29 protein-coding genes and 3 pseudogenes are annotated in these 43368 nt (G+C 72.0%); 24 read left to right on the top strand and 8 right to left on the bottom strand.

The window, feature by feature from the left end; genetic code table 11:
* The 3 genes from QNO07_RS25485 to QNO07_RS25495 form a co-directional block, all read right to left on the bottom strand.
* Positions 1-7149: amino acid adenylation domain-containing protein (locus QNO07_RS25485; protein ID WP_283994810.1), on the bottom strand; the 7149-nt coding region annotated here is incomplete at its 3' end.
* Positions 7146-8381 carry an aromatic ring-hydroxylating oxygenase subunit alpha gene (locus tag QNO07_RS25490; protein ID WP_283994811.1) on the bottom strand — a complete coding sequence of 412 codons (1236 nt, stop codon included), beginning with the start codon at positions 8379-8381 and terminating at the stop codon, positions 7146-7148. The genes QNO07_RS25485 and QNO07_RS25490, both read right to left, overlap by 4 nt.
* Before the next feature lie 371 nt (positions 8382-8752).
* Positions 8753-9994 (bottom strand): NAD(P)/FAD-dependent oxidoreductase, encoded by a 1242-nt coding sequence (locus QNO07_RS25495; RefSeq protein WP_283994812.1) that lies wholly within the window; start codon positions 9992-9994, stop codon positions 8753-8755.
* A 368-nt stretch (positions 9995-10362) separates the two neighbouring features.
* On the opposite strand from QNO07_RS25495, the pseudogene QNO07_RS25500 reads away from it, so the two are divergent.
* The 3 genes and pseudogenes from QNO07_RS25500 to QNO07_RS25515 form a co-directional block, all read left to right on the top strand.
* Positions 10363-10578: pseudogene (locus QNO07_RS25500) on the top strand (hypothetical protein); the annotation flags it as partial.
* Between the two features lie 78 nt (positions 10579-10656).
* Entirely contained in the window at positions 10657-10863 is a 207-nt protein-coding gene (locus tag QNO07_RS27620) for a type II toxin-antitoxin system prevent-host-death family antitoxin (protein WP_349636877.1), read from the top strand.
* 19 nt (positions 10864-10882) lie between these two features.
* Positions 10883-11488: a hypothetical protein gene (locus QNO07_RS25515; RefSeq protein ID WP_283994813.1), complete on the top strand. Its 606-nt coding sequence runs from the start codon at positions 10883-10885 to the stop codon at positions 11486-11488.
* A gap of 61 nt (positions 11489-11549) precedes the next feature.
* Here QNO07_RS25515 and QNO07_RS25520 read toward each other — a convergent pair whose 3' ends face one another.
* Positions 11550-13751: an MMPL family transporter gene (locus QNO07_RS25520; protein ID WP_283994814.1), complete on the bottom strand. Its 2202-nt coding sequence runs from the start codon at positions 13749-13751 to the stop codon at positions 11550-11552.
* Positions 13752-14153: 402 nt separating this feature from the next.
* Between QNO07_RS25520 and QNO07_RS25525 the strand changes: the two genes are divergently transcribed.
* From QNO07_RS25525 to QNO07_RS25540, 4 genes are all read left to right on the top strand, one after another.
* On the top strand, positions 14154-15275 hold the full coding sequence (locus QNO07_RS25525; protein ID WP_283994815.1) for a sensor histidine kinase: 1122 nt from the start codon (positions 14154-14156) through the stop codon (positions 15273-15275).
* Positions 15272-15949: a response regulator transcription factor gene (locus QNO07_RS25530; protein ID WP_283994817.1), complete on the top strand. Its 678-nt coding sequence runs from the start codon at positions 15272-15274 to the stop codon at positions 15947-15949. Before QNO07_RS25525 ends, QNO07_RS25530 begins: the two co-directional genes overlap by 4 nt.
* 340 nt (positions 15950-16289) lie before the next feature.
* Complete coding sequence (locus tag QNO07_RS25535) at positions 16290-17141, top strand: putative protein N(5)-glutamine methyltransferase (RefSeq protein WP_283994818.1); 852 nt, start codon at positions 16290-16292, stop codon at positions 17139-17141.
* Positions 17142-17252: 111 nt separating this feature from the next.
* Positions 17253-18680 (top strand): VWA domain-containing protein, encoded by a 1428-nt coding sequence (locus QNO07_RS25540; RefSeq protein WP_502961940.1) that lies wholly within the window; start codon positions 17253-17255, stop codon positions 18678-18680.
* 61 nt (positions 18681-18741) lie between these two features.
* Here QNO07_RS25540 and QNO07_RS25545 read toward each other — a convergent pair whose 3' ends face one another.
* The 3 genes from QNO07_RS25545 to QNO07_RS25555 are packed head-to-tail and all read right to left on the bottom strand — an operon-like array spanning position 18742 to position 20431.
* Positions 18742-19131 (bottom strand): Asp23/Gls24 family envelope stress response protein, encoded by a 390-nt coding sequence (locus QNO07_RS25545; RefSeq protein WP_283994820.1) that lies wholly within the window; start codon positions 19129-19131, stop codon positions 18742-18744.
* A 2-nt stretch (positions 19132-19133) separates the two neighbouring features.
* Complete coding sequence (locus QNO07_RS25550) at positions 19134-19844, bottom strand: Asp23/Gls24 family envelope stress response protein (RefSeq protein ID WP_283994821.1); 711 nt, start codon at positions 19842-19844, stop codon at positions 19134-19136.
* Positions 19841-20431 (bottom strand): RNA polymerase sigma factor, encoded by a 591-nt coding sequence (locus tag QNO07_RS25555; protein WP_283994822.1) that lies wholly within the window; start codon positions 20429-20431, stop codon positions 19841-19843. Before QNO07_RS25555 ends, QNO07_RS25550 begins: the two co-directional genes overlap by 4 nt.
* A 417-nt stretch (positions 20432-20848) precedes the next feature.
* On the opposite strand from QNO07_RS25555, the gene QNO07_RS25560 reads away from it, so the two are divergent.
* The 8 genes from QNO07_RS25560 (at position 20849) to QNO07_RS25595 (ending at position 28547) form a co-directional block, all read left to right on the top strand.
* A complete protein-coding gene (locus QNO07_RS25560; protein ID WP_502961939.1) occupies positions 20849-21391 on the top strand; it encodes an Asp23/Gls24 family envelope stress response protein in 543 nt (180 codons plus the stop codon).
* 153 nt (positions 21392-21544) lie between these two features.
* Entirely contained in the window at positions 21545-21730 is a 186-nt protein-coding gene (locus QNO07_RS25565) for a hypothetical protein (protein WP_283994824.1), read from the top strand.
* On the top strand, positions 21727-22137 hold the full coding sequence (locus QNO07_RS25570) for a hypothetical protein (RefSeq protein WP_283994825.1): 411 nt from the start codon (positions 21727-21729) through the stop codon (positions 22135-22137). The genes QNO07_RS25565 and QNO07_RS25570 overlap by 4 nt, the downstream gene beginning before the upstream one ends.
* A 106-nt stretch (positions 22138-22243) precedes the next feature.
* The gene (locus tag QNO07_RS25575; protein ID WP_283994826.1) at positions 22244-22525 is read left to right on the top strand and encodes a hypothetical protein; all 282 of its coding nucleotides are present in this window, start codon (positions 22244-22246) and stop codon (positions 22523-22525) included.
* 439 nt (positions 22526-22964) lie between these two features.
* Positions 22965-24539, top strand: a complete 1575-nt coding sequence (locus QNO07_RS25580) for a S8 family peptidase (protein WP_283994828.1) — start codon at positions 22965-22967, stop codon at positions 24537-24539.
* Positions 24540-24727: 188 nt separating this feature from the next.
* A complete protein-coding gene (locus QNO07_RS25585) occupies positions 24728-25480 on the top strand; it encodes a GntR family transcriptional regulator (protein WP_283994829.1) in 753 nt (250 codons plus the stop codon).
* Positions 25481-25730: 250 nt separating this feature from the next.
* Positions 25731-25934 (top strand): SPOR domain-containing protein, encoded by a 204-nt coding sequence (locus QNO07_RS25590; protein ID WP_283994830.1) that lies wholly within the window; start codon positions 25731-25733, stop codon positions 25932-25934.
* 108 nt (positions 25935-26042) lie between these two features.
* Positions 26043-28547 (top strand): SpoIIE family protein phosphatase, encoded by a 2505-nt coding sequence (locus tag QNO07_RS25595; RefSeq protein ID WP_283994832.1) that lies wholly within the window; start codon positions 26043-26045, stop codon positions 28545-28547.
* 50 nt (positions 28548-28597) lie between these two features.
* Here QNO07_RS25595 and QNO07_RS25600 read toward each other — a convergent pair whose 3' ends face one another.
* Positions 28598-28795, bottom strand: coding sequence for a hypothetical protein (locus QNO07_RS25600; RefSeq protein WP_283994833.1), 198 nt, complete (start codon positions 28793-28795; stop codon positions 28598-28600).
* A 150-nt stretch (positions 28796-28945) separates the two neighbouring features.
* Between QNO07_RS25600 and QNO07_RS25605 the strand changes: the two are divergent.
* The 9 genes and pseudogenes from QNO07_RS25605 to QNO07_RS25645 form a co-directional block, all read left to right on the top strand.
* Positions 28946-30688: pseudogene (locus QNO07_RS25605) on the top strand (ATP-binding SpoIIE family protein phosphatase); the annotation flags it as partial.
* A 110-nt stretch (positions 30689-30798) separates the two neighbouring features.
* Entirely contained in the window at positions 30799-33462 is a 2664-nt protein-coding gene (locus tag QNO07_RS25610; protein WP_283994834.1) for an alpha/beta fold hydrolase, read from the top strand.
* Entirely contained in the window at positions 33459-34319 is an 861-nt protein-coding gene (locus QNO07_RS25615; RefSeq protein WP_283994835.1) for an ABC transporter permease, read from the top strand. The genes QNO07_RS25610 and QNO07_RS25615 overlap by 4 nt, the downstream gene beginning before the upstream one ends.
* 295 nt (positions 34320-34614) lie before the next feature.
* A complete protein-coding gene (locus tag QNO07_RS25620; protein WP_283994836.1) occupies positions 34615-36924 on the top strand; it encodes an ABC transporter family substrate-binding protein in 2310 nt (769 codons plus the stop codon).
* Positions 36925-37147: 223 nt separating this feature from the next.
* A complete protein-coding gene (typA, locus tag QNO07_RS25625) occupies positions 37148-39013 on the top strand; it encodes a translational GTPase TypA (RefSeq protein ID WP_283994838.1) in 1866 nt (621 codons plus the stop codon).
* Between the two features lie 560 nt (positions 39014-39573).
* Entirely contained in the window at positions 39574-41205 is a 1632-nt protein-coding gene (locus QNO07_RS25630; protein WP_283994839.1) for a peptide ABC transporter substrate-binding protein, read from the top strand.
* Positions 41206-41340: 135 nt separating this feature from the next.
* Positions 41341-42270, top strand: coding sequence for an ABC transporter permease (locus tag QNO07_RS25635; protein WP_283994841.1), 930 nt, complete (start codon positions 41341-41343; stop codon positions 42268-42270).
* Complete coding sequence (locus QNO07_RS25640) at positions 42263-43210, top strand: ABC transporter permease (protein ID WP_283994843.1); 948 nt, start codon at positions 42263-42265, stop codon at positions 43208-43210. Before QNO07_RS25635 ends, QNO07_RS25640 begins: the two co-directional genes overlap by 8 nt.
* A gap of 11 nt (positions 43211-43221) precedes the next feature.
* A pseudogene (locus tag QNO07_RS25645) lies at positions 43222-43368 on the top strand (methionine ABC transporter ATP-binding protein); the annotation flags it as partial.

The raw sequence follows: 43368 nt of genomic DNA on the forward strand, positions 1-43368 counted from the left end.
GCACTCGCCGTCCCGGATGCTGCGCACCGCGGTGTGCAGGGCGACCAGCGACGACGAGCACAGTGTGTCGATCGTCATGCTCGGCCCGCGCAGATCCAGGAAGTAGCTCACCCGGTTCGCCAGGATCGCGTTGTGGTTGCCCAGGCCGGCCGCGGTCTGCACGACGTCCCCGACAACCGTGTCGCGGTAGTGCTGGTAGCTGGCGCCCACGAACACGCCGGTCGAGCGATGGGTCCTTCCCGCCAGGCCGGCGTCTTCCAGGGCCCGCCAGGCGGACTGGACAAGATGGCGCTGCTGCGGATCAATCCACTCCGCTTCCGAGGGCGACAGCCGGAAGAACCCGGGGTCGAAGTCGGTCAGCCCCCGGACGAATCCGGCACGCCTGAGATAGACGGTGCCGGGTTTGCCGTCCGTTCCGAAGTACGAGTCGATGTCCCAGCGGGACGCTGGCACCTCCGTGAGGCAGTCCTCGCCTTCCACCAGAACGCGCCATAGTTCCTCGGGGCTTTCGGCGTTGGGGAACACCCCGTCGAAGCCGACGATGGCGATGTCGTTCGGTTCCGCGTCACCGGACTCCGCGTCATCGGGCTGCGCGGCAAGCCGCACCGGGGCCGGGGCCGAGGCCGGAGCCGGGGTCGGTCCCGGCTTCGGCTCCACGGGCTCCTCGGGTACGGGGGCCTGCGGAGCACCGCCCGGAACCGGAGGTCCCTCCTCGCCGGCGGGTGCCGCAGTGACCCCGTACTCGTCCCGCAGCTCGGCGGCCAGCCGGTCGACCGTACCGGTCTCCAGGACCAGCGTCACCGGGATGTCCACGTCCAGTCTGGCCCGGATGTCCTGGGCAAGAGAGACAGCGAGCATCGAGTCGAGACCCTGCTCCTGCAGCGGGCGATCCGTTTCCAGCTCGTCGATGTCCAGTTCCAGGGCGGCCGCCACCCACCGGCCCAGTGCGGCGTCCAGGCCGGCCCCCCGGCGGCCGGGGGGCGGCACGGGACGGGTGCCACCGGTCGCCGGGGCCGGCGCGGGCGGGGGCACCGCCACGGGAGCGGGACGGTGGCCGTTGCGCGCGTCACCTCCCGTGCCTCCCGGCGACGGCGCCGGGGAGAGCCGCTTCCAGGTGACTCCACGGGCCTCCAGCACGGGGACATCGCCGTCGAGCACCACGAGGCTCGCGGTCAGCAGACCGGAGTCAGGCCCGGTGTCCCGATCGCGCCGGGCGTACACCCGGGCAGTGTCGGGAAGCCGACCGAGGACGGTGAGCCGCTCGATGGTGAACGGGACGTACAGGGCCTGCGCGCCGCACGCGGCGAGCGCGATCTGGAAGGCGCCGTCCAGGAGCCGGGTGTCCACCGCCCCTGCGGGCCGCCCGTCGCCGCGCAGCTCACCCAGGGCCTGTCCGGGCGCCACGGACAGGGTGGCCACGGTCCGGAAGCCCGCACCGTAGCTGAGCCCGGCGCGCTCGAACGCGTCGTACATGGCGTCGAGTCCCACGGCTGTGAAGCCGTCGGCAGTGGCCGGAGCGGAGAGCACCGGCTGCTCGGTCTCGGTCACCTCGGTGGTGCACACCAGCGCGCCGGTGCCGTCGCGGAAGGCGATCGCGTTGTTGTCGCGTTCAGCCGTGAGGGTGGCGGGGGCCTCGACGGCTGCCCGGAAGGTGAGGTCCCGCAGACCGAACCGGGCTCGGCCGATGAGTTCGGCGACCTTGCCGGGGTATCCGGCGCCGGGGAGCGTCGGCTTGCCGAGGACCGTGTGCTCCGCGGCCTCCGGGTGCTCTGTCCACGTGCTCCCCGTACGGGCAGGCGCACCTTCCCGAACGGCCGCGTCCGGCTGGCCGGCGGGCTCCAGCCAGAGGTACTTCTCCGCGTGTGGCGCGGTCGGGAAGCGTACGCCCGCCCGGCGCCGCCGGCCCGCGGGCAGGTCCGCGCCGGTCACGAACGCACGGGCCGCCGTGTCAAGCGTCTCGCGACCCGCCCCGGCGCTGATCGGACCGGCGTCGGTACGCGCGGCCTCGGACGCCACCCCCACATGGAGGGAGCGGGTGTCCTCGACGCCGGCCAGGAACAGCTGGAGCTTGTCCTCAAGCTGCTCCACGCTGTCCGCCACGCACGCCAGCCGGTGGGTTGCGGCCGGTCGCTGCCGGCTCGCCTCGCTCAGCGCGTCAAGGGTCGGGCAGTACGAGGAACGCAGCATCAGCACGAGCCGGTGGGCAAGGGTGCGCAGCGCCTCGTCCGAGCCCGCGGACAGGATCAGCAGCCGCGAACCGGGCTCCGGGCCGTCCGGCTCCGTTCCGGGGCCCGCCTCGACCACCGCGTGGGCGTTCGCACCGCCGAAGCCGAAGCTGCTGATCCCCGCGACGCGCGGACCGCTGCCCCACGGCAGCAGCCGGTCGGCCACGAAGAGGGGCGAACCGTCGAAGTCGAAGGACTTGTTCGGGGTGCTGAAGTTCAACGAAGGCGGGATGTGAGCCGCCTGGAGCGCCAGGATCGTTTTGATCAGTCCGGCGATACCCGCGGCGGGCTCCAGATGGCCGATGTTGGTCTTCACCGAGCCCACCGCGACGGGGCGCCGGCCGGCCGCCTCGCCCAGCACCGCGCGTAGAGCTTCGAGTTCGATGAGGTCGCCGAGCTGGGTTCCGGTGCCGTGCGCCTCGACGTAGCCGATGTCGGCCGCGGTGAACCCGGACCGCGCAAGCGCGTTGCGCAGCACGGCTTCCTGAGCCGGCCTGCTGGGCGCCGTGAGGAAGCCGGCGCTGCCCCCCGTGTGGTTGACGGCGGTGCCGCGGATCACAGCGAGGACCGGGTCACCGTCGCGTTCGGCGTCGGCGAGCCGCTTGAGGATGAGGACGCCGGCGCCTTCGCCCCGTACGTAGCCGTCGGCCTCGTCGTCGAAGGCGCGGCACACCCCTTGCGGGGACAGCATCCCGTTGCGGACGAAGGAGCGCGTCCTGTCCGGGGTGAGCACCAGGTTCGCGGCTCCGACCACGGCGGCCTCCACCTCGCCCGCGCGCAGGTGCATGGCCGCCTGGTGGAGGGCGACGAGGGAGGACGAGCAGGCCGTGTCGACGGCGAGACTCGGCCCCGACCAGTCGAAGACGTGCGACAGCCGGTTGGCGACCATGGAGGCGGCGGTTCCGGTCGCCACGTGCGGGTCGCCGTAACCGATGCTCCGGGCCACGAGCTCCGGGAACTCGCTTGCGATGGCACCGACGAAGACGCCGGTGGCGGCACCGAGGGAGGCGTGGTCGTGGCCGCAGCTCTCCAGGGCCTCCGCCGTCACACTGAGCAGGATCCGCTGCAGAGGGTCCATGCGGCGGGCCTCGCGGTCGGTGAGTCCGAAGCGGCCGGCGTCGAAGTACTCGACGCCGTCCACCCAGCCCATCCGCTCGTTGTCGTCGCCGGTCCACAGGTGGGCCCAGCCGCGCTTGCCGTCCGGGGCGTCACCGACGCTGGACACCCCGTTGACGAGGTTCAGCCAGAACTCGTCCGGTGTGGCGGCCCCCGGGAACCGGCAGGCCATGCCGATGACGGCCAGGGCCCCCTCGTCGGCGGGCCGGGTCGGCTCCGTCGGCGCGGACTCCGCCGGGGCCTGCGCCGCCGTCTTGGTCACCGCGGATACGGGCCCTGCGGTCGCGGCGGGTGTCCCGGTCCTGGCGGGTTCGGCGGGCTCCGCAGTCGCGGCATCCGGGCCGAGCAGCCTCACCACACCCTCCGCGCCCAGCAGGCGGGCCAGCTTCACCGGGGTGCCGGAGGCGAAGATCGACGGTGCGGTGATGTCCGCGCCCAGTTCACGGCCGAGTTGTACGGCGGCGAAGGTGACGTTGACGGAGTCGCCGCCCAGATCGAAGAAGTTGGCGTGCACGTCGAAGTCGGGGTGGTCCAGAGTGGCGGCGAATACCCGTGCGATCGTCTCCGCCAGCGCGTCCGCGGTGGTACCCGGCGCCTCCGGCGTCTCGGGCGCCACCGGCTCCGCCGGGACGGCGGCTACGGCGGCCTCGGCGGTGGCCGAGCGCAGGACGGTGTCCCGCGTCGGCATCGGAAGCCGCGCACGCGCCACCTTGCCGTTGTCGGTCAGCGGCAGGGTGTCGAGGCTGACGTACGCGTCGGGCACCATGTAACCGGGCAGGGCGTTGCCGACGAACTCGTCGAGTTGGGACTTGGTCGGCGTGCCGTCGCACACCAGGTAGGCGGTCAGCCTCGGTTCGCCGCGTCCCTCGAACCGCACCGCGACGGCCACGGCGGCGGTGACGCCGTCGAAGCTCTCCAGCACCCGCTCGATCTCCGCGGGCTCGATGCGGTTGCCGCGCACCTTCACCTGCGCGTCGACGCGGCCGAGCCACTCGATCGCGCCGTCCCGATGCAGCCGTACCTCGTCACCTGTGCGGTAGAGCCGTACGCCGGTCACCGGGTGAACGGTGAAGGCGTTCTCCGTCAGGTCCGGACGACCGGCGTAGCCGCGGGCCAGCCCGGTACCGGAGAGGTACAGCTCGCCGGTCGCTCCGGCCGCGCACTGCTCCAGCTCCCCGTCCAGAACGTGGAGTCCCATGTTCGGCAGGGGGGCGCCCAGCGGCAGGAAGGAGCCCACCGAGGTCACCTGGTGGCACGATGCCCAGATCGTCGCCTCGGTCGGGCCGTACAGGTTCCACAGGGCGCGGGCCGGTGTGTGCAGGCGCTCGGCGGTGGCCGGCGGCAGGGCCTCGCCACCGGAGAGCACGGTGAGCTTCTCGTGCGGAGTCCATCCGGTGCCGAGCAGCAGGCGCCACATGCTCGGCGTGGCCTGGGCAACGGTCACCTCGCCCACCATCCTGGCCAGCCGGTGAGGGTCGCCGGCCGCCTCGCGAGGGGCGAGGACCACCGTCGCGCCGACCGTCAGCGGGAGCAGCAGCTCCAGCAGGGAGATGTCGAAGGCCACGGTGGTGTGGGCGAGCACGGTGTCGTCGGGTGACACGCCCAGCCGCTCACCGACTCCGGTGAGGAAGTTGGCCAGCGCCCCCTGCTCGACCTCCACGCCCTTCGGGTCGCCGGTCGATCCGCTGGTGAAGAGCAGGTAGGCCAGGTCACCGGCGGTGACCCGGGGCGGAACCGCCTGAGCTGAGCCATCCGCCTCGGGCACACGCAGCGCGGGGCCCAGCGAGGCCCCCAGGGCGTGGGTGCGGGCGTCGGTGACGATCAGGTCGCACCGCGACACCTCCACGTACCGCTGCAGCCGCTCCACGGGGTAGCCCGGGTCCAGCGGCAGGAAGGCCGCACCGGCCCGCAGGATGCCGAGCACGGCCGGGAGCAGCGCGATGTCCCGCTCCATGAGTACGCCGACGACCGAGCCGGACTCGATGCCCTGGTCGTGGAGGCGGGCGGCGATCGCGTCCGCCCAGGCGTCCAGGCCGGCGTAGTCCAGGGCGCGGGCGCCGCTGCGGACGGCGGTGGCGCCGGGCCGGTCGGTCACCGTCGCTGCGAGGAGGTCCAGTACCGTCCCCGGACCAGGCGTGATCGCGGGGTCGTCCGACCGCCCCTCGGACGGCTGCCCGGACGGCTGCTCGGAGGGCTTCTCCGACGGCTGCTCGGACCGTCCCTCGGGAGACTCCTCGCCGTGGAGCAGCGCCCTCAGGACCATGTCCTCCACCCGCTCGGTGAACTCCAGCGCCTCGTCCTCGCCCATCGCGGTCTCCCGTACGAAGACCGTGGGCGGACCGTCCCGCAGGCACAGCAGCGCGATCTCGGTGTGCGGTTCGGCGGACGCCTCTTCCCCGGCGCTGCGGTCCAGCACCATGACGCGGGTGAAGCTCGGTTCGTCGGAGCCCAGCGGACGTCCGGCCAGGCCGAGCCGGAGTTCGAGGTCGCTGGCGTAGCCCTCGTGGGCGGTCGCCTCGTCGAGCTTGTCCTGCAGGGTCCGGGTGGTGTCGCGATCGAACCGCACAGGAAAACGCGCGGCGGCGAGGCCGTGGGTCCGTTCGGCGAGGACCCGCGCGGTCGTCGGCGACCAGGCGAAGTCGAAGGTGTGCTCGCCGGTGCGCTCGGCCACGACGGCCAGGAAGGCACGGATGACCGCGACCGTCTCCTCCCGCGACGCGGGGGTGAAAGCCAGTTCGTGGTGGCCGTAGTGAGCCGCGGCAGCGGAGAAGTCGTCAGCGGACAGCGGGGCGGGGCGCAGCCTCTCCAGCCGTTCGCGCCACCACGGCTCGTGCGGCCGCAGCGACTTCTGCGCGGCGGCCATGTCGGCCAGGCGCTCCGCCGAGGCGGCGGGCAGCGGTGCCCCCGGGGTGATGCCGAGCCGCTGCGCGGCCGCCTGGCCGCTGAGCGCACTGCCGTCGACGGCAGCGCAGTCACTCAGCACGAGGTCGGCGTCCGGGGCGGCCAGGGTGATGGCCGACGTGGTCACCGACAGCACGCTGGTATCGGTGCGGGGCTCGTCCCGCGGAATCAGCCTGACCTGCCGGGCGAAGACCGCACCCTGCTCGGTGACGAGCGTCGGTACGCCGAGCGGGTTCGGGAAGGAACCGTAGTCCAGGGCCTTGGAGAGCCGGGCGGCCTCGACAGCGAGGGTGCCGGCGTGGATGAGGCCGCCGGACGCCATCCGGGCGGACCGCCGGTAGAACCGCCGCTCGCGGTCACTGGTGTCGACCGGCTCGGGCAGGGTGCCCGCCACCACGTGCGGTACAAGGTCGGCGAAGAGCTCGATGCCCTTCTCGGCCGTCTCATAGGTCAGCGACAGGGCGGTGGAGTGGTCGCGAACGGGGAACCACCGCTCCAGCAGCACACCGCCGGCGTCCACTGCCTCCGTCATCCGGTGCCAGGTCGCCGCGTGCCGGGACGCGCCCTCGTACAACGCCCAGGCGGGGACGTGGCTGCCGGAGTAGCGGGGCAGCGGGCCGTCGTGGAAGTTGATCGCGGCGACCCGCGGCAGGTCGAGGACCGCAGCGGGCAGGATCCGGAAGTTGACCATGCTGAACAGGTAGTCGAACGGCTGTGCCGAGAGAGTCTCCGACAGGTCGCCGTGCGGGTCGAGGACGGGAATCGTGTGCTCACCCGCCCAGGCCGACACGGCCGGGTCGTCGCTGAAGACGCCCTCGATCCGCACGCCCGCCTCAAGGAGCTGCGCGGCGCACTGAGTGAGGACTCGGGTGCCGCCGATGACGAAGCAACTGGCTGCGGTGCTCACTCCTTGGCCTCCCCGGCCTCGGAGGCGTCCGCTGACTCGGCGACGGCCTCATCCTTCGCAGCGGTGTCCGAGTGCCCCGCCGCCTCCGGACCGCCCGACGTCTCGGCGGCGACCCAGGCGTCGATCTGCGAGACGACCTCTTCGTCGAGCGAGAGCTGCCCCGGCGTCCACAGCGGGTTCGACAGGCCGCGGTGCGTCCTTTCGCACATCTCCCAGTCCTCGTAGTTCGCCTTGTCCCACAGCGCGAACACGGCCTCGTGGGAGAAGTCGCTCTTGGCGGTCTCGGAGGGGTGGAAGAGCCAGAAGTGCCGGACGAAGCAGGTACCGGGGCTCTCGGGCCAGACCCACTGCATCATCACGTAGTCAGCCGTGAACCCGAACAGGAGGTTGGGCAGGATGGTGATCCAGTTGATCTTCTGCTGGTCCGCTTCGGGTACCAGCGGCAGCGGCGTCCGGCCGCTGCGGCCCGTCATGGAGACGGAGTTGTAGCCGTTGCGGATCGACTGCCAGGCTCCGACGATGTCGCCCTCGAGGTCGTAGGTACCGGCGTCGTCGAAGTCGGTGATGCGGTGCAGGTCCTTGTGGGCGGTGGGGAAGTGCAGACTCTCGTTGACGTTGTGCGCGACGAGTTTCCAGTTCGAGGCGACCGGATAGTCCTTCGCCTCCACGCACTCCAGGTCGGCGAGCTCGTAGACCCGCGCGAACTCGCCGAACTCGCCCAGGGAGGTGTCGAGATCCGGGGCGTCGTCGGAGAAGGCGATGAACACGACCCCGTACCGCACCTCGGTCCGTACCGGCAGCAGACCGTTCTTCTCCTTCTCGAAGAAGTGGTCGAAGTAGGTGCCGTTGAGGCTCTTGAGCTTGCCGTTGCGGTCATACACCCAGCAGTGGTAGAGGCAGACCAGGCTCTGACGCTTGCCGGTGGCCTCCTCGACGAGCTTGTAGCCCCGGTGCCGGCAGTAGTTGTGGTACGCCTGGATCCCGTCGTCCCCATGCATGATCAGGACGGAGCCTGTGCCGATGTTCAGGGTGCTGTAGGCGCCCTTCTCCTTCAACCGGGAGACGTGGTCGACCGGAAGCCAGCGCCGGCCGTAGATGCGGGACATCTCCCGCCGGTGCTGCTCCTCGCCGGTGTAGAACTCGTGCGACCTGCCGATGCCGCCTGACTCGAAGTAGGGCCTTTCATCGTCCTGATCACTGATGAGATCGAACATGCTGGACGCACGCGTCATCTGCTGGGCTCCCTCAGGGGTGAAGCGCATGAATGCAGTGCCGGAATGCCGCTGACCGAGGCATGCGGAAAGAGGGCCGCATTGAGCCACGGGAAGGGTGGAAAACGGCATGGTGAACGAAGAGGTGTGGCTAAACGCCGAACAGGTACTGGGCGGCCGGCCGGTCAGGTGAAAAGGCCGCCGGCTGCACCAGGGAATTCGACGAGCTGAACCGGTCGGAATACGGGCGCACGGCGTTCACGCACGATTGCTCGGGTGAGGGGTGCGCGAGGCACCGGCGTGAGCGTCGGTGCCTCGCGCTCGAAGCACGGCGCTTGGCGTGGGTGTGCCCGGTCCGGTCCGGTCCGGTGGTGCGGCTTAGGCTGTCTGCCTCAGCCCGCCGGGTCGTAGATCCGCTCCGCCTGCGGCACGCCGGCGTCGTCGTAGAGGCGCTCAAGGGCGTCCGGCGCGTAGATCTCGTAGTCCGGAACGACTCCGCCGATCAGCCCGAGCATCTTGTTGGTCCACTCCTGGTTCTTGCTCATCGCACTCATGGTCGCCTGGAAGAACGGCGGGAGTTCGGTGAGCTCACCGAGTGTCGTGGTGAAGTCGTAGACGCCGGCGCTTTCCTCGTCGCGCATCTTCTCGTACTCGGCCATCGCGTCTTCCATCGGACGCTCGCCGGACAGGCCCTGGTGCAGGCGCTCGGCCAGGAGCTCGCCGTGCAGGAAGGCGTCGGTGATGCCCCATCCGGTGTACGGGTCCTTGTGGTAGCCGGCGTCGCCGACCAGTGCCCACCCGGGCCCGTGGGCACGGCGGTAGTAGTTGTCCGGGTAGCGCATGGGCTTGAAGTCCTCTTCGCGCCTGCCCTGATCGCGCAGCTGCACGCCCATCTCGGGGGACACGTCGTCGAACACGCCCTGGAAACCGGCCTCGACGTCCTGGCGGAACTCCTTGAGCTGGCGCCGGGTGCAGATGACGGCCAGCATGCTCACACCGTCGTTCGTCGGCCAGGTACCGAACCACTTCTCGTTGAGGCCGGTCTTGTGGTGCAGGCCCCAGTCGAGACCGCTGTAGTACGAGTAGTAGATGAAACCCGCGGCAGGGCGGACGTTGTACAGCTCCGCACCGACCTTCTTGGCGACCGTGGAGTGGAAGCCGTCGGCACCGATGACCACGGTGGCGCGGAACTCCCGCTCCGGCCCGTCCCCCTCACGTCCGCGGATGCCCGTCACGCGGCCGTCGCTGAAGACCAGGTCCGAGACGGTGAAGCCCTCGACGACCTCGGCGCCGGCCCGGCGGGCGGCGTTGAGAAGGATCTCGTCCAGCACGATGCGGCGCGGGCAGTAGACGGCGTCGATGCCATCCACCGGATCGGCGAACCCGTTGAGGTCGATCCCCCGGTAGGAGTAGTGCATCTTCCGCAGTGCCGGGGTCTTCGCGGCGATGATCTCGTCGAGCAGGCCCCAGGCCTGGAGCCGAAGCAGCCCCGCCTGGTGGATGTAGTGGGTCGACACGGCGTCGCTGGGGAACGAGGCCCGATCCACCACGAGGACCCGGTGCCCCTGCCGGGCCAGCAGCATCGCTAATGGTGATCCGGCACAGCGACCACCCACGACAATGACGTCGTACATACAATCCCCCGTCAACTAGTTGCGTACCACGGACCTTTGAGTGCGGCCCGCGAGTACGATTCTGAGGCTATGACGTGCGGTAGATCACGGTCAAGGTTCGGTATTGGCCGAGAATTGCCCCGGCATCTCACCGCTCACAAGTCGAATCTTTCATTCCGCCCAGTTGCTGGGGGGTGTGCACTTTTTGTCTCTCCCGGTTCAGGGGCACGCGTGTCCTGCGTCATAGTCACGAGTGGGCGGGAACCAGCCACGTGGGCCCGCGTCGCCTCTCGCCGCCGGAGAAATGGATGAACGCGTGGTGAATGGGGTGGAGAGTAAGTCCCGCCGGTGCGGAGCCCCTGCCCACTACGCCGTCGTCCGGACCGGCCCACCGGAGCATCGCCACCGGGGGAGTGGACGCACGCATGGTGAGGATGCTGGAGCAGAAGACCCGCCTGTTCGACGCCTACGCCCGGCGCAGCACCATGGCCGAGGCCACCCCGGACGCGGTCGACGTGTCGGACACCGAGTCGCCCCGACAGATCGTCGAGGAGGAACAGGCGCGGTTGGGCGTGGCGGACGAGAGGCCCACGGCACCCGCGTGAGGGGCCGGCGGCCCGCGGACAGGCCGCTGCTCACCGCTCCATGTTGACGCGAGCGTGCACTTGGCGAAGGGTCGGGTCATGTCCATCACCGCGAGGGATGCCCGCAGGGCTCTTCTCCCACTGATCAGGACGGTCAACGACGATCACGAGGCCATCGAGATCGTCTCCGGGCACGGCACCGCCGTGCCCGTCTCGGCCGACGCATACGCTCGCTGGTGCTCCATGCGACTGTGCGGCAACCGCACCAAGTCCCGCCGACACGTCGCCCGTCGACGTGTCCAGTGACAGCGGAATGAGGCGCCCCATGGCCGAACTCGCCCGGGAGGCCCTCGAAGGCGGCCTCCCGATGGCGACCGGCGGCACGACCCGCGACGTGGGGCAGTTCGCCGCGGACGTCTGGACCGCGCATGATCTCGGCCTTGTCCTGCTCGTCCACCGCAGGGACGACGGGCATGTCGCGGAGGAGGTGTACTACTCGACGCGTGACTGCGGCCAATGCGGCGACGGGCGTTGGTCGGACGCCGAACCCCTCGGGGGTGGTCCGCTCGGTTTCGACCTGCATGATGCCTCGGCACGGGCGAGAGTGCTGCGCGGTCACGCCACGGCGTTCGTCGTGGAAACGGAGGTCCGGCTTCACACCGGCAGGGCGGCTGAGGACGAAGGTGACGAGATGGTACGAGTCGTGGGACTCCTCGTCACCGAGGAAGCCGACTTCCTGGAGGTCGGGAACCTGACGGAACCCGCTTCTCACCGCCGTCCCGTCCCGTCAGGGCTGGCCCTGCTCGCTGTCCTCCCCGGTGACCGCCTCCACGTCCAGGCGGTGCGCTCCACACCGTCCGGGCACGCTCCCGTGGGTGAAGGCCTCGAACTCTCGTACTCGCCCGACGCGACGGAGTACGACTGGCTGTGAGGGTCGGCAACCGAGTCCGCAACCCGCCGCCCACGAGGCGCGACCGGCTCGTCCGGACCGCTCACCTCCCCGGTACCTGGGCCTTCTGCCGAGCGTCCACCGATCCGGGCCGCCCGGACGTTTCGGTCCCGGCCCCAGCCCCGATCTCGGTCCCTACCCCAGCCCCGCCGATGTGGGGGAGGCGGCGGTCGAGGGCGCGGGGCAGCCACCAGTTGGCGCGTCCCAGCAGTGCCATGGTGGCGGGCACGACCACCATGCGGACGATCGTCGCGTCGAGTGCGATCGCGGTCGCCAGGCCCAGGCCCATCATCTTGACGAGGGGCGACGGCTGGGTGGCGAAGCTGAGGAACACCACCGTCATGATCAACGCGGCGGAGGTGATCACCCGGCCGGTGGCGGCCATGCCGCGCGCCACCGACTCGGCGTTGTCACCCGTGGCGTTGTACTCCTCGCGGATGCGGGAGAGCAGGAACACCTCGTAGTCCATGGAGAGGCCGAAGAGGACCGCGAAGAAGAGCGTGGGCAGGGGCGAGACGATGGGCAGGGTCTCCTCCAGGCCGAACAGGCCCGAGAGCCAGCCCCACTGGAACACGGCGACCACCACGCCGTAGGCACCGCCGATGGACAGCAGGTTCATCACGGCGGCCTTCAGCGGCACCACGAGGGAGCGGAACACCAGCATCAGCAGCAGGAACGACGCTGCCAGGATCGCGGCGATGAAGACCGGCAGGGTGTCGTCGAGCTGCTGGGTGAGGTCCGCGGTCATGGCGGTCAGGCCCGACACCGCGACGTTGGCGGGGAGCAGGTCGCGGACGCGTCCCAGGGTCTCGGTGGTCGCGGCGTCCGAGGGGGAGGTGGTGGGGAGCACGGGCAGCACCACGGTGTCCTCGGCGGGGGAGGTCCGGGGTTCGCCGACCGTGGCGATGCCGGGGTCGGCGGCGACGCGCTCGGCCAGCGCGGGCAGGGAGCGGGCGTCCACGCCGGGCGCGCGCAGGTCGGCGACGATCAGCAGCGGGGCGTTGAAGCCCGGGCCGAAGCCCTCCGACAGCAGGTCGTGGGCGCGGCGGTGGGTGGTGCTCGTCGAGTCGTCGCCGGCGTCGGGGAAGCCCGTCTCCATGCGCAGGGCGGGGGCCGCCAGTGCGAGTAGTACCACCGAGGCGACCAGCAGGTACCGCCACGGCCGGTGAGACACACGGTGGGCGAAACGCCACCACGCCGTCTCCTCGGCCCGCTTGGCCCGGCGCCGGCGGCCCGGCAGCCGTCCCTTGTCGATGCGGTCACCGAGCAGGGACAGCAGCGCCGGCAGCAGCGTGAGCGCGGTCGCCACGGCGAACAGCACGATCAGCGAGGTGCTCAGGCCGATCGAGGTCAGAAAGCCCAGGCCGGTCAGCGCGAGGGCGGCCATGGCCACGACGACGGTGCCGCCCGCGAACAGGACGGCGGTGCCCGAGGACGCCATGGCGTTGGAGAGCGCGGTCGGGTTGTCCTGCCCGGCGGCGCGGTTCTCGCGGTAGCGCACCACGATGAACAGCGCGTAGTCGATGCCGACTCCCAGGCCGATCATCGCCCCCATGGCCGGGGCCGCGCTGGACACGTCCATCGCGTGGGCCAGCAGCATCACACCGCCCAGTCCGGCGGCGACCGCCACCAGCGCGAGCGTGATCGGCACCAGTGCGGCGACGATGGTGCCGAACGCGACGACCAGCACCACCAGCGCGGCCAGCAGACCGCCCGCCTCCGCGCCCGAGGTCTCCGTCTCGGCGTTGATGAAGACGGCGTCCCCGCCCAACTCGGCGACGAGACCGGCCTCCCGCGCCGGTGCGATCGCCTCGGCCAGCGCGCGCAGCAGCTCGGGCTGCACCTCCGTCACGGGCAGGTCGAAGGTGATCTGGGCGAAGCCGATGCGCCCGTCGGGCGACAGCGTGCCCGCGGTGAACGGGCCGGCCACCGCGGCGACGCGGTCCATGTCGGCGAGCCGGGCGACGGCGCCGTCGACAGCGGGCCGCTGCGGCTCCAGGCGCTCCCCTTCCGGCACGGCGAACACCGCCACGGCCGTCCCGCTGGTGGCCTCCGGGAAGCGTTCCTCCAGCAGCGCCATCGCCTTCTCGCTCTGGCTGCCGGGGGCCGCGAGGTCGTCGGTGAACGAGCCGCCGATCGCGCCGGCCAGGGACAGGACGAGGGTGAGAGCGGCGGCCCAGGCGACGATGGTGCGCCACGGCCTTCGGGCGCTGGCGTCGCCGATGCGGCGGGTGATCCGGTTCATGGATGCGTGCTCCTGTGGGATGGCCGACGCCCGGCTCCGGCCGTGGCGGCGGGAGTCCTCAGCGGTTCGGGGGCCTCCATCGTGGGCGTCGGCGGCTCCGCCGTCCCCGGCCGCCGGAGGGGTTCCGCACTCGCCCGGGCGACGGTCGGGGCCGGGCGGTGCCTCCCCCCGGCGGGGGAGTCCGCCATCCGCCTGCGGGCGGGTGACCCGGCGTCCGGCCCGCGTCTACGATCCTGAGACAGCACGGCCTGCCCGGCGTCCCGAGGACCTGCGCCGCAGCGCCGGACGCCCGACCCTGGAGCGACGATGAACCGCACGGCGCCGCCCTCCGGAACGCGGGTCCCCGGCGGCTCGAGACGGTTCCGCGGGCCCTTCCGCCGTTGGCCGCGGACGGCGGACGCGGTGCTGGCGGCCGCCATGCTGGCGGCCACGGTGTCCCTGGTGGAGGGGCCCGGCGACTCGATCGTGTTCCGCCCGGTCACCGACGTCCCGGTCGCCGCCCTGCTGGTCTTCGCCGTGGGCTGCGCGGCGCTGTACTGGCGACGGCGGGCGCCGGTGGTCTGCCTGGGTGTGGTGCTCGCCGCCTGGGCCGCCACCCTGGGCAGCGGCTACGCCGACCTGGGCGGCGCCGCGCTCGTCGCGTTGTACTCCGTCGGTCGGTACGCCGCGCACGGCAGGCAGGGCCCGGTCGGGCTGGCCTGCGCGGTCACCGTGCTCACCGTCGACGGCCTCACGCTCTCCGTCCCCTGGGGGGAGACCGCCTTCGGGGCCGTGGTGATGTTCGTGGACTGGTACGTCGGCCGGCGCCTGCGGCTGCGCGAGGAACGCGCCGCCCAGCTGCGCCGGGAACAGGCCGCCGAGGCACGCCGGATCGTCGCCGAGGAACGCACCCACATCGCTCGTGAACTGCACGACGTGGTCGCCCACCGGGTGAGCATGATGACGGTGCAGGCAGGCGCGGCGCGGATGGTGGCCGCCGAGGACCCCGAGGGCGCCGTCGACGCCATGGCGGCGGTGGAGGAGGCGGGACGCCAGGCGCTGGACGAGCTGCGGCACCTGCTGGGGGTGCTGCGGCCGGACGGGGACCGGGACGAACTCGGCCCGCAGCCCGGGCTGGCGGACATTCCCCTGCTGGTGGAGCAGGTGCGCGAGGCGGGCCTTGAGGTGTCGTTCGCGGACGGGGTCCGGGCCCCGCTCCCGGCGCGGGTGGAGCTGTCGGCGTACCGCATCGTGCAGGAGGCGCTGACCAACGTGCTCAAGCACAGCGGCCCCCGCACCCGCGCCGAAGTACGCCTCAGCCGCGCGGAGTCCGGTGCCGCCGTCACCGTCGAGGTGGTCGACGACGGCCGGGGCGCCCGCGACCGGCCGGCGCCCGGCCTGGCCCAGCCGGGTGTGGTGGGCCACGGGATCGTCGGCATGCGCGAGCGGGCGCTTCTGCTGGGCGGTACCCTCCACGCGGGGCCGGAGCCCCGGGGCGGTTTCCGGGTGGCCGCCCGCCTGCCCACCGGAGGGGAGCCCGCGTGAGTATCCGCGTCGTCGTCGCCGACGACCAGGCACTCGTCCGCCGGGGCTTCGCCATGATCCTTCGGATGGACGACGGCATCGAGGTGGTGGCCGAGGCCGGAACGGGCCTGGAGGCGATCGAGGCGGCCCGCCGGCACCGCCCGGACGTGGTCCTCATGGACATCCGCATGCCCGAACTGGACGGCCTGGAGGCGACGTCCCGGATTCTGGAGCACGCGGACTGGGACGTCCGGGTGCTGATCCTCACCACCTTCGACCCGGACGAGTACGTCTACCGGGCGCTGCGCGCGGGTGCCGCCGCCTTCATCCTCAAGGACATCCCCCCGGAGCAACTCGCCACCGCCGTGCGCACGGTGGCCGAGGGCGGGGCGCTGCTCGCGCCGTCCATCACCCGGCGCCTCATCGGCCGGTTCGCGGAGCACCGCACCGTCAACCCCGCCGTCGCCGGACGACTGGAACGCCTCACCGAGCGGGAACGCCAGATGGTGGCCGCCGTCGCCCGGGGGGCCAGCAACTCGGAGATCGCGGGTGGGCTCTTCATCGGGGCCGCGACCGTCAAGTCGCATGTGTCGAGCATCCTCACCAAACTCGGCCTGCGCGACCGCACCCAGATCGTGATCTTCGCCTACGAGAGCGGCCTCGTCGAAGCCGGCGGCCACGACGTCGGCCACTGAGCCCCCGTGGTGAAGAACGTCTCGTACGGCAGGTGTTCGGCGTCCGGCACGCGTGGCACGTGGTCCGGGGCGGTGCGCGCCTTGGGCGCTGCCGACTCCGCTGCCGACTCCGCCGCCGACTCCGGGGCCGAGGAGGAGGCCGCCGTGTGCCGGCGGGCGGGCTCGGGTAGTTTGGCGGTGACCCGTGCGGCGCGTCCGAGCGCCCACGGCAGGACCGAGCAGAACCGGGGAGGTGGGACCCATCACCGCTCCAGCAGGCTGGGTGCTCTCCTCCCTCGGCCGTCCGGTCGCTCCGCGCAGCTGACCGGGAGAGCGCCCTTCGGCTCCCCGAAAGGCCCCCATGCCGGTTCCCCCGCTCGACCTCCCCTCTGCTGCCCTTCTCTCTCCCGCTCTCGTCGACCGGCTCCGGGCGGCCGGCTGCGTCTTCGCCGAGGAGGAGGCACACCTGCTCGCCTGCACCGCGCGCACGCCCGCCCAGCTGGCCGTCATGGTCGATCGCCGGGTGTCCGGCCTGCCACTCGAACAGGTCCTCGGCTGGGCCCGGTTCCACGGTCTGCGGGTGGTGCTGGAACCCGGGGTGTTCGTGCCCAGGCGCCGTACCGAGTTCCTGGTCCGGCAGGCGGCGGCGCTGGCCCGGTCCGCGTCGGCCGGGTCGGCCTCGGCCGGGTCCTCGTCGGCCGGTCCGCGCACCGTCGTGGTGGACCTGTGCTGCGGGTCGGGGGCGGTCGCGGCGGCGCTCGCCGTCGAACTGCCCGGGACCGAGTGCCACGCCGTGGACATCGACCCGGTCGCGGTGCGCTGCGCCCGTCGCAACCTGCCCGCCGGGGGACGGGCGTACCTGGGCGACCTGTACACGCCGCTGCCGCCCCGGCTGCTCGGCCGGGTGGACGTGCTGGTGGCCAACGCGCCGTACGTGCCCACCGGTTCGCTGGGCCTGCTGCCGCCCGAGGCACGGGAGCACGAGCCGCGGGTGGCCCTGGACGGTGGTGAGGACGGCCTCGCCGTGCAGCGCCGGGTCGCCGCCGGCGCCTCGCGCTGGCTGGCGCCCGGGGGTGTGCTGCTCGTCGAGACCAGTGAGCGCCAGGCGGCCGGCACCGCCGAGGCCGTGGCCCGGGGCGGCCTCACGGCCACCAGCACGACGTGCGAGGAGCTGGACGCCACCGTGGTCGTCGGTCGCCTCCCCGCCGCGTAGGCGCGCCTGGCCCCGGCCGCCGGGCCCGCCCGACGCAGCTCCACTGCCCGCCGGTGGGGGCTGGGCTGCGGGCGGGCCCTGCGGCACACTGTGCCGGTGACGTCTCTCCCGCTGCGCAAGGGCGCCAACCTGCCCGTTCCCGTTCCCGCCGTCCGGGCGCGTCTGACCTGGACGGCGGCCCCCGGCGCACCGGACGTGGACGCGTCGGCGCTGCTGCTGGCCGGTGACGGACGGGTGCGCTCCGACGGGGACTTCGTCTTCTACAACCAGCCCCGGCACGCCTCCGGGGCGGTGCGGCACGAGGGCAAGGACACCGGCGGAGCCTCTGCCGGAACGGCCGGCGACACGGTCGCGGTGGACCTCGCCCGGCTGGAGCCGGGCATCGAGCGGGTGGTGCTGTGCGCGTCCGCCGACGGCGGCACCTTCGGCCAGGTCCCCGGCCTGCGGCTGGCGTTGCTGGACGCGGCGGCGGGCACGGAGATCGCCCACTTCGACATGACCGCCACCACCGAGACGGCGTTCGTCGGCGGTGAGCTGTACCTGCGGGCCGGGCAGTGGAAGTTCCGCGCGGTCGGGCAGGGCTACGCCTCCGGGCTGGCCGGGCTGGCCGGCGACTTCGGCATCAGCGTCGACGAGGAACCGGCCCACGCCGCCCCCACCATCCCCGCCGTCCCGGCCGCCCCCACCATCCCCGCCGTCCCGCAGGCACCACCGCCCGCCCAGCCCCAGCCCCAGCCCCAGCCCCAGGCGCCCGCCCCTGGCGGGGTGCGGTGGGCGAAGGGGGAGGAGGACCTGCCGGTGGACATGCGCAAGCGCCTGTCGCTGCGCAAGGAGCAGGTCGCGGTGAGCCTGCGCAAGCACGGTGCGGCCGGTGCGACGGCCCGGGTCCTGCTGGTACTGGACGCGTCCGGGTCGATGGCGCCGCTGTACGCGAAGGGCGTGGTGACGGACGTCGTCGAGCGCATGGCGGCGGTCGCCGCGCAGCTCGACGACGACGGCGAGATGCAGGCGTGGACGTTCGCCTCGCACCCCGCCCGGCTGCCCGACCTGCGGTTGGGCGAGCTGCCCGACTGGTTGCGGCTGCACGTCAGGGTGGGCCAGATGAGCCTGTTCGGACGGCCCAAGAAGGCGAAGCGCGGACTGGCCGAGGGCCAGGTGGACATGCGCACGGTCGGCATCCAGAACGAGGAGCAGAAGGTCATCGCCGAGGTGCGCGCCTTCGTGCGGGACCACCCGGCGTCCGACCCGACGCTGGTGCTGTTCTTCTCCGACGGCGGCGTCTACCGCAACGCGGAGATCGAGCGGGAGTTGCGCGCGGCCGTCGAGGAGCCGGTCTTCTGGCAGTTCGTCGGGCTCGGCCGAGCCGACTACGGCGTGCTGGAGAAGTTCGACACGCTGCCCGGCCGCCGCGTCGACAACGTGGGCTTCTTCGCGGCGGACGACATCGGTTCGCTGTCCGACCCGGAGCTGTACGACCGGCTGCTGTCGGAGTTCCCGTCCTGGCTCACCGCGGCCCGCGCGGCCGGCATCCTGCGCTGACTCCTCGCCCCCGGGCGGGACTGCTCGGCGGGGTTGCCGGGGGCCTGCCCTGCGGGGCTGCTCAGACCACGCCGGTGACGATGACGCTCACCCGCACCCGCGGCACCCGGCCGCCCGGCAGGTGCGCGGTGTCGGCGGGCAGGTCTGCGGTGACGGCGGCCTCCACGGCGCCGCGCACCGCGCGGGACACGTCGAGCACGCGGGTGCCGCGGTGCACGGCGAGCCGCACGTCCACCTCCGCCTCCCACGCGTCGCCGGACCCGGTGCGGTGCACCCGCACCGCCGGTGCGGCGCCGCCGGGGGAACCGCTGCCGCCCGCCAGCCGCGAGGTGGCGCGCAGCACCGTCGCCAGGTCCGAGCGGAGGAAGGCGACGCCCGGGGTGCGGCGGGCCGCTTCCGCGGCCGTCTCGGTGAGGCGGTCGCGCACCTCGCGCAGCTGCTGGTCCGTCACCCTCATGCGTCCTCCGGCCCGTCGAGCAGATCGATGACCACCACGTCCACGGCGCCGACCTCCATGCCGAGGGTGTCCTGCGCGGCACCGCGCACCCGGTCGCGGACGGCTTCGGCGATCAGCGGCACCGGCCGCGCGGGGTCCAGCGGCGCCGACACCTCCAGGCGCACCCTGACCGGTTCGCGCGGCAGCCGTCCGCCGGGCATCAGGTACAGCCGCCCCGGGGCGTCCATCGGGGTGACCCGGCAGCTGCCGGCCTGCACTCCGGGGACCTCTTCCGCGGCGGCGCGGAACGTCCGGGAGGCGGCGGTCTCGACGATCCAGGCGTCGTCCGCATCGGTCCCCAGCGGCACGGCCGGTCCGGGCCGCAGTTCGGTGCGGACGATGTCCATCACCCGGGCGGTGATGCGGGCCGAGACGCCGTCCGTCTCCTCGGCCGCCGTCAGCTGCTCGGCGGCGATCTCCTGCCGTACGAAGCCGTCCAGCAGCCGCAGTTCGCCCAGCGCGGCCGTGCAGTGCGGGCAGCTCGCCGAGTGCGGGTCGGTGGACGCCTCGGGACCGTTCTCCCAGACCTCGTCCAGGCTCCGACCGCAGGGCAGCATCTCGGTGTCGTCCTGCGGTCCGCTGTCCTGCGGTCCGCTGTCCTGCGGTTCGCTGTCCTGCGGTTCGCTGTGCTGCGGTTCGTCCCGCCGGGGGTCGGGGGTCGCGCTCATCGCCATGCGCTCATCGCCTCCGTCAGGTAGCGCCGTACGCGGAAGATCCTGCCTCTGACCGCCTGCTCGCTGATGCCGACGACGCCCGCGATCTCGCGGTAGCCCAGCCCGTGCAGCTCCCTCAGCACCCAGCATGCCCGCTGCTCGGGGCTGAGCTGGGCGAGCGCCTGGGTGAGGTCCTTCACCGCCGCGGTGGTCTCGGCGGCGCGGGCGGGGGAGGAGCGGTACTCGGGCGCGCTGGGCTCGCCGAGCACGTCGAGTTGCTCGGTGGGCCGTCTGGCGCGCAGCAGGTTGAGGCAGCGGTTCGTCACGATGCGGTACATCCAGGTCAGGAACGCGGAGTCGCCGCGGAACTCAGGCAGCCGCCGCCAGGCGCTGACGAACGCGTCCTGCACGGCGTCCTCGGCGTCGGCGCGGCTGCCCAGCATGCGTGTGCCGAGGCTGATCAGCACCGGGCTGTGGCGCCGGACGAGGACTTCGAAGGCCTCCTCGTCGCCTTCGCCCGCCCGGACGGCCAGCAGGGCGTCGCCCAGCTCCGGCTGCGCGACCGGCCCGGTGGCCACCGGTGCCTCATCGTCCTCCGGCACGTGCCCGCTCCTCTCCTGTCACGTTTCCCACCGTGTCCTCCCGGTCGCAGCCGCGGCGAAACCCTCCGCCCGCCGCCGCTGCCGCGCGTTCGACACGGCCGCCCGCCCATCATCACGCCTGCGGACGCGATTCACCGCCGGTGGGGCGCGGACGCGCCGAGCGAGGTCCGGTCCGGGAAGGCCGCTCCGAGGAATCCGAGGAATCCGAACAAGTTGCCAGGACGGCGTGACGGATGCGGCTCTGCCGGGTCCAAGTCTTCACCGAGCACGAGTCACCCGCTCGTTCCGGGGGAAACCCGGGCAGGAGCACCTGAAGGGGCCCGGAAACGGGACGGGCGGTACCGCACCCGGCGGGACCGGGCAGGGGGAACGAGTGGTGGGGACAGACCTCACCCGAATGCGACAGGAGAATCTGCCATGGCCATGAAGCCGGCTACCGCGACCGCACCGCAGAGCGCCAGCGCACCGCAGGGGGTCGTCGCGCCGAAGACCGCGAGCGAGCAGGTGCCGGAGACCCGGACGCGCGCGGTCGGCACCACGACCGTGCACGTCGACTCCTCCGGCGCGCAGGGTGCGTCGCGCGGCAAGACCTCGATCGCCGACAGCGTCGTGGAGAAGATCGCCGGCATGGCGGCCCGCGAGGTGCCGGGCGTGTTCGCGCTCGGCGGCGGCCTGGCACGCACGCTGGGCGCCGTCCGGGACCGGGTGCCGGGTGGCCGCCCCAACGTGACGCGCGGCGTCAAGGTCGAGGTCGGGGAGCGGCAGACCGCCCTCGACCTGGACATCGTCGTCGAGTACGGCGTGCCGATCCCGGACGTGGCGCACGACGTGCGGGAGAACGTGATCGCCGCGGTCGAGCGCATGACGGGCCTGGAGGTCGTCGAGGTCAACATCGCCGTCAACGACGTGCAGCTCCCGGACGACGAGCCCGAGGCGCTCGCCGAGTCCCGGGTGGAGTGACGTACCTCCGGGTGGCGACGCCCCGGTGGGAACGGCCGGCCTGCCCGGAGCCGGGCAGGCCGGTGCCGCGGTGGGCTGATGCCGCGGTGGGCCGGGTGGAGGCAGGGCAGTCAGGGCGTCGGCGAGCGGCGCTGGGAGCACGAGAGGTGAGCGGTGAGCAGGTCCGTCGTGGGGCTGATGGTCGGCATGGCACTCGGCTTCGCCGGCTGGTTCGGCGGCCTTGCCGCCTTCCTGCTGGTCGGGGCGCTGGGTGCGCTCGGCTGGCTGGCGGGGCGTGCGGCGGACAGTGACACCGAACCCGCGCAGTGGCTCCGGTCGTTCGCGAGGAGCAGGCAGTGACACGCCGAGGGCAGGCGGCGCCGCGTGACGAGTCGGCGGCGCCGCGCGAAGAGCAGTCAGCACACGGCAGCGGGCAGGCACATGGCGCCGCCCCGGCACGTGACGCCGCCGCCCCGGCACGTGGCGCCGCCGACCGGGCAGGTGACGCCACCGGGCAGGCTGGGGACGGCACTGACAGCACCTCGCACCCGGTCCCCGGCGGGGAGCGCGGCGCCACCCGGATCTCTGAGCACGCCCACCAGCGCGTCGCGGCAGGCGCGGCGGGGGAGGCGCTGCGCCGGGCGGTGCCCGGTGCGCCGACCGGGCTGCCCCGGGCGGCCGTCCGCATACGGCGGGGCGGCACCCGCATCAAGATCGGAGTGGTACTGCCCTGCCCGAGCGACCTGGGCGCACCTGCATGCGGCTGAGAGGTGCCGTCGCCGCGCGCTCGGCGGAGCTGACCGGCACACCCGTGCTCGACGTGCAGGTCACCGTGGACGGCCTGACCCCCGCACCCGCCGACGGGGAGCAGCGGTGAGCGGCGCGTCGGCGGCCGCGCGCGCCACACGTCCCTGGTCGGACCGGCGGCTGCCGGCCGCCCTGGTGCCGGTCGCCGCGACGGCGGCAGCGGCGGTACAGGCCGACGCGGTGGCCGCCCTGGCGCACGCCCGCGCCGCCACCGGCCGCCCCGGGTTGCGACTGCGCTGCGGTTCCGCGTCGTCCGGCACCACGACCGGCACCACGACCGGCACCACGACCGGCACCGGGGTCGGCGTCACGTCCGGCACTACGTTCGGCACCACCCGGGGCACCTGACGGAACGTCGGCCCGAGCGGCGTACCACTGCCGCCTCCGTCCTCCGCCCCGCTGCCGGATAGCGCCTGGCCCATTGCCGCGGGCTCATCGCCCCTGGCCCGTCGCCCCGTCGCCCCGCCGTCCCTGGCTCGTCCGGAGTCCGCGCACCCGGTGGCTGGTTCTGGCCGGTTTGCCGCACGGGTGCGCCGGTCACCCGCAACAACGCCCCGAAGTGCGCGCGGGCGGCTTTCCGGTACTTCTCCGTGGTGGTCAATTTCGGCGTATTGCTGCCGAGTTGGCATCGATTGGCATGACCTCTGTATGACAGACACATGAAATGCGTACGGGGCTCTTGTGGGATTCCTATGGTTCGGCGAATCTTTCGGCTGACGGCGCCTGGATGTCATGTCCGCGTCTGTCACTCCCCACATTGGCGCACCACCACGAGAAGGACCTCTCCATGGCAGTGATGCGTTCCCCCAGACACAGATGGTCAGCTGCCGCCGTGGCCACCGCCGCGGCCGTCGCCCTCGGACTCGGCTCCGCGATACCCGCGGCAGCCGCAGACGGCCCCGAGGGTGTCATCGACAACGTCGGCGCCCCCGGCGCGATCAAGGACAGCTACCTCATCACGCTCGACGAGGACGCGGCCGACGCCTCGTCCTCGAAGGGCCGGGCACTTGCCAAGAAGTACGGCGCCAAGATCAACGTCACCTATGAGGCGGCCCTCAACGGCTACTCGGTGAAGCTGACGGAGAAGCAGGCCAAGAAGTTCGCCGCCGACTCGGCGGTCGAGTCGGTGGTGCAGGACCAGAAGGTCACCGCGTCCGCGACCCAGACCAACCCGCCCTCGTGGGGCCTGGACCGGATCGACCAGCCCAACCTGCCGCTGAACAACAGCTACACCTACCCCGACCAGGCCGGGGCAGGGGTGACGGCGTACATCATCGACACCGGCATCCGGCACAGCCACTCCGACTTCGGCGGCCGCGCCAGCTTCGGCTTCGACGCCTTCGGCGGCAACGGCAACGACGGCAACGGGCACGGCACACACGTGGCCGGCACGGTCGGCGGCACCGCCTACGGTGTCGCGAAGAAGACCTCGCTGGTCTCGGTCCGGGTCCTCAACGACCAGGGCTCCGGCACCATCACCGGCGTCGTCGCCGGTGTGGACTGGGTGACGCGGAACGCCAAGAAGCCGGCCGTGGCCAACATGAGCCTCGGCGGCGGCGCCAACGCCACGCTCGACCAGGCCGTGCGCAACTCGATCGCCTCCGGCGTCACCTACGCGGTGGCCGCGGGCAACGACAACAGCAACGCCGCCAACTACTCCCCGGCCCGCGTGGCCGAGGCGATCACCGTCGGTTCCACCACCCGCACCGACGCCCGGTCGTCCTTCTCCAACTACGGCACCATCGTCGACATCTTCGCCCCCGGCTCGGACATCACCGCGCCCTGGATCGGCAGCGACAGTGCCACCCGGACCATCTCCGGCACCTCGATGGCGTCCCCGCACGTGGCCGGCGCCGCCGCCCTGCTGCTGGGTGCCAGCCCCTCCGCCACCCCCGCCCAGATCGGCAGCGCGCTGAACTCCGCGGCCGTCACCGGCAAGGTGACCAACCCCGGCACCGGTTCGCCCAACCGGCTGCTCCAGGTCGGCTCCGGCGGCCCGGGCGACCCCGGTGAGCCCGGCAACCGGTTCGAGAACGCCGCCGACTACCCGATCAACGACAACCAGACGACCGAGTCCCCGATCACCGTCAGCGGTGTCTCCGGCAACGCGCCCTCCGCGCTGACCGTGGAGGTGGACATCAAGCACACCTACATCGGTGACCTCCAGGTCGACCTGGTCGCCCCGAACGGCACCACCTTCCGCCTGAAGAACTACGGTGACGGCGGCAGCAGCGACAACATCATCCGCAACTACACCGTCAACGCCTCCTCGGTCGCCGCCAACGGGACCTGGAAGCTGCGGGTGAGCGACAACGCCCGCTACGACACCGGTTTCATCGACCGCTGGGCGCTCCAGTTCTGAGCCCGGCGGGTCGCTGACTCGCTGTGACGTCCCGCGCCGACCCCCGGAGAGCCCCACTGCGGGCCTCCGGGGGTTGATGCGTGCGTGAGCAGTTACTCATCACTTCGAGTGAATCTTTGGCCGTTCATTGCGGTCCGCCACCCTGGGTTGTCAAGCTGTTGCTCACCGTCAACCTCCCGGGAGGGCACGTGCCGTTCGGTGAGCAACCCGCGTATCTGCGCGTCGCCGGGGACCTCCGTCAGAAGATCGCCGACGGCGTCCTCGCCCCGCACACCCGCCTTCCGTCCCAGGCCAGGATTCGGGCCGAGTACGGCGTCTCCGACACCGTCGCGCTGGAGGCCCGCAAGGTGCTGATGGCCGAGGGCCTGGTCGAGGGGCGCTCCGGTTCCGGCACCTATGTGCGGGAGCTGCCCGAGCCGCGCCCGGTCTCGCGCACCGGCTACCGCTCGGCCGGCGGCTCCGGCGTCTTCCGCCAGGAGCAGGCGGCTGGCGGTGGCAAGGGCAGCTGGGAGTCAGGCAGCAGCCAGGAGGAGGCGTCCCCCCAGGTCGCCCGCCGGCTGCGCATCCAGCCGGGTGACCGTGTGATGCGCACCCGCTACCTCTTCCGGGAGGGCGGCGAGCCGATGATGCTCAGCACCTCCTGGGAGCCGCTGGAGCTGACCGGCCGCACGCCGGTGATGCTGCCCGAAGAGGGGCCGCTGGGCGGTCTGGGCGTGGTCGAGCGCATGGCCGCCATCGACGTGGTGGTGGACAACCTGCTGGAGGAGGTCGCCGCCCGCCCCGGCCTCGCCGAGGAGATGAACGTGCTGGGCGGGGTGCCCGGCCACTGCGTGCTGGTCGTCTCGCGCACCCACCTGGCGGGCGGGCGACCGGTGGAGACGGCGGACGTGGTGGTCCCCGCCGACCGCTACCGCCTCACCTACCACCTCCCCGTGCGCTGAAGCCCGGCCGCCGACCACTTCGGCCTTTCCGTCACCGAACCGGTGTTCCACCTTTCGGTGCTTCGGTGCTTCGGAGAACCGGTGCCTCGCAGATCCGGGGGCCCGCCCGTTCGGCATGGCCGAATTCGTCTCTCCTTGTGCCAAGTCGAATGCGGTGAGTAAAGGTCGGGCGTAAGCTCCGGCATATGCAGAACGCGGGAGCACCACAGGGACAGGACGCCGTGCGCCGCCGGACCTGCCGGGGTGCACGATGAGCGAAAGCGGCCTGCTGCCCTGGCTCGTCATACGCCAGGACGACGACGGCAGCCGGTACCGGGTGGGCCGCTACGCCACGCGGCTGGAGGCCCAGACGCTCGCTGATCGCCTGCGAGAACGCCGCCGGGACTTGATGGACGAGGGAGACCGGTGTTATCTGGTGGAGCGTTTGGGGCACTCGAACGGTGGCGACGCCTGAGTCCGTGCAGAATCGGGTATGTGGGCTTTAGTCCGACATGGCTGGACGGTCGCCGGGTGAACACCCGCGCACGCCGGCATGGTCACCCGAGCAGGGACGTGGGCGGAAGTGAGCGAAGCACCAGAGGCAGCGGACTCGCTGCTCGACACGCTTCGCATCGGTGTGGTCATCCTCGACACCGGCGGACGCATCCTGCTGTGGAGCCCGACCACCGAGGAACTGCTCGGCTGGCGCAGCGAGGAGGTCGCCGGCCGCCGCTTCGTGGAGTTCCTCCACCCCGCCCAGCGCGACCCGGACCCGGCCCTGCGCATCTACGGCGAGCTGCGCCGCGGACGGCTGTGGCGCGGCGGCCTGTGCGGACTGCACCGCGACGGCCACGGGGTCGAGGTCGACGGCCAGGCGTCCCTGTTGGAGGACGCCGACGGTGAGCCCTTCATTCTGGCCAATGTGGTCGAGGTCAGCAGGCTCAAAGCCATCGAGCACGACCTCGCCGCGCTCGACGCGCTCTTCGACTCCTCCCCGCTGGGCATCGCGATCTTCGACGAGAAGAAGCGCTTCGTCCGCGTCAACAAGGCCCTGGTCGAACTCCACCAGAAGCCCGGCGAGCAGATCCTCGGCCGCACCGTGGAGGAGGTCCTGCCCGCGTTCATGGCGCAGGAGATCTCCGAGGTGCAGAGCGTCGTCCTGAGGACCGGCCGCACGCTCGTGGACATGGTGATGCCCTCCCCCGACGGCCAGGGCGCTCGCTCGGTGTCCTACAGCAGGCTCACCGACCGCTCCGGCCACGTGCTCGGCGTCAGCTGCACCGTCATGGACGTCACCGAGCGCCGCGAGGCGCTGGAGAAGATCGAACGCGCCCGGCAGCGGCTCAGCCTGCTCGACGACGTCGGTGTCGCCCTCGGAGACCTGCTCGACGTGCGCCGGATCTCCCGGGCGCTGGCCCGGTCCCTGGTGCCGCGATTCGCCGACTACGCCGGTGTGATGCTGCACGGCGCCGTCGCGCACGGCGACGAACTGCCCCGCGGCGGCACCGCCGCCGGAGTGCCGCTGCTCCAACTCGGCGTGGCCGCGAAGAGCACCGGCCCCGAGGTCGAGCGCATGCTGCGGGTCGGCCAGGACATCGCCTTCGCACCCGACTCCTTCTTCGGCACGGTGCTCGCCACCGGCGTGCCCCACCTCGCCGCGTCCCAGCGCGAACTGCTCGCCGCCACCTACCCCGGCGACCCCAAGGTGCAGGCCGCGCTCGACCTCGGCATCCACTCCCTGATGTGCGTGCCGCTGCGCGCCCGCGGCATCGTGCTGGGGCTGCTGGTGATCAGCCGCGCCGAACGCCGTGAGCCCTTCGACCGGGACGACCTCGCCCTCACCATGGAACTCGCCGGCCGGGCCGGCGTCTCCCTCGACAACGCCCGCCTCTACGCCAGGGAGCGTGAGGGCGCGCTGATGCTCCAGCGCAGCCTCCTGCCGCAGCGGGTGCCCTCGCCGCCCGGCGTGCGGATCGGCTACCGGTACGTGCCCGGCAGCAGCGGCACCGAGGTCGGCGGCGACTGGTTCGACGTGATCCCGCTGGCCGGCGGCCGGGTCGCCTTCGTCGTCGGCGACGTGATGGGCCACGGCCTGCGCGCCGCGGCCACCATGGGCCGGCTGCGCACCGCCGTGCGCACCCTGGCCGGCCTGGACCTGCCGCCCGACGAACTGCTGCGCCGCGTCAACGACATCGCCGACGACCTGGCCCACGGTCCCGAGGAACCCCTCATGGCGACCTGCGTCTACGCCGTCTACGACCCGTCGACGCGGCACTGCACCCTCGCCAAGGCCGGCCACGTCCCACCGGTGCTGCTCACCCCCGGCCGGGACGGCCGCTGGAGCGCCCGCGCGCTCGACCTGCCCTCCGGCGCGCCGCTGGGCGTCGGCGGTGTCGCGTTCGCCTCGGTGGACCTGGAGGTCGAGGAGGGCGCGGCGCTCGTGCTCTACACCGACGGTCTGATCGAGTCCCGCGGCGAGGACATCACCGAGGGCCTCGACCGGCTCTGTCGCAGCCTGTCCGCGGTCCGGGGCACCCTCGACATCGAGCACGTCTGCGACGACGTCATCGCTCTCGCCGCGCCCGGCGACGGCGGCGGCGACACCCGTCCGGGCGGCCCGAGCGGCGTGGTCGCCGCGCACACCGCGGTGGACGACGTGGCGCTGCTGGTCGCCCAACTCGGCGGCCTGCCCGAGGACAGCGCGGCCTGCTGGACGTTCCCCGCCGAGAGCCGCGCGGTCCGCCGGGCCCGTGACGAGGTCCGCCGCACCCTGCACAAGTGGGGTCTTGACGCGCTCACCGACGAGGCCGTGCTGCTGGTCAGCGAACTGGTCACCAACTCGCTGCGCTACGCCCACGGGCCCATCGGAGTGCGCATGGTGCGCGGCAGTTCGCTGCTGGTGGAGGTCTCCGACCCGCTGCCCGACCCGCCGCGGGAACGGGTCGCGGACGAGCACGACGAGGGCGGCCGGGGCATCCAGCTCGTCGCCCAGTCGTCCCGGCGGTGGGGGACCCGGCACGGCCCGATCGGCAAGACCGTGTGGTTCGAGCTGACCCTGCCTGGTGAGAGAGCCCTTTCCCAGGGTTAGAGAGCCCTCCCCAATGGTTAGGAGAAGAGGAGCACCCGGGAGCCGGGGCGTCACCGACCACCGGCCCCGCACGCGGGCAGGGAGGGAACCGGCATCAGGGCACGCATCACCGGCCGCACCGGCAGCATCGGCAGCATCGGCAGGACCGGCAGGACCGGCAGGACCGGCCGCACCGGCAGAAACACAATCACCGGCGGGACCAGCCGTTCCGCATGCACGCGCGTCGGCACGGGCAGCAGCACCGGCATTAGCAGAAGCGGACAGCAGCCGGGCGGCAATCGGGAAGACTATGTTCCGCGGCGCCCGGGCCTGCCACACTGCCAGGAAGCTCGTGAGCCGAGTGCGACGGGGAAGGGGCGGCGTTGAGCGACATTCCAGTCGAGGCAGGAAAGCCGGACGACGTGCGGCGTGCGCTGGCCTTGCTGAACGCGGCGGGCGCCCGGATCGGCAACTCGCTCGACCTGGAGAAGACGGCCCGCGAACTGCTGGACGTCGCCGTCCCCCAGTTCTGCGACCTCGCCTCCGTCGACCTGTACGAGGAAGTCCTCGCCGGTGAGGAACCGCACCCGGGCGGCGGCGGTGAGGGCAGCGCGCCGCTGCGCCGCGTCGCGTTCGCCAGTGCGGTCGGCGACGGCTCCGACCCCGACAGCGTCCCGCTGGGCTCCACCCACCGCTACGGTTTCGAGTCCGCGCCCGCCGCCGCGCTGCGCACCGCCCGCGTCCGGCCGGTCACCGCGCCCGACGCCGGACGGCTCCCGCGTGCGTCCGCGTTCGGAATCGCCGTGCACTCCACGCTCGCCGTGCCGATGGTCGCCCGCGACCGGGTGCTCGGCCTGGTCCAGTTCTCCCGCACCAAGGGCAGCGAGCCCTTCGGCGAGCGGGACGGCGCGCTGGCCGCGGAACTCGCCGCCCGCGCGGCCGTCTGCATAGACAACGCGCGGCTGTACCGGCGTGAGCACGAGCGCGCCCTGATACTGCAGCGCAGCCTGCTGCCGCCGGGCGACCCGGAGGCGGCCGGGCTGGACATCGCCTGCCGCTACCGGCCCGGCACCGACGCCACCGAGGTCGGCGGCGACTGGTTCGACGTCATCGAACTGCCCGGCCACCGCACCGCGCTCGTCGTCGGCGACGTCATGGGCCGCGGCCTGCGCGCCGCCGTCGCCATGGGCGAACTGCGCACCGCGGTGCGGACCCTGGCGCTGCTCGACCTGGAACCCGCCGAGGTGCTGGAAACCCTTGACGAGGTCGCCCGCGGCCTCGGCGAGACCCGCTCCACCCGCCGCGGCGGCGAGGACCTGTCCGAGGTGTACCTGGCGACCTGCGCCTTCGCCGTCTACGACCCGGTGTCCCGGCGCTGCACCTTCGCCAACGCCGGCCACCTGCCGCCGATGCTCGTCGAACCCGACAGCGACGGCGCTCCCGCCCTGCTGCTGGAGGTGCCCAAGGGAGTGCCGCTGGGCGTCGGCGGGGAACCCTTCGAGCAGATCGAGGTGGAACTGCCCGACGGCACACTGCTCGCGCTCTACACCGACGGCCTCGTCGAGTCCCGCTACCAGCCGCTCGACGACGGCCTCCAGGCGCTGCGCGGCGCGCTCGCCGACTCCGAGCGCCCCCTGGAGGACGTCTGCGACCGGGTGCTGGCCGGCACCGCCACCCACCACGGCGAGGACGACATCGCGCTGCTGCTGGCCCGCGTCCAGGGCCTGCCCCGTTCGTCCGTCGGCGACTGGCGGCTTCCGCCCGAGCCGCGGTCCGTCGCGCGGGCCCGCGAACTGGCCCGCGCCCAGCTCGCCGAGTGGCAGCTCGACGGGCTCGCCGACACCACCGAACTGCTCGTCAGTGAACTGGTCACCAACGCGCTCCGGCACGGCGAGGGGCAGATCCGGCTGCGCCTGCTGCTGGACCACACCCTGGTCTGCGAGGTGTGGGACGCCGGGCTGGTGCAGCCGCGCCGCCGCCGCGCCCGCGACACCGACGAGGGCGGGCGCGGTCTGCAACTGGTCGGGCTGCTCTCCGCCGGGTGGGGCAGCCGCCGCACGCCGCGCGGCAAGACGGTGTGGTTCGAGCTGCCGCTGCCCGACGGCGAACCCAAGCCGCCGGACTCCATCGACGCGCTGCTGGACGCCTATCCCGCGCTCTGAGGCCCCTCCGCCGCGCGCGAGTGCCGCCGGTGCCTGGGAGTTGCCTGGGAAAGGGCGCCCCGGAGCCCGTACGGCCAGGTGGGTGAGGGCCTGCGCTTAGGGTGACAGGCATGGATCTGCAACTCTCCGGCCGCCGCGGACGGCTCCTGCTCGCCGGGGCAGCCGCGCTCGCGGTGCTCGCCGGTGCCGGCACCTGGACGGCCGCCGCCTCCGACTCCGGACCGGCCGTGCAGCGCGAGGACAAGGTCTTTGACATGCCCGGCGCCAAGATCGACACCTCCTACTTCCTCGCGGAGGGCTCCGGAGGAGAACGCAGGCCCGCGGTCCTCATCGGCCACGGCTTCGGCGGCAGCAAGGCCGACGTCCGCACCCAGGCCGAGAACCTGGCCGCGGACGGCTACGCGGTGCTCACCTGGTCCGCGCGGGGCTTCGGCAAGTCCACCGGACGCATCGGTATCAACGACCCCGACGCCGAGGTCGCCGACGTCTCCCGGCTCATCGACTGGCTCGCCGAGCGGCCCGAGGTCGAGCTGGACTCCGACGGCGATCCGCGGGTCGGCGTCACCGGCGCCTCCTACGGCGGCGCGGTCTCGCTGCTGGCGGCCGGTCACGACGACCGGGTGGACGCCATCGCCCCGATGATCACCTACTGGAACCTCGCCGACGCGCTGTTCCCCAACGGCGTCTACAAGAAGCTGTGGTCCGGCATCTTCTTCACCACCGGCTCGGCCGACCCGGCGGAGGGCGGCCCCACCCGCGGCGGCTGCGGACGGTTCGAGAAGGAGCTGTGCGAGATGTACGAGCGGGTCGCCGAGGCCGGCGCGCCCGACGACGCGGCCCGCGAACTGCTGGAGGCGCGCAGCCCCGTCGCGGTCGGCGACCGCATCAAGGTGCCGACGATGATCGTGCAGGGCCAGTCCGACTCGCTGTTCCCGCTCGACCAGGCCGACGCCATGGCCGAGGCGATCACCGCGAACGGTGCGCCCGTGGCGATGGACTGGATCGCGGGCGGCCACGACGGCGGCAACATGGAGACCGCCCGGGTCGAGGGCCGCGTCCACACCTGGTTCGACCGGTACCTGAAGGAGGACGAGGGCACCGACATCGGACCCGGCTTCCGGGTCTCGCGGACCGGCGGCGTGGACACCACCAACGGCTCCGCCCAACTGCGCGGTGCCACCGCCGACTCCTACGGCGGCCTTGAGCAGGAGCCGCGCAACATCGCGCTCAAGGGCGAGGAGCAGACGTTCCGCAACCCGCCGGGCGCCGGCCCGCCCGCCATCTCCGGTGTGCCCGGCGTGGGCGCGCTGACCCAGCTCAACTCCCTCGGCGGCGGCCTCACCATGGACTTCCCCGGCCAGTACGCCACCTTCCGGTCCGCGCCGCTGCGCGAGACGCTGCGCGTCACCGGCAGCCCGTCGGTACGGCTCTCGGTGAAGACCGGAGGCGACGACGCGGTGCTCTTCGCCAAGATGTACGTCGTCGGCCCGGACGGCCGCCGCCAGCTGCCCGGCCAGCTCGTCACGCCGCTGCGGGTGCCCGGTGGCGGGGACGGCACCGCCGCGGTACGGCTGCCAGCGATCGACCACAGCGTGGAGGCCGGACACCGGCTGGAACTGGTGGTCTCCGCCACCGACCTGGCCTACGCCTCACCCACCGCACCCGCCGACTACCGGGTCGCCGTCGTCAGCGAGGGCCTGCGGGTGCCCACCGCGCCCGAGGTGCGCACCGAGGCCGTGCCGCTGCCCTGGTGGGTGTGGGGCCTGCCGGCCGGCGGTGCGCTGGTCGCCGCGCTGCTGCTGCTCAGCGTGCGGCTGCGCCGGACCGCCGCCGCACCGCCCGACCCGGCACTGGCCGACGTGCCGCTGCAGATCACCGGCCTGTCGAAGAAGTACGCCGGGTCCGCCGACCAGTACGCCGTGCGCGACCTCGGCTTCCGCGTCGAGAAGGGCCAGGTGCTCGGTCTGCTCGGGCCCAACGGCGCCGGCAAGACCACCACACTGCGCATGCTCATGGGCCTCATCGCGCCCGACGAGGGCGAGATCCGCGTCTTCGGCCACGCCATCCGCCCCGGCGCCCCGGTGCTGTCCCGGGTCGGCGCGTTCGTCGAGGGCGCAGGCTTCCTGCCGCACCTGACAGGCCGCGCCAACCTCGACCTGTACTGGCAGGCCACCGGCCGCCCGGCCGCCGACGCCCACCTCGACGAGGCACTGGAGATCGCCGGGCTCGGCGAGGCGCTGGACCGCGCGGTGCGCACCTACTCACAGGGCATGCGGCAGCGCCTCGCCATCGCCCAGGCCATGCTGGGCCTGCCGGAACTGCTCATCCTCGACGAGCCGACGAACGGCCTCGACCCGCCGCAGATCCGGGAGATGCGCAAGGTGATGATCCGCTACGCGGAAGGCGGGCGGACGGTCATCGTCTCCAGCCACCTGCTGGCCGAGGTCGAGCAGACCTGCACCGACCTGGTGGTCATGGACCGCGGTCAGCTGGTCCAGGCCGGGCGCGTCGCGGAGATCACCGGTTCCGGCGACAGCCTGCTGGTGGGCGTGCCCGGCGGTGTGTCGGCCGCGGTCCGCGACAAGGTCGCCGCGCTGCCCGGGGTCGCCGAGGCGGCACCTGCCGACGAGGGCCTCCTGGTCCGGCTGGACGGCCTGGCACCGGCCGAGCTGCTGGCGGAGCTGGTCCGGCTGGACATCCCCGTGGAGCGCTTCGGGCCGCACCGCCGCCTGGAGGACGCCTTCCTGACCCTCATCGGAGGTGAGAGCGCATGAGCGACCTGCGCGAGTACGCACCCGGCTACTGGGCGGGCCGCACCCTGCCGCTGCGGGTGGAGGCCGAACGGCAGCTGCGCCGCCGCCGCACCACGGTGATGGCCGCGCTGCTGACGGCGCTGCCGTTCATCCTGGCCGCCGCCTTCGCCATCGGTGGCGAGGACGGCGGCGAACGCGGCGGCAACCGCATCAACCTGATGGACACCGCGACCGCCTCGGGGCTGAACTTCGCCGCCACCGCGCTGTTCGTGTCGGCCGGGTTCCTGCTGGTCATCCCGGTGGCGCTGTTCTGCGGCGACACGGTGGCGTCCGAGGCGAACTGGGCCTCGCTGCGCTACCTGCTGGCGGCGCCGGTGCCGCGCACCCGGCTGCTGCTCAGCAAGCTGGCCGTGGCGCTGGCGTTCAGCCTCGCCGCGATCGTGCTGCTGCCGCTGGTGGCCCTGGCGGTGGGCACGGTGCTCTACGGCTGGGGACCGTTGCAGGTCCCCACCGGCGGCTCGCTGGCCGCCGGGGACGCCACCGGGCGGCTCGCCGTCGCGGTCGGGTACGTCTTCGTGTCGCAACTCGTCACCGCCGGTCTGGCGTTCTGGCTGTCCACGGTCACCGACGCACCGCTGGGTGCGGTCGGCGGCGCGGTCGGGCTGACCATCGTCGGCAATGTGCTGGACGCCGTCACCGCACTCGGCGACTGGCGCGAACTGCTTCCCGCGCACTGGCAGTTCGCCTGGGCGGACGCCCTACAGCCGACCCTGGAGTGGGGCGGAATGATCAAGGGCTCGGCGGTCTCCGTGGCGTTCGCGCTGGTGCTGTTCGCGCTGGCGTTCCGCCACTTCGCCCGCAAGGACGTCGTGTCCTGACGCGGCCCGCGGACAGAGCGACCAGGGGCCGGGGCGGCCCGCACCACGCGGAACGCCCCGGCCCTTGGCGTGTGCCGGGGCGGCGGTGGCCGGGCAGCGGGTACGTACGGCCGGTGCGGAAACGGTCCGTCGCCGCGTGGCGGGCACCCAACCGGGTGGCATGCCGTCCCGGCCCGCCGTGTCGGCCGGTCCGGGCAGCCGCGCTCATCTTCCATGGAGATCCATAGATGTGATGAGCCGCCTATGCCGCCGAAAGGTGTAGCGGGCGGGCGTCAGCTCCCGGAGGTGGACAGCCATGCCAGCCATCGACACCGCTGCGCGGCGATGCGCGGCCGTACTGGCGGCGGGAATCCTGCTCCCGCCGGTGCTCGCCGGGTGCGGGGCCGGCACCCCGGCGGACGAGGGCAAGGGCGGCGCCGCCCGGGACGTGCCCGCGGTCTCCCGCGACCGCATCAGCGACGGCGGCAGCCTGCGCTGGGCCGTCGAGTCGCTGCCCACCACGCTCAACACCTTCCAGAGCGACGCCAACGCGGCCACCGACCGCGTCGCCGACGCCACCCTGCCCCGGATGTTCACCCTCGACGGCCGGGCCGAGCCGCAGCTCAACACCGACGTGCTGCGCTCGGCGGAGGTCGTCGCGCGCGAACCCCAGCAGACGGTCGTCTACACCCTGAACCCCAAAGCCCGCTGGAGCGACGGCAGGCGGATCGACGCGGTCGACTTCCAGGCGCAGTGGAAGGCGCTCGGCGGCTCGGACAACGCCTACTGGACCGCCCGCAACGCGGGGTACGAACGCATCCACAAGGTGGAGAAGGGCGACGGCGACGACCAGGTCAAGGTCACCTTCGCCCGCCGCTACAGCGACTGGAAGTCGCTGTTCACACCGCTCTACCCCCGGTCGGTGACCGGCCGGCCCAAGGCGTTCAACGACGACTCCCGCACCGCGATGCCCGTCTCCGGCGGGCCGTTCCAGGTCAAGGGCGGCAAGCTCGACCGCGCGGCCAGGACCGTGGTGCTGGAACGCAACCCGCGGTGGTGGGGAGCCAGGGCCAAGCTCGACGAGATCCGCCTCGTCCCCGTCGCCCGCACCGCCCGCGGCAAGGCACTCGCAGCCGGCCGCCTGGACTTCGCGGAGATCGAGCAGTCCGCGGTCAGGTCCGTCACCGCCGCTGCCGCCCCGCCGCAGACCGGCACCGGCCGGGACACCGACCCCGCCGGGGCCCGCGACGACGACGGCAAGAACGGGTCGGGCCGCAGCGGCACGCACCGTGTGCTCGCCCCGCTGGGCAGCGCCCCGCACGCCGCCGAGGCCCTGCGGGCGTGGGCCCACCGGCACCGCAGCGAGAAGGAGGACGCCAAGGCGCGGGCCGAGGGCGAGAAGCGCGAAGCGGCCCGGCAGAAGGCCGCCGAGCAGCAGGCCAACCTGCGGGCCCTCACCGTGCGGCGGGCCTACGATCCGGCCTGGACGCAGCTCGCGCTCAACGGCACCTCGGGCCCGCTGCGGGACGAGCGGGTGCGGCGGGCGGTCGCCCGCGCGGTGGACCGCGCGGAGCTGGCCGAGGCGGTGCTTCGCCCGGCGGGTCTGCCCGGCAGGCCGCTCGGCAGCCATCTGCGCATGTACGACCAGGACGGCTACCACGACCACAGCGGGGCCCTCGGCGACGCGGGTGCGGAGTCGGCGTCCGCGCTGCTCGCGGAGGCGGGCTGGAAGGGCGGCCCGATCGCCGGCACCCGCCGCGCCGACGGCGCCGGTGACGGTGGCGGCACAGAGGGCGACGGCGGCACAGGCCCGGACGCCGACGACGGCGGCTCGCCGTACGCGGTGACCGCTCCGGTCTTCACCGGCCTCACGCACAGCGCGGCGGCCGCCCACGCGGCCCTGCTGCGGCAGGCCGCGTACGCCGACGAGGCCGCCGCCGAGTCGGCGGCGGAGGACGGCGCCAAGGGCGCGGCGAAGCGCAGGGCGGCCGCGAAGGAGTCGATGCGCAAGGCCAAGGAGGCCGACGCGGCGCTGTCCCGCTTCGTCGGCGGCCTGCTGCGGGCCGAGGGCAGCCTGGTGCGGGCGAAGGAGGGCCGGGAGCTGGAGCTGAGCATGGTGCTGCCGGCCGGCAAGGGCTCCGCCCAGCTGCGCGACACCGGGCGGCAGGTCGCCCGGATGCTGGAAGGCGTCGGGGTCCGCACCAGGATCACCGAGGTCCGTGACGAGTCCTTCTTCAAGGACCACGTGGCCTCCGGCGACTTCGACCTGGCCCTGTTCTCCTGGCCCGCGACCGCCTACCCGGTGACCGACGCCCGGCCGATCTTCGCCAAGCCGGAGGTCCTCGCCGACGGCTCGCTGCTGATCGAGCAGAACTACACCCGGGTGGGCACCGACCAGATCGACCGGCTCTTCGAGCAGGCGGCCAACGAGCTGGACGAGGGCAGGAAGCGGGACCTGGTCAAGCGGATCGACGCCCGGGTGTGGGCGGTCGCCGGGTCGGTGCCGCTCTACCAGAGGCCGCAGCTGGTGGCGGTCAACAGCAGGCTGGGGAACATCGGCGCCTTCGGCTTCCAGACCCCCCGCTACCAGGACATCGGCTACCTGCGGGGCGGCGCGCAGGCGTAGCCCGGGGACAGCCGGGGCGCAGCCCCGGAGGGGGCGGGAAACGGCCCGGGACGACCACGGCCGTCCCGGGCCGTACCATGGGGGCTGAGGCCGCGGCGATGCCGCTGCAGTCTTCCGGGGCCAGACCCCGGGCCCCTGGGCCGGCAACCGGCCCGGCGGGGAGCGACTAAAGCGACTGAGAACGTCGCACCGCCGTCACCGATCCGGGAGAAGCGCCGCCAGCATGCCCACGCGTAATGACATCCGTAACGTCGCCATCGTCGCGCACGTCGACCACGGCAAGACGACCCTGGTCGACGCCATGCTCAAGCAGGCAGGCGCCTTCGCGGCCCACCAGCATCTGGACGACCGGATGATGGACTCCAACGACCTGGAGCGCGAGAAGGGCATCACCATTCTCGCGAAGAACACCGCGGTCCGCTACCACCCCAAGGGCGGCGGCGAGTCCATCGTCATCAACATCATCGACACCCCGGGCCACGCCGACTTCGGCGGCGAGGTGGAGCGCGGCCTGTCGATGGTGGACGCGGTCGTGCTCCTCGTCGACGCCTCCGAGGGCCCGCTGCCGCAGACCCGCTTCGTGCTGCGCAAGGCGCTGCAGGCCAAGCTCCCCGTCATCCTGTGCATCAACAAGACGGACCGGCCCGACTCGCGGATCGCCGAGGTCGTCGACGAGACGTACGACCTCTTCCTCGACCTGGACGCGACCGAGGAGCAGATCGAGTTCCCGATCGTCTACGCCTGCGCCCGGGACGGCGTCGCCTCGCTGACGAAGCCCGAGGACGGCAGCGTCCCGCAGGACAGCGACAGCCTGGAGCCGTTCTTCACCACGCTGCTGGAGACGGTCCCCGCCCCGGTGTACGACGAGGGCGCGCCGCTGCAGGCCCACGTCACCAACCTGGACGCGGACAACTTCCTCGGCCGGATCGCGCTCTGCCGCGTCCAGCAGGGCGAGCTGCGCAAGGGCCAGACGGTCGCCTGGATGAAGCGGGACGGATCGGTGCACTCCGTCCGCATCACCGAGCTGCTGATGACGGAGGCGCTCACCCGCAAGCCCGCCGAGGTCGCCAAGCCCGGTGACATCTGCGCGGTGGCGGGCATCGCCGACATCATGATCGGCGAGACGCTGGCCGACCCGGAGAACCCGGTGGCGCTGCCGCTCATCAAGGTCGACGAGCCGGCCATCTCGATGACCATCGGCGCCAACACCTCGCCGCTGGTCGGCAAGGGCGGCAAGGGCCACAAGGTCACCGCGCGCCTGGTCAAGGACCGGCTCGACCGCGAGCTGATCGGCAACGTGTCGCTGCGTGTGCTGCCGACCGAGCGCCCCGACGCCTGGGAGGTGCAGGGCCGCGGTGAGCTGGCGCTGGCCATCCTCGTCGAGACGATGCGCCGGGAGGGCTTCGAGCTGACCGTCGGCAAGCCCGAGGTGGTCACCCGTGAGATCGACGGCAAGCTGCACGAGCCGATCGAGCGCATGACCATCGACTGCCCCGAGGAGCACCTCGGCGCCATCACGCAGCTCATGGCCTCGCGCAAGGGCCGCATGGAGACCATGACGAACCACGGTTCGGGCTGGGTCCGCATGGAGTTCCTGGTGCCGTCCCGCGGTCTGATCGGCTTCCGTACCGAGTTCCTGACCGAGACCCGCGGCACGGGCATCGCGCACTCCATCTCCGAGGGCCACGAGCCCTGGGTGGGGGAGCTGCGCACCCGGCACAGCGGCTCCCTGGTCGCGGACCGGGCGGGCAGCGCCACCCCGTTCGCCATGATGAACCTCCAGGAGCGGGGCACGATCTTCATCGAGCCCGGCACCGAGGTGTACGAGGGCATGATCGTCGGTGAGAACTCGCGCTCCGACGACATGGACGTGAACATCACCAAGGAGAAGAAGCTCACCAACATGCGTGCGGCCTCCTCCGACACCACGGAGAACCTGGTGCCGCCGCGCCGCCTCTCGCTGGAGCAGTCCCTGGAGTTCTGCCGCGAGGACGAGTGCATCGAGGTGACCCCGGAGACGGTCCGCATCCGCAAGGTCGCGCTGGACCAGCGCGAGCGTGCCAGGACCGCCTCGCGCGCCAAGCGCTGACCCTGCCTGACTGCCTGACTGCCTGACTGACGAGGGCGCGGCCACCCGCCAAGGGGGCCGCGCCCTCGTCCGTGTGCGCGGGCGGCGGGGGAGATCTGGCGGCAGGTCATGGATCGGCGGAAGTGCCGGAATTGATGCCTCGTGTCGCTTTTGTTGAGGCATATCAGAAGAGGTGGGCGAGGAGACGTGAGAGATGTCTCCTCTTATCCTTTTGATCTTTCCGAGTCAAACACTTTGGTCCAGTGCATGTCCGGAAACCGAACGCCAGATGCCGGAAGACGCGTTAACAGTCCGTTTCGCGGCTGTCTGTAACGGATTGCTTTGTCCGGATTTCGGATATCCGTCCTGTCGGTATGTGACCAAACCGAGATCCCTGACGTGTGGTTTACGAGCGCCGCGTGCCCAATAGTTGGCTTCATCGAGCTCGGGTCTGCGAGTCACGCACTGTTGGGGAGCGCTGATTCGTGATTCCGGGGGTGGCTGCTGCCGGTATGCATGCCGGCAGGACAGTTGCATCCCCCGTTCCCGTAATGACAGTGGACTCCTGAGGAGGCATACCCATGCGCGGTGCCAAGAGCGCCAAGTGGGTCGCGAGTGCGATCGTCGTGGCCCTGGCCGCGACCGCCTGTGGCGGCGGCAGCGGTGACAGTGACGAGGGCGGCAAGGGCGGATACGACCCTGACGGCATCGTCAAGCTCGCCAACAGCGAGCCGCAGGCACTTCTCCAGCCCGCCAACTCCCAGGACACCGCGGGCGGCCAGGTCATCAAGGGCCTGTTCACCCCGCTCGTCGACTGGGACGAGAAGGGCGAGCTCCAGATGATGAACGCGGAGTCGGTCGAGTCCGACGACGCGCAGACCTGGACCGTGAAGCTCAAGAAGGGCTGGACGTTCCACGACGGCGAGGAAGTCACCGCCAAGTCGTACGTCGACGCCTGGAACTGGGCGGCGAACATCGAGAACGAGCAGAAGAACAGCTACTGGTTCGAGGACATCAAGGGCTACGAGGACGTCCACCCCGAGAAGGGCAAGCCCTCGAAGACCGAGATGGAGGGTCTGAAGGTCGTCGACGACCAGACCTTCACCATCGAGCTGAAGAACAAGGTCAGCTACTTCGACTTCAAGCTGGCCTACAACTGCTGGTCCCCGCTGCCCAGCAAGTTCTACGACGACCCCGAGGCCTACGGCAAGAAGCCGGTCGGCAACGGCCCCTACAAGTTCAAGAGCTGGGACCGGAAGAAGAAGATCTCGGTCGTCCGCTTCGACGACTACAAGGGTCCGGACAAGGCCAAGAACGGCGGCGTCGACTACGTCAACTACCAGACGGCCGAAGCCGAGTACGACGCGGTCAAGTCCGACAAGGCCGACATCATCACCATGGTGCCGCCGCGCGACCTGCCGAAGTACAAGGACGACCTCGGCGACCGCGCCGTGGACGCCCCCATGGCCGGCATCCAGACCCTCCAGCTCAACTTCAAGGCCAAGGGCTGGGAGGACGTCGACCCGCTGGTGCTCCGCGGCATCTCGCAGGCGATCGACCGGGACACGATCACCAAGACCGTGCTGAACGGCACCCGTGACCCCGCGAACAGCCTCACCGCTCCGAACCTCCAGGGTCACGAGCCCGAGGTCGGCGGCGACTACGCCAAGTTCGACCCCGAGGCTGCCAAGAAGAACATCAAGGACGGCGGCGGCGTCCCGAACGACGAGATCTTCCTCCAGTACAACGCCGACGGCGGTCACAAGGAGTGGGTCGAGGCGGTCTGCAACAGCATCCGCCAGGCCACCGGCGTGGAGTGCACGCCCGACTCCAAGCCCGACTTCCAGACGGACCTCAACATCCGTGAGTCCGGCGACGTCAAGACCTTCTACCGCGGTGGCTGGGTGCTCGACTACCCGGTCAACGTGAACTTCCTGAAGGAGCAGTACTTCTCCACCGCGGGCGCCAACTACGGCAAGTTCAGCAACAAGAAGGTCGACGAGCTCTTCAAGAAGGGCGACCAGGCCGAGACGCTGGAGGAGACCGTCAAGGCGTACCAGGAGGCCGAGAAGTACATGTTCGAGGAGGTCGCGATGCCGGCCATCCCGCTCTGGTACTACAAGACGAACGCCGGCCACAGCACCAAGGTGGACAACGTGAAGTTCGACCTCGCGAACTTCGCCATCGTCCAGGACGTGCAGGTCAAGAAGTAACCGTCGTCGAGTAGCTGCGCACAGGCAGACGCCGGCCACCCTCGCCGGTCGTCCCGTGCAAGGGGGAGCCGAGGGCCGTTCCTGCAGACAGGAACAGCCCTCGGCTCCTTCTGAATGAGCAACGTGGAGGAAATAATGGGGCGCTATGTCGCAAGGCGACTGCTCCAGATGATCCCGGTCTTCCTCGGGGTCACTTTGATGGTCTTCCTCATGATGTACGCCCTGCCCGGCGACCCCGTGCGGGCTCTCTACGGAGACCAGACGTACGACCCGGCCCAGATCGCGGCCATCAAGGCGGACCTGGGGCTCGACCAGCCCCTGTGGAAGCAGTACATGGACTACCTGTTCGGCCTCGTGCAAGGGGACTTCGGACAGCAGATCGCCAGCCAGGTGCCGGTGTCGGAGATCATCGCGGACGCTCTGCCGATCACCGCCAGGCTCGCGCTCCTGGCCTTCGCCTTCACGGTCGTGTTCGGTATCGCTCTCGGCATGATCGCCGGTCTCAAGGCGGGCCGGCCGGTCGACACCGCCGTGTTGATCGTCACCCTGCTCTTCATCTCGGTGCCGGTCTTCGTGCTCGGCTACCTCGCCCAGTTCTTCTTCGGGCACACGCTCGGCTGGGTGACCCCGGTCGTGCAGGACTCCGACAACTGGGGCGAGCTGCTGCTGCCAGCCATGGTGCTCGGCTCGCTGTCCCTGGCGTACGTCGCCCGGCTCACCCGGACCTCGATCGCCGAGAACCTGCGCTCGGACTACATGCGCACCGCCGTCGCCAAGGGCCTGCCCCGGCACCGGATCCTCAGCGTGCACCTGCTGCGAAACTCCCTCATCCCGGTGGTGACCTTCCTGGGCGTGGACATCGGCAGCCTCATGGCCGGAGCCGTCGTGACCGAGGGCATCTTCAACATCAACGGCATCGGCAGTGAGCTGTTCGAGGCGCTCTTCCGCCGCGAGGGCTCCACCGTCGTCGGCATCGTGTCGCTGATCGTGATCATCTACCTCGCCGTCAGCCTCATCGTCGACCTGCTCTACGCGGTCCTGGACCCGAGGATTCGCTATGCCTGATCTGACAAAGACCGACAACTCGCCGGAGACGGTCGTGCCGGGCGCGGGCGCCGCGACCTCGGCCGACCCCTCGCCGGGCAAGCCGCGCAGCCTCTGGTCGGACGCCTGGCGGGACCTGCGCCGGAACCCGTTCTTCGTGGTGTCGGCGGGCATGATCACGCTGCTGCTGGTGATCGCGTTCGTCCCGACGATGTTCACCAGCCTCGACCCCCGCGAGGCGGACCTGGCAGGCAAGTACCTCCAGGAGCCGGAGTTCGGGTCCGTCTTCAGCCCCGAGTGGCTGGGCTACGACGGCCAGGGCTACAGCGTGTACACCCGGATCATCTACGGCACCCGGGCGTCCATCGCCATCGGTGTGGTGGTGACCATCATCGTCACCGTGCTCGGCAGCCTGGCCGGCATGGTCGCCGGCTACTTCGGCGGCCTGGTGGACACCGTCATCTCCCGCGTCATCGACGTCTTCCTGGGCATCCCGTTCCTGCTCGGCGCCATGGTGGTGCTGGTCTCGTTCGACCCCGGGGTGCCGATGGTCATCGGAGCGCTGGCGATCTTCGGCTGGACCATGGTCGCCAGGGTGATGCGCGGCTCGGTGATCACCGTCAAGCAGGCCGACTACGTCCAGGCCGCCAAGGCCCTGGGCGCCGGCACCGGCCGCATCCTGATGCGGCACATCCTGCCGAACGCCGTGGCACCGGTCATCGTCGTCGCGACCATCGCGCTCGGCGGCTACATCTCGGCCGAGGCCACCCTGACCTACCTCGGCATCGGCCTCCAGCCGCCGACCGTCTCCTGGGGCATCGACATCAGCTCCGGCAAGGACCAGCTGCGGGTCGCCCCGCACGTGCTCCTGTGGCCCGGCCTGATGCTGAGCTTCACGATTCTGGCGTTCATCATGCTCGGCGATGCGGTACGCAACGCCCTCGACCCCAAAACGCGCTGAGGGAGGCGTACGTGACCACCATGGACAAGACCGCGGACGTTCCCACTCCGAGTGACGCCGCCGGCAACGGCGGACCGCTGCTGGAGGTGAAGGACCTCCATGTGGAGTTCCACACCCGTGATGGTGTGGTGAAGGCTGTGAACGGGGTGGACTACTCG

The organism is Streptomyces sp. 549, assembly GCF_030124175.1.
Classification (GTDB): domain Bacteria; phylum Actinomycetota; class Actinomycetes; order Streptomycetales; family Streptomycetaceae; genus Streptomyces.

Coding starts and splice junctions, on each gene's coding strand:
- QNO07_RS25495 (WP_283994812.1), bottom strand. CDS start 9,994: ATGTACGACGTCATTGTCGTGGGTGGTCGCTGTGCCGGATCACCATTA.
- QNO07_RS25600 (WP_283994833.1), bottom strand. CDS start 28,795: ATGCCGGTGCTGCTGCCCGTGCCGACGCGCGTGCATGCGGAACGGCTG.
- QNO07_RS25550 (WP_283994821.1), bottom strand. CDS start 19,844: ATGAGCGCGACCCCCGACCCCCGGCGGGACGAACCGCAGCACAGCGAA.
- QNO07_RS25560 (WP_502961939.1), top strand. CDS start 20,849: ATGGCCATGAAGCCGGCTACCGCGACCGCACCGCAGAGCGCCAGCGCA.
- QNO07_RS25490 (WP_283994811.1), bottom strand. CDS start 8,381: ATGACGCGTGCGTCCAGCATGTTCGATCTCATCAGTGATCAGGACGAT.
- QNO07_RS25535 (WP_283994818.1), top strand. CDS start 16,290: ATGCCGGTTCCCCCGCTCGACCTCCCCTCTGCTGCCCTTCTCTCTCCC.
- QNO07_RS25640 (WP_283994843.1), top strand. CDS start 42,263: ATGCCTGATCTGACAAAGACCGACAACTCGCCGGAGACGGTCGTGCCG.
- QNO07_RS25630 (WP_283994839.1), top strand. CDS start 39,574: ATGCGCGGTGCCAAGAGCGCCAAGTGGGTCGCGAGTGCGATCGTCGTG.
- QNO07_RS25635 (WP_283994841.1), top strand. CDS start 41,341: ATGGGGCGCTATGTCGCAAGGCGACTGCTCCAGATGATCCCGGTCTTC.
- QNO07_RS25520 (WP_283994814.1), bottom strand. CDS start 13,751: ATGAACCGGATCACCCGCCGCATCGGCGACGCCAGCGCCCGAAGGCCG.
- QNO07_RS25615 (WP_283994835.1), top strand. CDS start 33,459: ATGAGCGACCTGCGCGAGTACGCACCCGGCTACTGGGCGGGCCGCACC.
- QNO07_RS25610 (WP_283994834.1), top strand. CDS start 30,799: ATGGATCTGCAACTCTCCGGCCGCCGCGGACGGCTCCTGCTCGCCGGG.
- QNO07_RS25515 (WP_283994813.1), top strand. CDS start 10,883: ATGGCCGAACTCGCCCGGGAGGCCCTCGAAGGCGGCCTCCCGATGGCG.
- QNO07_RS25590 (WP_283994830.1), top strand. CDS start 25,731: ATGAGCGAAAGCGGCCTGCTGCCCTGGCTCGTCATACGCCAGGACGAC.
- typA (WP_283994838.1), top strand. CDS start 37,148: ATGCCCACGCGTAATGACATCCGTAACGTCGCCATCGTCGCGCACGTC.
- QNO07_RS25620 (WP_283994836.1), top strand. CDS start 34,615: ATGCCAGCCATCGACACCGCTGCGCGGCGATGCGCGGCCGTACTGGCG.
- QNO07_RS27620 (WP_349636877.1), top strand. CDS start 10,657: ATGTCCATCACCGCGAGGGATGCCCGCAGGGCTCTTCTCCCACTGATC.
- QNO07_RS25580 (WP_283994828.1), top strand. CDS start 22,965: ATGGCAGTGATGCGTTCCCCCAGACACAGATGGTCAGCTGCCGCCGTG.